Here is a 54,390-nt window from a genome sequence, read left to right as displayed (position 1 = left end):
GGGCGTCATCGTCGGCACCGACATCCCGATGTTCATCGGAGCGATGATCATGGGTCCCCTCGGCGGCTACCTGATGAAGCTCGTCGACCGGATCTGGGAGGGGAAGATCAAGGCGGGCTTCGAGATGCTCGTCAACAACTTCTCCGCCGGCATCCTCGGCTTCCTCCTGGCGATCGGCGCCTTCTTCGGCATCGCACCGCTCGTGCAGGGGCTGAGCAAGGCGCTGGAGGCGGGCGTCGACTGGCTCGTGTCGGTGCACCTGCTCCCCCTGGTGAGCATCCTCGTCGAGCCGGGCAAGGTCCTCTTCCTGAACAACGCCATCAACCACGGCGTCTTCACCCCGATCGGAACACTGGAGTCGCAGCAGGCCGGGAAGTCGATCCTGTTCCTCATCGAGACGAACCCCGGCCCCGGCGCCGGCATCCTGCTCGCCTGGGCGATCTTCGGTCTGGGAGCGGCTCGCGCGGCCGCACCGGGCGCGTTCATCATCCAGTTCTTCGGCGGCATCCACGAGATCTACTTCCCGTACGTGCTGATGAAGCCCATCCTCATCATCGGCGCCATCCTCGGTGGCATGACGGGTGTCGCGGTGAACGTCGCGTTCCAGACGGGCCTCCGGGCACCGGCGGCGCCAGGGTCGGTGTTCGCGATCTTCGCCCAGGCGCCGGTGCCCAACATGCTCGGCATCGCCCTGGCGATCGTCGCCGCCGCGGCCGTCTCGTTCGCCTTCACGGCGATCGTGCTCCGGTCCAGCCGCAAGCGCGACCTCGCCGCGGGCAACGCCGGCGACCTGTCCGCCGCCGTCGCGCAGACCGAGGCGAACAAGGGCAAGGAGTCCAGCGTCCTCGGAAGCCTGGTGAACGAGGGCGAGCACGACACCGGCGATGCGCAGGGCGACGCCACGAACCGGCTGGTGCGCAACATCGTCTTCGCGTGCGACGCTGGGATGGGTTCGAGCGCGATGGGCGCGTCCGTGCTGCGGAACAAGTTCAAGAAGGCCGGCGTCGAAGGGGTGACGGTGACCAACCAGGCGATCAGCAACCTCGACGGAACGGCGGACCTGGTGATCACGCAGCAGCAGTTGACCGACCGGGCGAAGGGCCAGTCCCCGAACTCGCTGCACGTCTCGGTCGACAACTTCATGAACAGCCCGAAGTACGACGAGGTCGTCGACCTCGTCGCCAAGCAGAACACCACGGAGGACGCCAGCAAATGACCGACCAGATTCTCGACCGGGCGAACGTCGTGGCCGCGGGCAGCGCGACCACACGGGAGGACGCGATCCGGGAGGCGGGTGAGCTGCTCGTCGCGGCGGGCGCCGTCACGCCCGGGTACGTCGACTCGATGCAGCAGCGCGAGGACACCGTCTCCACGTTCATGGGGAACGGCCTGGCGATCCCGCACGGCACCAACGAGTCCAAGGACGAGATCACGCGGTCGGCGCTCTCCTTCGTCCGCTACTCCTCGCCGCTCGACTGGGGCGGCGAGGAGGTGCGGTTCGTGGTCGGCATCGCCGGCCAGAACAACGAGCACCTGGAGATCCTGAGCAAGATCGCCATCCTGTTCTCCGAGGAGGACGACGTGGCGAAGCTCATCGAGGCGCCGGACGCCGACGCGCTGTACGCGCTGCTGTCCGACGTCAACGACTAGGCGGTGATGCAATGAAGGCCGTCCATTTCGGGGCAGGCAACATCGGGCGCGGCTTCGTGGGGCTGCTGCTCCACGAAGCCGGGTACGAGGTCGTGTTCGCCGACGTCAACGCCGAGTTGATCGATGCGCTGGCGGCGGCGGACGCGTACCGCGTGCACCTCGTCGGCGACGAGTCGGAGACGAAGACCGTCACCGGCTTCCGCGCGATCAACAGCGCGAGCGACGAGGACGCCCTGGTCGCGGAGATCGCGACGGCCGACGTCGTGACCACCGCGGTCGGGCCGCGCATCCTGCGCTTCGTCGCGCCGGTGATCGCGAAGGGCCTGGCCGCGCGCGCCGCCGACGCCCCCCGCCTCGCCGTCATGGCCTGCGAGAACGCGATCGGCGCGACCGACCTGCTGGCCGCGGAGCTGATGGACGGTCTGCCCGACGACGACACCCGCGAGGAGCTCGCCGCGAAGGCGGTTTTCGCGAACACCGCCGTGGACAGGATCGTGCCCGCCCAGGCCGCGGACGCCGGCATCGACGTGACGGTGGAGACGTTCTACGAGTGGGTCGTCGACCGCAGCCCGTTCGCGGGCGACGCGCCGGACATCCCCGGCGCCCACTTCGTCGACTCGCTCGGGCCGTACATCGAGCGCAAGCTGTTCACCGTCAACACCGGTCACGCGACCGTCGCATACACGGGGTACCTGGAGGGCGTCGCGACGATCAGCGAGGCGATCGCCCTGCCCGCCGTGCTCGCGGCGGCCGAGGCGGCCCTGGAGGAGACGTCCGCCGCCCTGTCGGCCAAGCACGGGCTGGACGTGGAGGAGCTCGCCGCCTACCGGGCGAAGATCCTGAACCGGTTCCGCAACCCGCACCTGGTGGACGAGGTGACGCGCGTCGGCCGCGAGCCGCTGCGGAAGCTCGGACGCAACGACCGGTTCATCGGTCCGGCGTCGGACTACGCCCACTACGTCGGCGGCGTACCGGAGGGCATCCTCTTCGCCGTCTCCGCCGCGCTGCGCTTCGACGCCGCGGACGACACGCAGGCGATCGAGCTGCAGCAGCTGCTGGAGGAGGCGTCGCCCGAGGACATCGTCACCGAGGTCATGGGCGTTGAGCCGGGGGACGCGCTGTTCGCCGCGCTCGTGGAGGTGGTGGCCGGGGTCCAGCCCTGACCGTCGCGGAGGCCTCAGCGAGCGACGATCGTCGCCTCCGGATCGAGGCACCACTCGAGCACCGACGGCCACGCCCCGTAGCCCGCGGTCCGTTCCAGGTGACCGCCGCCCGGGATCGTCGTGACGGGGATCCCCAGCGGGGTGCCGAACGCGACCGCGGCGCCCTCCGGGCAGTACGGGTCGGCGTCCGACGCGACGATCAGCGCTCCGTCCGGCCGGCTCACCGGCAGCAGCGCGAACGCGGCGATCTCGGGATGCTGCGACACGAACCCCGGGGACGGCGGCGCGACCAGCAGCACGCGCTCGGCCTCCTCGCCCTGCTCCGGACGGGCGCCGAGCCACAGCAGGCAGGCGAGACTGTGGCAGAGCACGGTCACGCGCGCGCCGTCCGCCGCGGCTTCGCGCAGCGCCTCGGCGGCCGCGGCGTGCCACGCGGCGACGTCCGGGGTCGCCGCATCCGGGAGCTGCGGGTAGACGGCCCGCTCACCGCGCGCCCGCAGCGATTCGGCCAGCTCGTACTGCCAGTGCCCGGGCGGGCGGTGGTTGTCCCAGCCGTGCAGGATCAGGAAGGCGCGCATGCGGACGAGCGTAGCGCCCGGCCGGGGGTCGCATCCGTCCGGGCGCCGTCCGCGATCACGGCCTCGCCGGCGACGAAGACCCACGGGATGCCGTCCGGGCGCACACGCGGCTCCGCGAAGGTGGCACGGTCGCTCACGGTCGCCGGATCGAAGAGCACCAGGTCGGCGATCATCCCCGGCGCGATGCGCCCGCGGTCGGTCAGGCCGAGCCGCGCGGCCGGTCGCGCAGACAGGTGCACGATGGCGTCCTCCAGCCCGAGCACCCCCTCCTCCCGCACATATCTGCCCAGATAGCGCGGGAAGGTCCCCCAGGCGCGGGGATGCGGCTTGCCGCCGACGAGGATTCCGTCGCTGCCGCCGGTGTGCGTCCGGTGCCGCATGATCGCACGCACGTTGCCCTCGTCGCCGACGTGCTGCAGGATGCCCGTGCCCAGCCGGTCGGTCGTCAGCAGGTCGAAGAACACGTCGGAGGGTGCCCGACCGGACGCGACCGCGAGCTCGCGCACGGTGCGGCCGACGCGGTCCGACAGCGCGGTGTTGCGGACGCCGGAGATCTCGATCGTGTCCCACTCCACCGGGACGCCGTGGCAGCCGTCGCTGCCGGTCACCTCCAGTTCGTGCGCGATCCGCGCCCGCGCTGCGGGGTCGGCCAGCCGGGCGAGCACCGTCCCGGGTCCGCCGGCTGAGGCCCAGCCCGGCAGCAGGGCCGCCAGCGTCGTCGACCCCGGCAGGTACGGGTACGAGTCGATGGTCACGTCGATGCCGTCGGCGAGCGCGTCGTCCACGAGGGCGAGCAGCTCGGCCGCCCTGCCCCTGTTCACCGCGAAGTTCATCGTGGCGTGGGTGAGGTGCAGCGCGCATCCCGAACGCTTCGCCACCTCCACCATCTCGGCGTACGCGGCGAGCGCCCCCGCGCCGTACGAGCGCTGGTGCGGCGCGTAGAAGCCGCCGTGGGCCGCGACGATCTCGCAGAGCGCGACGAGCTCGTCGGTGCTCGCGAACATCCCGGGCGCGTAGGTGAGCCCCGACGACATCCCGAAGGCGCCATCGCGCATGCCGCGGTCGACGAGGGCCCGCATCGCACTCAGCTCGGCCGGGGTGGCGGGCCGGTCGTCGGCGCCGACCACGTCGAGCCGGATCGTGCCCTGCGGGAGGAGGTACGCGACGTTCGCCGCTGTGCCGCGGCGGTCGACCTCGTCGAGGTAGCCCGCGACCGTGCCCCAGCCGGCACGGAGGTCGTCGGGAACACCGTTCCAGCCGGCGAGCTGGTCGCGCAGCATGGCGGCGGCCGCGTCGGTCGCCGGTGCGTAGGAGAGGCCGTCCTGGCCGACCACCTCGGTCGTCACACCCTGGGCGACCTTCGCCTGGTGCGCCCGGTCGGTCAGCACGGCGAGGTCAGAATGGGCGTGCATGTCGATGAAGCCGGGGGCGATCGCGAGCCCGTCGGCGTCCAGGATGCGCCGTCCGCCGGCGTCGATGCGGCCGCCCGCAGCGGCGATCCGGCCATCGGCGAGGAGCACGTCGCCGGTGCGGCCCGCACGCCCGCTCCCGTCGAGGATGCGGGCGCCGCGGACGACCAGCTCGCCGGTCACGCCGACGCGGCCGTCGTGAACGCGCGCGCCCGCTCGGCGACGTCGGTCCAGCGCGCGCCCGCGATGTCGGCGGCGCTCACCACGCTGGAGCCGGCGGTCACCGCGAGCGCGCCCGCGCGCATCCACTCGGCGGCGTTGCCGGCGTCCAGGCCACCGGAGGGCACGAACGGGATGTCGGGGAACGGCCCGCGGAGGTCCTTCAGGTAGCCGGGGCCGACCAGCGACGCGGGGAAGACCTTCACCGCCGCGGCGCCCAGCTCGACGGCCCGCATCACCTCGGTCGGGCTCAGCGCGCCGAGCAGGATGGGCACTCCCGCCTCGCGTGCGACGGCCGCCGCTCCCTCGCTGAGGCCCGGCGTCACCAGAAACCGTGCACCGGCCTCGATCGCCGCGGTCGCGGTGCGCACGTCCGTCACGGTCCCCGCGCCGACCAGCGCGTCCGGCGCAGCGGCGACGGCCTCCGCGATCACGGCCTCGACGCCCGGAGTGGTGAAGGTGAACTCGACGACCGGGATGCCGCCCGCTGCGAGCGCGCGGCAGAGCGAGGCGGGGTCGTCGATCCGCGGCGCCCGCACCACGGCGAGCGCACCGTGGGCGCGCAGTGTCTCGAGCAGCATCGCTCTCCTATCCGAAAGTCGTCTCGAGCAGGCCGATCACCCGCGGGTCGTCGGCGAGTGCGTCGTCGACGACGGCCAGCGCCCGCCACTTGTCGAAGGTCGTGCAGGGATGCGAGAGCCCGAACCGGATGACGTCGCCGACCTGCACGGCCGCGTCGTCGGGCACCCGGACGAACGTGTGCTGGTCGTTCATACGCGTCACCGCAGCACCGGTCAACGGCACGGTCGCCATCTCGCCGAACGGGCGGATCGCCTGGGGCACGGGCATCCCGTCGTCGTAGGGCAGGTCGCGCTTGCCGGCGTCCACCAGCACCAGGCCGGGCTCCGGCCGCGACAGCACCGTCGCCCAGCCGTGGATGGCGGAGCGGAACCCGGTGCCGCCGAGCCGCGAGAACGGGGTGACCCTGCTGTAGTAGCCGTCGTCGTGGGTGATGTAGGCGCCGGACCGCAGCAGGACCTCCACCACGCGCCCGGCGCGTCCCTCGGGGTCGCGGCGCGGCGCCAGCACCTCGACGACCTCGTCGAAGTAGGCGCTGCCTCCCGCGCTCAGCAGCACCGGCTCGCCCTCCGGGTAGAGGCCGGCTGCGGCGACGGCGTCGTGCAGCGCGAGCATGTCCTCCAGATAGCGGCGCACGGTGGCAAGGGACTCGTCGGTCTCGCCGTGCGCCACGGCGCCCTCGTACCCCGCGACGCCCGCGAGCCGGAGCACCGGGGACGCGGCGATCGCACGCGCCACCGCCAGGGCCGTGTCGCGGTCCCGTGCTCCTGTCCGGGCACCAGGGGCGCCGAGCTCCACCAGCACGCCGAGCGGATGCGCGGCCCCGGCCGCCGAGAGCGCGTCCGACATGATCTCCACCGCCCGCACGGAGTCCGCCCACACCGTCAGCCGGTCGGTGTGGCCGGCGAACGCGCGCAGCGCTGCCGGCTGCACGAGCTCGTTGGCGAGCAGCACCCGCGGGATGCCCCAGCCGAGCGCGACCGACGCCTGCCACGGCGTCGCCACCGTGATCCCCCATGCGCCCGCCGCGAGCTGACGCTCCCACAATGTGCGGCTCATCGTCGTCTTGCCGTGCGGCGCCAGGAGGACGCCCGCGGCTGCGCACCAGGCCGCCATCGTCTCCAGGTTGTGCCGGACGGCATCCTCGCTGAGCGTGACGAGCGGCGTCGGGAACGTGTGCAGCGCGGGGCGCGACGCGGACAGCGTCGCGAGATCGGTGGCACCGTATGCCAGCGGGACGGCCTTGAACTCTTCCATGAATCCCCATCGTTGCGCATTGTGCAATGCGCGTTGCAGTATGCGTGCAGTCCTGTCTAGCATAGGCCTCACCCGCACGCGAAAGGTGGATCGATGCCGACGTCCGACGGGCCCATCGTCACCATCGGCGAGGCCATGATCGCGCTCTACCCGGACGGCCGCCACTCCCTCGCGGAGGCGCGGTCGTTCGGGTCCGACGTCGGCGGCGCGGAGTTCAACGTCGCCACGACGCTCGCCCGGCTGGGCATCCCCTCCGCGTGGGTGTCGCGCCTCGGCGACGACGGCTTCGGCGACCGGATCCTGACCGTCGCCGCTGAGGCCGGCGTCGACACCAGCGCCGTCGAGCGGGACGCCGGGCGCGCCACGGGACTCTACGTCAAGGAGCCGACGACCGGCGCCGACGGCGTGCGCACGCGGATGCACTACTACCGCTCCGGGTCGGCCGCCTCCGCGCTCGACAGCTCCCAGCTCGGCAGTGCACCGGCCGCGGCCCTGCTGACGCGCGCCGCGATCGTGCACACCAGCGGCATCACCGCCGCTCTCTCGGCGAGCACGGCGGAGGCCGTCGCCGGGCTGCGCGCCGCGGTCGGGGCGGGCACCGTCGTCAGCGTCGACCTGAACCTGCGCCCGCAGCTCTGGCGCGACCGAGACACCGCGCCCCTCGGCGCCCTGATCGACCAGGCCGACCTGCTGCTCGTCGGCCGGGACGAGGCCGTGACCCACTTCGGTCACGCGGAGGCGGCGGATATCTTCGACGCGCATCCCGGGCTCAGCACCATCGTCGTCAAGGACGAGGCGCACCGGGCCTCCGTGTACCGGCGCGAGGGCCGCGAGACCCACGTGCCATGTCTCACGGTGGAGGTCGTCGAGCCGGTCGGGGCGGGAGACGCGTTCGCCGCAGGATTCCTCGCGGCCCTGGCCGAGGGCCGGGAGGATGCGGTCGCGCTGCGCTTCGGGCACGCTCTCGCCTCGCTGACCCTGATCGGGCACGGCGACCGGCCGCTGACCGTCCCGACCGCCGGCGAGCGTGAACGGATCGCCGCCGCGACGGAGGACGAGTGGGCGGGCTGGCGCGTGCATCCCGGCGAGATCCCGTGGCGGGAGGCGAGCGGCGCATGAGCCAGTCCCTCGGTCGCGCCCTCGACATCCTCGATCTCGTCTCGCGCGGCGTGCGCACGCTGGATGCGCTGGCCGCCGAGGTCGGCGTGCACAAGTCGACCGTGCTTCGGCTGCTGCAGACGCTGGAGGAGCGCGGCTTCGTCGGCAGGGACAGCGCGCACCGCTACCACGTCGGCCCCGCCGTCTTCGCGCTCGCGTCCACCGCCCTCGACGCCCAGGACGTGCGCGCCGCCGCGGCCCCCGCACTGCGAGCCCTCGCGGCGGAGACCGGGCAGACCGTCCACCTCGCGACGTACCAGGATGGGATCGTCAGCTACGTGGACAAGGTCGAGTCGCGCCAGCCGCTGCGGATGTACTCGCGGATCGGGCTGCCGGCGCCGCTGAACGCCACCGCGGTCGGCAAGGTGCTGCTCGGGGGTCTCGACCTTCCGGAGCGGGAGCGGGTCGTCGCCGCCATCTCGTTCGAGCGCTTCACCGACCGCACGCTGACCACCCCCGAGGCTCTGCTCGAGGAGGTGCATCGCGGCGCCGAGCGCGGCTGGGCCGAGGACCACGAGGAGCACGAGACGTTCATGAACTGCGTCGGCGCACCCGTCTACGGGCCGGACGGTCGCGTCGCCGCGGCCGTGTCGGTCTCCGTGCCGAACGTCGTGCTCCCGTACGAGGGCGTGCTCGGCCTGGTGCCCGCGCTGCTCGCCGCCACCGCGCGCATCTCCGCCGAGCTGGGCGCCCCTGCGGGCCCGGCCGCCGCGACGAGCGACACCACCGCCACGAGCGCGACCATGACCACCGCCACGACCGAGAGGACGACCGCATGACCGACCGTATCGCCGTCAGCACCGAGGACGCCCCGGCGCCCGCCCACACCTTCTCCCAGGGCGTCCGCCGAGGGCCGTTCCTGCAGGTCTCCGGCCAGGGTCCCGTCGACCCTGCCACGAACGAGTATCTGCACCCGGGCGACGTGCGCGCGCAGACCATCCGCACCCTGCAGAACGTGGAGGCGGTGCTCGCGGCGGGAGGCGCGGGCTTCGACGACGTGATGATGCTGCGCGTCTACCTAACCACCCGCGACGACTTCGCCGCCATGAACGAGGCCTACGGCGAGTTCCTCGGCGCGCGGGTCGCCTCGGGCGTGCTGCCCGCTCGCACCACCGTGTTCACGGGCCTCCCCCGTGCGGAGATGCTGGTCGAGATCGACGCGTTCGCCGTGCTCGCCTAGGCGCGCTTGCGCGCCTCGATGAGGTGCCGCGACGAGTACGCCACGAACGGGCCATCGCGCTGGATCAGGTCGTGCAGGTCGCGCAGCCGGTCCCGGTACGCGTCGACCGTGAACCCCGGCACCCACCAGATCACCTTGCGCAGCAGGTAGACGACCGCGGCGACGTCGAAGATCTCGATGCGGGTGCGGGCGATGCGCAGGTCGACGACCTCCAGGCCCGCGCGCCGCGCCGCCGCGGCCTCGTCGTCGTGGTGACGTCCGCGGCGGGCCTCCGGCTGGGGGCCGAGGAAGAACTCGATCAGCTCGAACGCGGACGCGGGGCCGACGTGCTGGGCGACGTACGAGCCGCCCGGTGCGAGCACCCGCGCGATCTCGGCCCAGTGCACGGTCGCCGGATGCCGGCTGGTCACGAGGTCGAACGCGGCGTCCGCGAAGGGCAGCGGGGGCTCATCCGCGTCGGCCACCACCACGACTCCGCGCGGATGCAGGAGCCGGGTGGCTGCGGCCACGTTCGGCGGCCACGACTCGGTGGCGACCGCGGTCGGCGGGAAGACGCGCGCCTCCGCCAGCACCTCGCCGCCCCCGGTCTGGATGTCGAGGGACGCGCTCGCGCGCTCCAGCCGCTCCGCGAGCAGGCGAGCGTATCCCCACGGCGGCCGCTCCTCGGTGGCGCGGCCGTCCAGCCAGGAGAAGTCCCAGCCGGTCACGTCGGCGCTCTCCCCCAGGGCGATCAGGTCGTCGAACGTCTCGGGCATCCGTTCATCGTGCCATCCGCACCCGCGGGATGCGAGTTCCCTGCGACCCGGCCTCGCGCCGGTCCCCCGGTGGTACGTTGCGCTTGTGAGCCGAATCGTCGCCGTGGCGCCCGTGCTTCCCGCCCGCACATACAGCCAGGGCGAGATCACCGCCGCGCTGCTCGCGATGATCACGACGGACCCGTCCCGGCAAGCCGTGATGCGCCGGATCCACGCCTCGAGCGGTGTCGAGACCCGCAGCCTGGTCATGCCCCTGGAGCGCTACAGCTCGCTCGCCTCGTTCCGGGAGTCGAACGACTTCTTCATCGCCGAGGGCACCTCCCTCGCCGAGCGCGCGATCACGCAGGCCCTCGCCTCCGCCGGCCTGGAACCCCGCGACGTCGACTACCTGCTCTTCACCTCGGTCACCGGCATCGCCGCCCCCTCGATCGACGCACAGCTGGTCCAGCGGCTCGGGATGCGCCCCGACGTGAAGCGACTGCCGAGCTTCGGTCTGGGCTGCGTCGCGGGTGCCGCAGGACTCGCCCGGGTCCACGACTACCTGGCCGGCCACCCGGATGAGGTCGCCGTGCTGCTCTCCGTCGAGCTCTGCTCGCTGACCGTTCAGGCCGCGGACGACTCGATGGCCAACATCGTCGCGAGCGGGCTCTTCGGCGACGGCGCCGCCGCCGTCGTGCTCGTCGGCGACCGCCGCGCCGAGGCGCTCGGCCTCCCCGGCCCGGAGATCGTCGACACCCGCAGCCACATCTACCCCGACACCGCCGACGTGATCGGCTGGGACATCGGGGGGACGGGCTTCCGCATCGTCCTGAGCGCCGGCGTCCCCGACGTGATCGACCGCAACTTCGCGGACGACGCCCGCGGCATCCTGGCCGCACACGACCTCGAGGTCGGCGACGTCGCCGCCTGGGCGGCGCATCCCGGCGGCCCCAAGGTGCTGGAGGCGTTCTCGCGCGCGCTCGACCTCCCGGAGGGCGCGCTGGACGCGAGCTGGCGGTCCCTCGCCCGCGTCGGCAACCTGTCGTCCGCCGCCGTGCTGCACGTGCTGGCCGAACAGCTGGATGCGCACCCGCCCGGCACGGTCGGCCTGCTCTTCGCGCTCGGGCCCGGGGTGACCAGCGAGCTCGTCCTGTTGCGCTGGGCCGGCGCGAAGGAGCTGGGCGCGGCGGCATGATCTGGTACACACTCCTCGTGCTCGCGACCGGCGGCGAGCGCATCGCCGAGCTCGTCCTGTCCGCGCGCAACGCGCGCTGGTCGTTCGCCCGGGGCGGCGTGGAGTTCGGCCGGCGCCACTTCCCGCCGATGGTCGCGCTGCACACGGGTCTGCTGCTCGCGTGCCTCGCGGAGGTGTGGTTCCTCGACCGGCCGTTCCTGCCATGGCTGGGCTGGCCGATGCTCGTCCTCGTGCTCGCGAGCCAGGCGCTGCGCTGGTGGTGCATCGCCTCGCTCGGGCCGCGCTGGAACACCCGCGTGATCATCGTCCGAGACCTTCCCCTGGTGACCCGCGGTCCGTACCGGTGGCTGAGCCACCCGAACTACGTCGCCGTCGTCGTGGAGGGCTTCGCACTCCCCCTGGTGCACACCGCCTGGATCACCGCCGCCGCCTTCACCGTGCTGAACGCGGTGCTCCTGCTCGGCTTCCGCATCCCGTGCGAGAACCGCGCGCTCGCGTCCGTCCTCCCCGCCCGCGCATGACGGCGGCGGAGCTCATCGTCGTCGGCGGCGGACCGGTCGGGCTCGCCTGCGCGATCGAGGCGCGCCTGTCCGGGATGGACGTGCTCGTCGTTGAGCCGCGGCCGGCTCCCATCGACAAGGCGTGCGGCGAGGGGCTGATGCCGGGCGCGCTGGCGGCCCTGCACAGGATCGGCGTCGACCCTCCCGGCCGGACGATCGCCGGGATCGCGTACGTGGACGCCGAGTCGCGTGTGGAGCACCGGTTCGTGGAGCGGCCCGGCCGCGGGGTGCGGCGCACCACCCTGCACAGCGCCCTCGAGCGCCGCGCCGTCGAGGTGGGCGCTCGCTTCCTCCGCACCCGGGTCACCGGCGTCGTGCAGGAACGCTCGCGGGTGGTGCTGACCGTCGCCACCGACACACCGTCGGAAGTCGACACCCCGTGGCTGATCGCCGCGGACGGCCTGCACTCCCCCGTCCGCAGGATGCTCGGCCTCGACGGCCGCGCCCAGCCGTCCGCCCGCCGGCGGTTCGGCATCCGCCGGCACTACGAGGTCGAGCCGTGGACGGACCTGGTGGAAGTGCACTGGTCGCCAACGGCGGAGGCTTACGTCACGCCGGTCGACGACCACACGGTCGGCGTGGCGATCCTCGGCGCGCGGCCGCTGGACCAGGCGGCGGTCGTGGGCGCCATCCCGGAACTCGCCGGTCGCCTCGGGAGCGCGCTTCCCGTCTCCGATGTACGCGGCGCCGGTCCCCTGCTGCAGCGGTCGCGCGCGCGAACGCACGGTCGCGTGCTGCTCGCCGGGGACGCCTCCGGCTACGTCGACGCCCTGACCGGCGAAGGGATGCGCGTCGGCTTCGCCCAGGCGCGCGCGGCGGTCGCCGCCGTCCGTGCGGGGAACACCGAGCAGTACGAGCGGGCCTGGCGCGCGACCACCAGGGATTTCCGGATGCTCACCTCCGGACTCGTCGTCGCCGCGCGCTCGCGGTGGCGGCCGCGCATCGTCCCGACCGCGGCGGGACGTCCCGAACTGTTCGGGACGATCGTCGAGCGCCTCTCGCGCTGAACCGCGGCATCCGCCTCCCGCGCTCACACTTCCGAATGAAATGCACGTGTATGATGTGTCTCACATATCAGATGCTGCACTCTGCGAGGTGTCACCATGAGTCTTGACGACGAGGCCACTCCCGGCGCGACCGCGGCCGAGTTCCGCCTGCCCTCCGCCACCGTCGCGGAGCCGTCCCACCGCATCGCACGGACCACCGTCACCTTCTATCTTCCGGACGAGCTCCGCAACCGGGCCAGGGCCGCGTACCGGTCGACGTCGAACGTGGAGGGCGACCGCAGCTGGTCCGAGATGGTGGGCAAGGCCCTCCTCGCCGAGGTGCAGCGCAGGGAGACGCTGCACAACGGCGGCAGGGCGTTCATCGGCTCGGACGCACCGTTGCCCCCGGGACGGCCGATCGGAGACTGACCACGCCGCACCGGGCATGACGGAGAGGCGGTACGCCGGAGAGCACCCGGCGCACCGCCTCTCTGTGCGCGTCAGCGCATCCCGTGCCGGCGTCGGTTGGCCGCGCCGAACACGGCGAGCACGCCCAGCAGGCCGAGCAGGGCGGCCAGGGCGCCGATCCCGCTCGCGTCCGATCCCGTGGACGCCAGCCGAGCGGATCCGTCGAGCGCGGACACCGCACCGGTCGCCGCGATCGCCGCGGTGGCGGGCATGCTGCCGGAAGCAGCGGCGGACGAACCCGGGGCGGCCGGGCCCGCCGGGGTGCCCGGGGTTCCAGGCGTACCCGGCGTTCCCGGGGTCCCAGGTGTACCCGGCGTACCCGGCGTCGTTGTGGACCCCGTGGTGCTGGTGTCCCCGACGACGCTGATCGCGTTGCCGCCGACCGTCACCGGCAGCCCCAGCTGGATGGGCAGCTGCGTTCCGCCGAGGAGGCCGCCGTCACCGGTGGTCACGGTGCCACCGTCTCCGGCAGCCGGACCGGTGACAGGGGAGGTGACCGTCGCGGACCCGGTCGAGGAGTCGCCGAGCACGCTGATCGCGTTGCCGCCCGCGGTCACGGGCGCACCCACAACCACCGGGACCTGCGTGCCGCCGAGGATCCCGTCCGAACCCGAGGTGGCCGGAGCCGACCCGGTGCCCGAGCCCGCGGCCGGAGCCGAGGTCGAGGATCCGCTGGAAGCACTGTCGCCGAGCACGCTGATCGCGTTGCCGCCCGCCGTCACCGGAACGTTCGCCGCGATCGGCGCCTGCGTGCCGCCGAGGATGCCGTCGGCACCCGAGGTGACCGGCGAGGATCCCGCCACGCCCGACGGCGCGGCGGCACTGGTGGAGGAACCGCTCGAAGCGCTGTCGCCCAGCACGCTGATCGCGTTGCCGCCGACCGTCACCGGAACGCTCGCCCCGACCGGTGCCTGCGTGCCCGAGAGCACACCGTCCGATCCCGACGTCGCCGGGGCCGATGCGGTGCCTCCCGAGCCGGAGCCGGCCGCCGCGTTCGAGCCCGTCGACGCGCTGTCGCCGAGCACGCTCACGGAGTTGCCGGAGACCGTCACCGGCACCGCCAGGTCGATCGGCGCCTGCGTTCCGGAGGCGACGCCGTCCGCGCCCGAGGTGGAGGCGCCGGGCGCGGCGGGCGACGGAGCCGCCGGGGCGACCGACGAGCCGGTCCCGCCCGAGTCCCCGACCGCGCTGACCGCGTTGCCGGCGACCGTCACCGGTACGTCGACGCTGACCAGCGCCTGCGTCCCGCTCAGGACGCCCTCGAGTCCGCTTGTCGACACGTCGACCGCGGGGGCCGGTGCGGGGGCCGACGGCGCTGCAGCCGTCGAGTCGGCGGAGTTCGCGTCGCCGACCACCGAGATTCCATTGCCGGCGACGGTCACCGGGAGCGTGACCCCGATCGCCGCCTGTGTGCCGGAGCCGACTCCGTCCGAGCCGCTCGTGGATGGTGCTTCCGCCGCGTTGGCCGCGGCCGTTCCTGCGAGCCAGAGCCCGCCGACGCAGAGGGTGAACCACAGCCCCCTGGAGACGTACTTGTTCATCGTTCAGCCTTTCGAGTGAGTGTGCCGCTCCCGGTCGGGAGCGTCTGGTCCGTGTCCGCGCGAAGGCGGACGGCGACCCACTCAGTCGGGGCTGGAGTCGTGGTCCTCGACGGGAGAAGCCGGGATGCGGTCGTCGCCGGGCAGCGCGACCGCGCCCCGGGAGAGCACGGTCGAGACGGCGGCGTCGTTCAGCCAGGCGGCGAGCGCGGGGGCGCCCGCGGAGCCCGCACCGGCACCACCGGCGGAGCCGGAGGGCGCGGGAGAGCCGGGCGACGACGGCCAGGGTGCGGCGGGGTCGACGCCGCGAGGCAGGTACGTATTGGAGCTCGTGGAGGCACCGGGGGCGGCCGCGACCGTCGAGAGAGCCGAGACGAGGGGCACCGGCCCGCCGGCCGGGACGCGGGCGTGATCGAGGGCCGCCGTGACGGCGGACGACGCCCCGACGGCCACCGAGGGCACAGCGGGATTCGGGGAGGAGGGCACATCCACCACGGGCGGGGAAACCGCACCGGGGTCTGGGGCGATCGCCGTCGGCGCCAACGGCTCGACGGTCGCGTCCACGACGCCGGACACGTCGGAGACCGCCGCGTCGATGGTCGAGGCGACCGGCGCGGTCACGCTCGAGACGGGCGAGTCGCCCGCCACCGACCCGACCACGGGCACCGAAGCGATCACCTGGTCCACGGTCGAGGCGATCGGCTGCACCACGCCCGCGACCGGGCTCGACGAAGCCGCATCGTCGACGGCCGCGGTCACCGGAGCGACGACCTGAGCCACGGTCTCGCGAACCGGCGCCGGAAGCACCGGCGAGACGGCGGAGGCGATGGATCCGGTCGTGTCCCCGACGGTGCCCGTGACGGTCGAGACGACCGCGGCGACGGGGTTCGGGGGCGGGGCGGGCTCTGCCGCCGATGCGGGCGAGCCGCCGAGCAGGAGAGCCAGTGCCGCGAGACCGCCACCGACCACGAGGGAGCCGATCAGCAGGCGCACAGGGGTGAGGGCGGAGCGGCGCACGTCGGGCGCTTCCTCCATCACGATCACCCCCTGATCGCTTCGAGCCGTTCGAGACATCGCCGAGTGTACGCCGCGGTCTAGTGCACAGGAAGGGTCTCTTCCTCGCGCACCGGGGAGCGACGACGGAGCCGCGCCGCGGCCAGCGCGACCACGACGATCGCGGCGGCGGTCATCCCCGCGCCCACCCACAGGGGCGACGCGTAGCCGAGACCCGCCGAGATGGTGAGACCGCCGAGCCAGGCGCCCAGCGCGTTCCCCACGTTGAAGGCGGCGATGTTCGCCCCGGACGCGAGCGTCGGGGCGTGCTCGGCCGAACTGAGCACCCGCAGCTGCAGCGCGGGTACGGTCGCGAAGCCGGCGGCGCCCATCAGGACGAGCGCGATCACGGCAGCGACGGGGATGGCGGCCACCAGCGCGAAGACGCCGAGCACGACAGTGAGCACCGCGAGCACGGCGATCAGCGTGCCGTCCACCGACCGGTCCGCCAGCCGCCCGCCGAGCGCGTTGCCCGCGAACAGGCCGAGGCCGAACAGGATGAGCAGCCACGGCACCGCACCGGAGGGGAACCCCGAGAGCCCGGTGAGTGTGTACGCGATGTAGGTGAACGCCCCGAACATTCCACCGAAGCCGAGCGTGGTCGCCGCCAGCGAGAGCCACACCTGACCGGACCGGAAGGCGCCGAGCTCGGTCCGCAGCCCCGGCCCCGCGGATGCGCCGCGCTCCTCGCGCGGGACGAGCAGTGCGACGCCGGCCAGGGCGATCACGCCGATCGCGGTGATCGCCCAGAACGTCGAGCGCCAGCCGAGCGCCTGGCCGAGCAGGGTGCCGAACGGGACGCCGAGCACGTTCGCCGCGGTCAGGCCGGTGAACATGATGGCGATGGCGCGCGCCTGCTTGTCGGCGGCGACCATCCCTGCGGCGACGACGGAGCCGATGCCGAAGAACGCGCCGTGGCAGAGGGCGGCGAGGATGCGGCCCCCCAGCATCACGCTGTAGCTGGGTGCCACGGCGGAGAGGGCATTGCCGAGGATGAAGAGCACCATCAGCCCGAGCAGCGCCGCCTTGCGCGGCAGCCGGGTGGCGGCCGCGGTGAGGCCGACGGCGCCGACCGCCACGGCGAGCGCGTAGCCGGAGATCAGCCAGCCGGCGGCGGCGGCATCGACATGGAAGTCGGCGGCGACCTCGGGCAGCAGCCCGGCGATGACGAACTCGGTCAGACCGATGCCGAATCCGCCCAGGGCGAGGGCGATCAGGCCAGCAGGCATGCAGAACTCCTGTGAATCTCGGGGCGGAAGCCGGTGACGCGTATCCTGTTAGTTGCAGGCGCGCCATAAATAGTTGCACGTGCAATTAGATTGCGCAACCCGAACGAGGAGGACCCGTGGGAATCGCCGACGACGCCGTCGAGGTACGCGCACAGGGCTGGCGGACGCTCGCCGCTCTGCACGACTTCATCGAGACCGCACTCGAGCGCGCGCTCACCCGCGAAGCGGGGCTCTCCGTCGTCGAGTACACGGTGCTCGACGCGCTCGATCGACAGGACGGCTGGCACATGCGGATGCAGCAGCTCGCCCGCGCGAGCGCGCTCAGCCCGAGCGCAACCACCCGGCTCGTCAACCGGCTCGAGGAGCGCGGCCTGCTCACGCGCGTCGACTGCCTGGACGACCGGCGCGGCATCTACACCGAGCTGACCGGCGGCGGCCACGCACTCCTCGATCAGGCCCGCCCCGTGCACGACGCCGCCCTCGCGGGAGCGCTCGACGAGGCCCACGGCATCCCCGAGCTCGCGCCGCTGCTCGACGCGCTGCCGCAGCTGGCGCTCGCCGCCCGCTGACGACGCCTCAGCGCAGGACCTCGACCAGCGCGATCCACGAGAACAGCACGGTCGTCACGATCGCGAGCATCGTCCCGACCGCGACGAACACCAGCCCCAGCGCGGCGAGCCCCGCACCTCCGAGGAGCAGGACGCCCGCGGCGAGATCGAACACCAGCGGGAGGCCGAAGAGCGCGATGCGCTCCGCATCCCACCGGCCGTACCCGGTCGCGGCGGAGTCACGCCGGATCGCGACGGCCGACCGCACCGCGACGATCCCGCAGAGAGCCGTACCGGCGAGCACCTGGATGCCGAAGCCCCAGGTGAGCTGCCCCGGGATGAGCGCGGCACAGCTGAGCACGACGCCGAGGATCAGTGTCGCGATCGACGCGCCGGCGCGAGCGGCGAGCCCACGGGACTCGGCGATCTGGCGGATGTTCACGGACAGCGCGACGATGAGCAGGCCGCCGAGCGCCGCTCCCGCACCCGCGACGGCGACGTTGAACTCGGACCACTCCCGGAAGATGCCGTCCATGGGCACAGCGTAACCGCGGCGGGCGCCGCAGTCTGGTGGGTCCACCCGAGGAGGGCGTATAACGGGGGCATGGCCGACGCGATCACCACCTGGATCGACCGTTATCGACGCGCGTGGGAGTCGAACGACCCCGACGACATCCGCGCTCTCTTCACCGAGGACGCGAGCTACCGCACCGAACCGTTCGCCGAGCCGTGGGACGGCCACCTGGAGATCGTCGAAGGCTGGCTCGACGCGCAGGACGAGCCGGGGGCGGCGGAGTTCGAGTGGCGGCTGGCGGGCCGGGACGGCGAGACGTACTTCGTCGAGGGCGTGACCGACTACGCGGACGGCCCGACCTACAGCAACCTGTGGGTCGTCGTGCTCGCCCCCGACGGGCGCGCGCAGGAGTTCACCGAGTGGTGGATGGACCAGGAGGCCTAGAGGCCGCCCAGCCACAGCCCCAGCCCCGCCGCGGCGAGCGCGAGGACGAGCATCCCGACGCCGTTGAAGAGCGCCGCACGGTACCGGCGCTGCTGCGCGAGGCGGACGGTCTCGTAGCTCGCCGTGCTGAACGTGGTGTAGCCGCCGAGGAAGCCGGTGCCGAGGATCGCGCGCCACTCCGCCGGGAGGCCGTGGGCCAGCGCGAGGCCGGTCACCAGCCCGAGCAGGAACGACCCCGTCACGTTGATGACGGTCGTCCCCAGCGGATACGAGACGGCCACCCTGCTGCGCAGCACGCCGTCGAGGACGAGGCGCGCCACCGCACCGACTCCGCCGGCGGCCGCGACGGCGATCACGAGGAGCGGCGTCACGCGCGCGCCGCCTTCCGCCGGCCGAGCGCCGAGGCCAGCGCGATCCCGGCGACGGACGCCAAGGCTCCGACCACGATCGTCGCAACCGCGTAGACGATGCCGCCGGCCAGGTTGTCGGCGGCGAACAAGCCATCGGTGTCGACGGCGAACGAACTGTACGTGGTGAACCCGCCGAGCACGCCCGTTCCGCAGAGCAGCCGCAGGTCCCGGCGGCGACCCTCGTCAGGTCCGCGCAGCGCCAGAGCCTGCAGCAGCCAGCCGAGCACGAACGCGCCGAGCACGTTGATCCCGAGCGTGATCACCGGGACGCCGAGCAGCGGAGGGATCGCGACCGACAGCAGGTAGCGCACCGTCGTGCCGACGGCCCCGCCGACGAAGACGAGCAGCACGGAACGCCAGTGCAGGTGCACGGGCACGGGGGGTCTCGCGGACACGGATCAGCCACCCTTCGAGAAGAAGCGCAGGAACTATCAGCGACCGTCGCGGTTCGTGCCGAGCCTCTGCGGCCGGCCCCGGCGAGATCCATCGCCGCCCTGCCACTATACCGGCGGGTCCTCCCAGGGCAGCTTCTCCCCGCCCTCGACCGGAGCGAGGGGCACCACGACCACCGGTCGGTGCTGACGGTGCGCCAGGTGCACCGCGACGGAGCCGTTGAAGAACTCCCGGACGCTGCCACGCAGCCCCGCCTCGCGCGTTCCGACGACGATGTATCGCGCATCCATCTGGTCGGCCAGCCTGGCGAGCGCCCACGCCGGATCGCCCGCGAGCTGCGTGAGCGTGAACGGGACGCCGCGCCCAGCGAGGGTCTCGCGGATGCGCGCCTCGAGTTCCGGGTCGAACGTGTCGTCCTCGGTCTCCGGCAGGTCCGGGTCGTACGGCAGCGCGACGACGGTCCCATCGACGTAGCTCGAGACCAGGTAGCGGTTCGGATCGACGTTCGCGCAGACGAGGGGGACGTCGAGATCGTCCGCCAGCCGCGCCGCCTGATCGAGGACCGTCACTGGCTGGCCCGGCACAACCGCGACGAGGATCCCACCCGCTCCGACGCTCGGATTGCCGCTCATGCCCCTAGTGTGCACCATCGCCCGCCCACGGTCGCCATACGGATCGGCCCCTTGGCGGGTCCGCTGGGCTGGGGGTACGGTCGGGCGAGAGAAGGGAGACAGCCGGACATGACCGACGAAAAGCCTCCGCTCCCCCGCGAGCGCCGCCGGACCACCCGGGGGTTGCGCCCGCTGCCCGAGCTGACCCGCGACGCGATCGCACAGATCAAGCGACTGCTCGCGGGCGAGATCGCCCTGTTCAAGGCCGAGATGGCCGCCAAGGCGAAGGCCGCCGGGATCGGCGCCGGCCTCCTCGTCGGTGCGCTCGTCTTCCTGTTCTTCGCGTTCGGCGTGCTGATCACCGCCGCCGTCTTCGCGTTCGCCCTCATCGTGCCCGGCTGGCTGGCGGCGCTGATCGTGGCCGGCATCCTGATCGTGATCGCCGTGATCGCCGCCCTGATCGGACGCGCCAGCCTGAAACGCGGGATGCCTCCCGTTCCCGACGACCTCGGATCCGAGCTGAAGGCCGACGCCCGCGCGCTGAAAGGGGAGCAGCAGTGACCGCCAAGGGGATGAACACCCTCAAGCTCGAACTCGAGGACACCCGCGCCGAGCTGGCATCGACGCTCGACGACCTCTTCGCCACCTTCAACCCGCGCGTGCAGATCCGGTCGCATCCCGTGGTGTTCGCCGGCATCTTCCTGGCGATCGCCGGCGGCGCCGCCGCGATCGTGTGGCGGGGGATCTCGCGTGGCCGCTGAGGTTCCCTGGTACCGCCTGCCCTGGGGCTACATCCTGAAGCGCACGATGCGCAGCTTCGGTCAGGACGCCTGCACCGACCTCGCGGCCGGACTCACCTATTTCGGTGTGCTCGCGCTGTTCCCCGCGATGATCGCCCTGGTCAGCATCCTGGGCCTGGTCGGCCAGAGCCAGCAGGGCATCGATGCGCTGTTCGGGATGGTCGACGAACTCGCGCCGGGGATGCTCGCGGTGGTCAAGGGCCCGATCGAGAACCTGGCCTCCTCCCCTGCGACGGGCTGGGCGCTGGTGATCGGCGCGGTCGGTGCGATCTGGTCCGCGTCCGGGTACGTCGGCGGCTTCGGCCGCGCGCTGAACCGGGTGTACGGGGTGAAGGAGGGCCGGTCCGCGTTCGCGCTGCGACCGGTGCAGCTCGGCGTCACCCTGGCCGCGCTCGTCCTCATCGCCGTGGTGGCGATCCTGCTCGTCGTCTCCGGGCCGATCGCCGAGGCGATCGGCCGGCTCATCGGCCTGGGCGAGGCGGCGCAGGTGGCGTGGTCCATCCTGCGCTGGCCGGTCGTGATCTTCGCGCTCGTGCTTCTCGTGGCTCTGCTGTACACGGCGACGCCGAACGTCAAGCAGCCGAAGTTCCGCTGGCTCACGCCGGGATCGTTCGTGGCGATCATCCTGCTCGGCATCGCCTCCGCCCTGTTCGCCTTCTACGTGGCGAACTTCGGCAGCTACAACAAGACCTACGGCGCGCTCGCCGGCATCATCGTCTTCCTGCTGTGGATCTGGATCGCCAACGTCGTCCTGCTGCTCGGCGCAGAACTGGACAGTGAGATCGAGCGCGCACGGGAGCTGGTGCACGGCGTGGTGGCCGAACGTCGGCTCGCCCTGCCGCTGAAGTCGGACGCGGCGATCGTGAAGGCGGTCGACGCCGACGCCGCCGACATCCTCGCCGCCCGTGCGATCCGCCGCCGCTACCGCTGACGTGTCGAAAACCGGCGTGGCCGTTCGACGCAGGGGTGACGGAACGAACGACCAACGAGAGGAACGACCATGCCTCAGTTCGCGATCATCATCTACGCAGACGGCCACGAAGGCACGCCGGAGGAGCTCGCCGAGCACGACCGCCACTCCGAGGACCTCATCCGCGAGGGCGCGCTCACGGGCGCGTTCGCGCTCGCGGCGAAGAGCGCGGCGAAGGCCGTCCGCCAGGACGGCGTGACCGACGGCCCCTTCACCGAGACGAAGGAGCTCATCGCCGGTATCGGCATCGTCGAGGCGGACGACCTGGATGCGGCGCTCGCCATCGCGCGGCGCAACCCGGCCACCTGGCAGGGCGCCGGCGTGGAGGTCCGTGAGGTGATCGGCTCGTACATCCGGCCGTGAGCTTCGCCGGATAGGCTCGCGCCATGAGCGACGAGCGTCCCGGCCACGACCATCCCGACGGCAGGGGGCGCACCGGCCTCCATCGGACCGGGCGCGACCTCTCCGGTAACGCGGACGTCCGCGTCACGGATGTGGAGGTCGTCTCCGACGGCTGGCACGTGCTGCGCCGAACGACCTTCGACTACCGCGGGCGCGACGGCGCGTGGACGACGCAGTCGCGGGAGACCTACGACCGCGGCAACGGCGCGACCGTGCTGCTCTACGACCCGGAGGCGCGGACGCTGCTGTTGACCCGGCAGTTCCGCTTCCCCGCCTACGTCAACGGCCACCCCGACGGGATGCTCGTCGAGACCGCCGCCGGCCTCCTGGACGGCGACGCGCCCGAGGAGGCGATCCGGCGGGAGGCCGCGGAGGAGCTCGGCGTGCGGATCGGCGAGCTCGAGCACCTGTTCGACCTCTACATGAGCCCGGGCTCCGTGACGGAGCGTGTGCATTTCTACGCGGCGCCGTACCGGCCGGCGGACATCGTCGGCGGGGGCGGCGTCGCAGACGAGGGCGAGGAGATCGAGGCGGTCACGATCGGCTACGACGAGGCGCTCGGGATGATCGCCGACGGCCGGATCGCCGACGGCAAGACGGTGATCCTTGTGCAGTGGGGGGCGCTCACGCTGTTCACGCGCTGACGGGGGCCTTCAGCCCTTCAGCCCTGGAGGAACCGCTCGACCAGCAGGGCGGTGCCGATGAGCACCATGGCCGCACCGGACACCTTCGCGACGACGGCGAGGGCGCGCGGCCGGGTGCGCAGGATGCGCCGCGCGAGCACCGCGACGAGCGAGTAGATCACCGCGCAGTCGACGAGGTGCAGGGCGCCGAGCACGAGCATCTGCGCGGCGGCGGGCATCCCCACCGGGCTCGTGAACTGCGGCAGCAACGCCAGCAGGAGCAGCAGGCCCTTCGGGTTGAAGCCGCTGACGCCCGCGCCGCGGAGGAATTGCGCCGTCGCGCTCCCGGCGATCGGCTCGCCGTGCGGGCCGACCGGCTCCGCCCGGCGCACGAGCGCGTTCATCCCGAGCCAGATGAGGTACGCGGCGCCGCCGAGCGTCAGGACGGTGAGCACCAGCGGGTAGCGCGTGACCAGCGCCCCGACGCCCACCGCGACCGCGGCGACGAGCACGGCGTAGGCGGACAGCATCCCGAGGAGCGTCGGCGCGAACGACCGGGCGCGCAGGCCCGCGGTGATCACATACGCCCAGTCGGCGCCCGGCGTCAGCGCGAGCAGCACGGCGAGCGTCCAGAACTGGGCGACGAGCGAGGGGTCCATGGTGGACGAAGGTACGCGAAGATCCGCGCAAAGTGCTTCGATAAATGTGGGCCGGCGCGCGGTTGTGTAGGAGAATCTTCCGCATGGACAGCCTCGACCGCAAGATTCTCTCCGCGCTTCAGGAGGACGGCCGGATCAGCGTCACCGAACTCGCCTCGCGCGTCGGCCTGAGCCTCTCCGCGTGCCACCGCCGCGTGCGCGAGCTGGAGCAGTCGGGTGTCATCGAGCACTACCGCGCGGTGGTCTCCCCCGCCGCCGTCGGCCTGACCTTCGAGGCGATCGTCTTCGTGACGATCAGCCGGACCGATCCCGACACCGTCGGCGCATTCGAGGAGGCGGTGGTCGCGATCCCGAACGTCGTCCAGGCGGAGCGGCTGTTCGGCGACCCCGACTACATGCTGCGCGTGCTCACGCCGGACCTCGCGGCGTACCAGGAGCTCTTCGACGGCGCGCTCGGAAGCCTTCCGGGCATCCAGCGGGTCTCCTCCACCCTCGTGATGAAGCGCCTCGGTTCGAGTCCATCGGTCCCGCTGCCCTGAATCCACCCTGGACGCCGGCCGTGCGTGCCGTGTAGAGTCTGGAATCCTGCGCCGACCGGCGCAGACGGCCCCGAGCAGTGCTCACGACGGAAGGGATCAGGATGCGAGACCTCGCGAACCTGAAGCGCTATCAGCGCGCCCTCCGCCGCGGCGAGCGCTCGCGGGGTCTGTAGCACCGCATCCACGGATGCCGCTCAGCCCCGGCCGTTCACCCGGGGCTGTCCTCTCGTCCTCCCGTCCTCTCGGGGTTCGCGGACCGTCCCGGACCATCGAGAAGAGACGAAAGGACAATGGAGAGAATCTCGAACCGCCTGCTCAACTGGGCCTCCCTGCTGGAGGACAGCACTAGGGACCAGGCGGTCGCCACCTCGCGGATGCCGTTCATCCACCCGCACGTCGCCCTGATGCCGGACGCGCATCTCGGCCTCGGCGCGACGGTCGGATCGGTCATCCCCACCCTCGGCGCGGTCATGCCGGCTGCCGTGGGGGTCGACATCGGCTGCGGCATGATCGCCGTGCGCACGCAGTTGACCCGCGCGGACATCGCGGCGGCACGCGCGCCGCTGTCGGACCTGCGCCGCTCCATCGAGCGGGCGATCCCGCTCTCTGCGGGCGGCAAGAACAATCGCGTCGTCGCGACGGCCGAGCCGCGCGTGGACGAGCTGACCGCGATGGCCGCGGCAGCCGGATTCGACCCCGCGAGCCACGTGAAGGACTGGCAGCGCCAGCTCGGCTCGCTCGGTTCCGGCAACCACTTCATCGAGGTGAGCCTGGACGAGGACGACAACCTGTGGCTGTTCCTGCACAGCGGGTCACGCGGCGTCGGCAACCGGATCGCCGGACACCACATCCAGGTCGCGCGCTCGCTGATGACGAAGTGGTGGATCGACCTGCCGGACAAGGACCTCGCCTACCTGGTGGAGGGCACGGCCGAGTTCGACGCGTACATCGCGGAGCTGCGTTGGGCACAGCACTTCGCGCTGCTGAACCGCGAGGAGATGATGGACCGCGTCGTCCGCCAGACGTCCGAGCATCTGGGGCGTCCGGTGGAGGAGCGGGAGCGGATCAACTGCCACCACAACTTCACGGAGCGCGAGCATCACTTCGGCAAGGACGTGTGGGTGTCCCGCAAGGGTGCGATCTCTGCGCGCGCCGGGCAGCTCGGTCTGATCCCGGGCTCGATGGGCACGGCATCGTACGTCGTCGCCGGGCTCGGCAACCCGCTCGCCCTGGAGTCCTCGCCGCACGGTGCCGGGCGTCAGTACTCGCGCTCGGCGGCCAGGAGGACGTTCACCATCGAGCAGCTGCGCGAGGCGATGGCCGGCATCGAGTTCCGGGACACCGAGGCGTTCCTGGACGAGATTCCGCAGGCGTACAAGCCGATCGATCGGGTGATGGCCGACGCGGCGGACCTGGTCGAGATCCGGCACACCCTGCGTCAGATCGTCAACGTCAAGGGCGACTGATGCGGATCCGGGGTCGCGTCGCTACTGCGGCGCGGCCTCGGTGCGCTCTACGCGGGCGGCTCAGCCGTAGCGGAGGGTGGCGCCATCCGACTTGAGGAAGTCGATGTGGACGTGGTTGCAGGTGTCGCTGAACGGCTTGAAGTTGTCGAGGCCGATCGAGGGGCGGCACTCGATCTGGCCGAGGCCGGTGCCGTTCGGGACCAGCGGGTCGAGGATGTGGATGAGCTGGAGCGACATCTCGTCGCCGCCGGTGAGCGCACGGCCGTTCAGCAGATAGAAGTCGACCGCGTGGCCGCCGCCGTCCGCATAGTGCGCGGACTCGGTGCCCGCGCCCTCGATCTGGCCGGTGCAACGACGGTTGATGTCGCTGACGCCGACCTGGCTGAAGTTGTCCAGCGCGACGGAGATCGCCTGCAGAACCCGGTAGTCCACTCCGCAGCCGGGGACGACCTTGCCCTCGGCGAGGTTCGCGATCTCGGGGATGTGGTTGGGCGTCGAGCCGACGAGCCGGCCGGACGCGACGGCGCCCATCAGCTGCACGGCGAGCGCCTGGACGGTGGGTGAGACGGAGTCGTTGGTGGTCGCGTCGAGCGCGGCGGGGCTCTCCTCGATACTGAGGCCTTCGCGGGCGACGACCTGCGCGACCGTGTTGCTGCCGCCGGTCAGCGTCTGCACCGCGAGCGCGGTCTTGGCGTTGCCGATGGTCGAACCCTCGCCGGTGTACGCGTACGCGGGCAGCGCGGCGGTGCCGAAGAACGCGGTGAGCGCGAGCAGGACGACGGTGTGGAAGCCCCAGCGGCGGCGGTCGCCGACGTGCAGGCGGCGGTAGATCCCGCGACGCGGGTGGCCGGGCTGCGCCGGATCGGCGACGGACGGACCATGTGCGAGCGCTGACTGCGCCTTGGCCGCCTCGGCGCGTGCCGCCTTGATGGCGCGGCGGTCGGGCCGGGCGGGCTTCACGACGACGCGCTGGCGGACCTCGCGCTGGCGGACCTCGGCCTTCCCCCGGCCACGAGAGCGCTCCGCCTCGAGGGCGGCACGACGGCTCAGAGGCGCCGCGGAGGACGCGGGAGCGGCCTCGAGGGAGGCGGCGCTGGTGAAGTCGCTGACCGGATCCGCCGACAGTCCCTGACGCTCATCCACGTCCATGACGACGGGTGCCCGATAGCTGCGCCGGGAGCGCAGAGGGGCAGTGGGCTCGGTCAAACTGTCATCCTGGGGGTCGGGGCGACGGGGGCGCCCACGAGACGGGCGCCAGAGGTACCCAACCATTTCTACCCTATTTCGCCTGGAGGTTCTATCAATGCAGACGAATAGACCCGTGGAAGGGGTGCATACCGCGCGTTCGGGTCGCGCAGAAGCACCCCATCCGCGTTCCGGATCGGATGCGGGTTGCCGATCACCGCGAATCTACGCTGGGCCGCGTGCCGGCGGTCCGATCGGTACGGCTGGTACGACAGCCCGATCAGGGGATGGCGACGGCCAGTTCCACGCGTCCCGCGCCGCTCTCGTGCAGCGTCACCGCGCCGTGCTCGGAGAGCTGACGCAACCCGATCCCCGGCTGTGCGGACGCGAGCGCACCGCCGGAGGTCACGACCACCTCGACGCCCGACGGGCGGTCCGGGCGCACCTCCAGGCTCACCGGAGTGCCGTCGCCGTGTCGCACCGCGTTCGCGAGCCCCTCGGAGATCGCGTCCACGACCGCGGAGGCGCGCGCCGGCTCGCGGAGGCGGTCCCAGACGCCGTCGCCGATCGTGGCGCGCAGGGCGATCGCCGAGCGCCAGCTCTCCACGAGCGCGGCGACGCGGTCGGCCGCGTCCGGCTCGGCGCGCGGGGCGAGCAGCTCGCCGCGGATCCGCTGCACGACGGCGCGCAGATCGGCGGACGCGTCGGCCGGGCCGTCCGGCCTGCCGCTGCCGAGCGCGAGCGCAGCGGCGATCAGCTCGGCCTGGACGCCCGAGTGGAGCAGCCGGGCGAGCGCCGTCCGCTCGTGCGCGTAGTCCGCGCGCATCTGCGCCGCCGACTGGATGTTCGCCTGCAGCGCCGCCTCCAACTCACCCTGGTCCTGCCGGATCCGGGTGGAGAGCGACGCGACGAGCGCCACGCCGACCGCGATGACGCCGTAGGTGGCGGACTCGAACCAGACGAGCCGCGGGTCGTGTCCCATCGCCCGCACGACGACCTCGCTGGTGAGCGACAGCAGCACGCCGATCGCGACGTAGCCGAGCACAAGCACCGGCGAGCGCCAGCGGCGTGGCGTCGTGTCGACCACCTCCACCAGGCCGGCGTTCGCCAGCAGGATCACGGCGAAACCGCAGAACAGCGGCAGCAGGCTGACCAGGATGCCGTACTGCTGGATCGCGAACGGCGTCACCAGCGCGGCGTAGAGCAGTGCCAGCAGCAGCGGCGGAGCGGCGCGCATCCCGCCGAGCACGGAGATCACCCAGTCGCGGTTGGACACGCGCGCGTCCCCGGCTGCCGTGTCCGGCTGGGCGTCGTCGTCCTCGTACAGCCGGTGGCTGACCGGGCGGACGACCTCCTCGGCGAGCGCCCGCAGCAGCCGGGCGGCCTCCGCCGGCTGGATGCCGTGCGCCGTCGCGGACTCGGTGGCGGCGTCGAGCTCGCCGAGCACGTCGTCCACCGCCGAGTCGCGCAGCGAGCGGATGCGCTCGGCGGACCGGTCCGCGTCGCGCGCGGAGGCGGCGCGGGCGGACCGCAGCCGGCGGAACACACCGAGGTGGTCGCGGACGAGGTCCACGGCGGCGGCGATGAGGGCGAACATCGTGACGGTCACGACCACGTTGATCATCACGCGGCCGAACAGGTCCCCCGCCCGCACCGGGATGCCGAGGGCGGCGCCAGAGGCGAGGAACAGGAACGGCCGGACCGCGCCGATGACGGCGAAGATCGCCAGCACGACGTACGGCCGGGCCCGGGCGGCGGTGATCCGCAGCAGCCCGCTTCCGCACAGCAGGAGACCACCGACCGCGGAGTGCTGCAGCGCGGCGACGGCCGCGACCGCCCAGGGGCCGCCCGCGACGTACTGCATCCCGGACATCACCGTGACCGCGAACGGCGCCGTCACGATCCACGTCCACCAGGTGATGGCCGAGGGGCCCGTCGCACGCGCGATCAGCCGGCGGGTGCGCTGCCCCGCGGTCTCGCCACGAGAGCCGGCCGTCATACGCCGGATTCCGGGTCGCCGTAGGTCGCAGTGTAGAGCGTCGCCGCCGCGACGCGCGGGGTGGTGTGCTCTCCCGAGGAGAGACCGAGGGCCTGGAACACGCGCTCGACGCTCTTCTCGACCGCGCGGACCGACACGCCCCGGCGGCGGGCGATCTCGGCGTTGGTCAGGCCGGAGGCGAGCAGCCGGGTCGTCTCCAGCTGGGCGGGGCTCAGCCGCAGCAGCGCGGCCTGAGCGCCGCTGCCCTCGGCCAGCCGTGCGACGGGACGGTCGGAGAGCACGGCCTCCGCCGCGTCCACGAGCTCGTCCACCGACGCGATCGCCCCCTTGTTGACGAACGACGCTCCGGAGACGGTGTCCTTCGCCTGGGCGGCCGCCGCCTCGCGCGAGACGTTGCTGAGGAAGAGGACGGCGATGTGCGGCGAGCGCTCGCGCAGGATGGTGGCGAGCTCCACGCCGTTCGGCCGCGAACCGAGGTCGATGTCGGTGACGAGCAGGTCGGGGTCGGCCTCGTCGACGAGTCGGAGGGCGTCGACCGCCGAGCCGCTCGCCGTGACGTCGAAACCCCTCTGCGCGAAGGCGTCTGCGACGAGGGAGCGCATGAGGGCGTGGTCCTCCACCACCAGCACCCTGCGCCTCCAGCTGTCCCCCACGGGGAAAGACTAACTCGGCGCGGAGACGGCCCAGCACGGGCCGTGCACCCCAATTCGGGAGCACGATCGACGGGTTGCCCGCCCCGGGGTTCGCGCGGCCCGGGGCGGGCGGTCGGGTGTCACCCGCGGACGAACCGCAGGGTGACGAGCTCGAACGGACGCAGCGCCGGCGTGAGCGAGCCGCCGCCGGTCTCGCGCTCCAGCAGATCGGTGCGGACGACGCGGGAGTGCTCGAACGCGGTCGTCAGCGTCGTCGTCGCACGCGCGCCGTGCGCCTCGTACAGCCGGACGACGACGTCGCCGGAGCCGTCCTCCGCCAGCTTGACCGTCTCGATCACGACCGCGGGGTCGCTGGAGACGACCAGCGGCTCCACGGCGGCGGGCGCCGGGCGCTGCGGCAGGTTCAGCCGGTAACCGGTCTCGATGGCCGCGTCGACGTCGCCGACCACGATCGCGGTGCGCAGCGTGTGCTCGCCCTGGTCGGCCTCGGGATCCGGGAACAGCGGAGCGCGCAGCAGCGTCTGGCGCACCAGCGAGTACGTCCCGCCGCCGTCCCGCGGGTGCCGCGTGATGTCGTGGCCGTAGGTGGAGTCGTTGGCGACGCCGACGCCGAAGCCCGGCTCGCCGACGTGCACCCAGCGGTGGGCGCTCGTCTCGAATCGTGCGACATCCCAACTGGTGTTGGTGGTCGTCGGCCGCTCGATGTGCCCGAACTGGATCTCCGAGCGCGCCGACGCGGTGTGCGCGTCGACCGGCACGGCGAGCTTCAACATCCGCTGCCGCTCGTGCCAGTCCACGTGCGTCTCGATGTCGAGCGCCGGCGAGTCGGCCGCGAGCGTGAGCGTCTGCGTCACGGTGGAGGCGCCGAACCGGCGCACGATGCGGAGCGCGACCGCGTCCTCGCTCTCGGTGACCACGTCGATGGTCTCGAGCGCCGTCAGGTCCTCGCCGGAGAGGCGGTACTCGACGTCGACGTCCCACGCGTCCCACTGGGCCGGGGTGTCCCTGAACAGCTGGAGCACGTTCGCGCGCGTGCCCGGCGGCACGGCGTCGCGGCCGCTCGCGGCGTCGACGATCGAGCGGATGAGGCCGTCTCCGTCGACGACGACCGTCACCCGGTCGTTCACGAGCCGGTACGCCTCCCCCTCGCGCTCCAGCCGCACTCCGCCGCTGCGCACGGGAACGCCCGCTCCCCCGGCGGGCACGCCGTCGACGGCGTACGGGGACGCGTTCGCGACGACGCCGTCCTGCCGGCCGCCGTCACCGCCGAGCGCGTCGAGCGCGCGGGCGATGACGCCCTCCAGCGACGCGGCGACCGCGGCGTAGTTCTCGACGGCCTGGTCGTGCACCCAGCCGATCGAGGACCCGGGCAGGATGTCGTGGAACTGCTGCAGCAGCACCGTGCGCCACGCCTCCCGCAGCTCCTCGGCGGGATACTCGGCGCCCGCCCGCACCGCAGCGGTCGCGGCCCACAGCTCCGCCTCGTGCAGCAGCGCCTCGCTGCGCCGGTTGCCGCGCTTCGTGCGCGCCTGGGACGTGTAGGTGCCGCGGTGGAACTCCAGGTACAGCTCGCCCGCCCACACCGGCGCCGGGTCGAACTCGGACCTGGCCGCCTCGAAGAAGGCCGCCGGCGAGGCGACGCGCACGATCGGCGAACCCTCCAGGTCAGCGGTCCTGGCCGCGGCCGCCACCATCTCGCGGGTCGGCCCGCCGCCGCCGTCGCCGAAGCCGAACGGCACCAGCGAGGTGTTCGCGCGTCCCTTGTCCCGGAAGTTCTGCTCGGCGTGCGCCAGTTCCTCGCCCGAGAGGATGGAGTTGTAGGTGTCGACCGGCGGGAAGTGCGTGAAGATGCGCGTCCCGTCGATGCCCTCCCAGTCGAAGGTGTGGTGCGGGAAGGTGTTGACCTCGTTCCAGGAGATCTTCTGCGTCAGGAAGTGGTCCATCCCGGCCTCACGCGCGATCTGCGGCAGCGCTCCGGAGTAGCCGAACGAGTCGGGCAGCCAGACCTCGCGCGGCTCGTAGCCGAACTCCTCGAGGAAGAACCGTTTGCCCTCGACGAACTGCCGCGCCATCGCCTCGGAGCCGGGCATGTTCGTGTCCGACTCCACCCACATCCCGCCGACCGGAACGAAGCGGCCCTCGGCGACCCGCGCCCGGATGCGCTCGAACAGCTCCGGGTAGAACTGCTTCATCCACGCGAACTGCTGAGCCGAGGAGCACGCGAACACGAAGTCAGGGTCCTGGTCCATCAGGTCGAGCACGTTGGAGAAGGTGCGCGCGCACTTGCGGATCGTCTCGCGTACCGGCCACAGCCACGCGGAGTCGATGTGCGCGTGCCCCACCGCGAACACCCGGTGCGCCGTTCCGGCGGCCGGCGAGGCGAGCACGCCGGCCAGAGCCTCGCGGCCTCGGGCGACCGTCGCCGCGACGTCGAACGGATCGACGGCCTCCACGGCCGCCTCGAGCGCCGTGAACAGCGCGGCCCGGCGCGGCGAGGTCTCCGGCAGCACCGCGGCGAGACCGCGGGCCGTGAAGATGTCCTGGATCAGCTCCCACACCTCGCGGTCGCGGTGCACGATGTCCATCCGGCGCAGCGTGTAGATCGGCGCCTGCGACACGGTGCTCTTCCGGCCGACGGGCGTCGGCGCGAACGACCAGTCCGAGCCGACGTCCGGGTTCGCCGCCGCCTCCACGAAGAGCTCGAACGACTCCCCCGGCTTCGCCTGGAGGCGCACGTAGGAGTTGAACGGCTCCAGCGCCTTCAGGATAGTGCCGTCGGTCGCCCAGACCAGGCCCTCCGCCTGGAAGCCGACCTGGCCGGCCGTGAACCCGAGGTCCACCACGAGCTCGACATCGTCGGGAGCGGCATCCCACTCGGCGGGCACCGTCCCTGTCACCTTGAACCACACCGTGCTCCACGGCCGGCCCCACGGACGGCCGACCTCGAACGGGGTGAAGGCGTTCGCCGTCGCCTGCGCGAACGGCACCGGCTCGTCCGGCACCTCCCACGCCTCGATCGACACGGGCACGGCCGCACGCTCGAGCGCCGGGGTGAGCCGCTCGCGCACGAAACGGTCGATCCGCAGCTCGGCGAGCTGGTTCTGCTGGTACAAACGGGTCTCCTTATATAAGAGGGGAGTGACTTATCCCTTGACGGCTCCGGCGAGCGCGGACGAACCGCCGAGCGCGCGGGAGACGATGACATAGAGGGCGATGACGGGGACGGAGTAGATCAGGGAGTACGCGGCGAGCTGCCCGTAGGCCACGGCGCCGTACTGTCCGAAGAACGTGAAGATGCTCACGGCCGCCGGCTGGTTCTCGGGGCTCAGCAGCAGCACGAACGGCACGAAGAAGTTGCCCCACGCCGCGACGAACACATAGATGAACACGACGGCGATGCCGGGGCGTACGAGCGGGACCACGACGGTCCAGAGCGTCTTCATGCTGGACGCGCCGTCAACCCACGCCGCCTCCTCCAGGGAGATGGGCACCGAGTCGACGAAGTTCTTTGTCATCCAGATCGCCATCGGCAGCGACGAGGCCGCCATGAACAGGATGGTGCCGCCCAGCGAGTCGATCAGGTTGAGCGAGACGAACAGGCTGTAGACCGGCACCATCATCGCCGTGATCGGCAGGCACGTCCCGAACAGGATCGCGTACAGGAACGGCCGGTTGAACCGGTTCCGGTAGCGCGACAGCGGGTAGGCCGCGAGGACGGCGACGATCACCGTGACGATCGCGCATCCCGCCGACAGCAGCAGGCTGTTCCACAGCGGCAGGAACGACAACTCCGGCGTGAGCACCTTCTGGAAGTTCTCCAGCGTCCACTGCTTCGGCCACGCGATGGAGAGCGTCGCACCGCCGTCGAACGAGGCGAGCACCACCCAGACCAGCGGCAGCACGAAGATCAGGCCGATGATCAGCAGCAGGATGTTCGCCGTCCACTTCAGGGCGACGCCGTTCGGCGATGACAGCTTCATCAGTCCACCTCCGTCTTGAGGGCCCGCACGTAGACGATCGCGAAGACCGCACCGACGAGCAGCAGGATGGTCGCGATCGCGGTGCCGTAGCCCAGCTCGGAGAACTTGAAGGCCTCCTGGTAGGCGAGCACCGGCAGGGTCATGCTCTTGTTGCCGGGGCCGCCGCCGGTCATCACGTAGATGAGCGTGAACACCGACAGCGTCTGCAGCGTGATGAGCATCAGGTTCGTGGAGATGCTGCGGCGGATCATCGGCAGTGTCACCAGGAAGAACCGCTTCACGCCGTTCGCCCCGTCCACCTCGGCCGCCTCGGTGATCTCCGGCGGCACCTCCTGCAGCGCCGCCGAGTAGACGAGCATCGAGAAGGCCGCTCCGCGCCAGGTGTTGGCGAGGATGATCGAGAGCATCGGGAAGGCGAACAGCCACGATGGGCCGGTGATCCCGAACAGCGCGAGCAGCGCGTTCAGGGTGCCGTGCTGGCTGAAGAAGGCGTAGGAGGCGAACGCCGCCACGATCTCCGGCAGCACCCAGGCGCCGACGACGAAGGTGGAGACGAGAGCGCCGACCCACCGGCTGCCGCTGCGCATGAGCAGGGCGAGCACCATCCCGACCACGTTCTGGCCGATGACGGCGGAGCCGATGAGGAACACGAGCGTCAGCCAGACCGAGACAGGGAAGTCCGGGCTCTTGAACAGGTCGATGTAGTTCTGCAGCCCCACCCACTGGCTCGACGCCGCTGCCGAGCCGGTCAGCGACATGTCGGTGAACGAGCCGTAGAAGGAGGAGAGGATCGGCCCGAGCAGGAACACGACGAGCAGGCCGATGGCGGGGATCAGGGGGACGGACCGGACGAGGGATCGCCGGGCGTGTGCGCGCGAACGTGCCTTGTCCCGCCGGCGCGGCGGCCGGGCCGAGGTGGCCCGGCCGCGCGCGTCTGCGGTGACGGCGTCGATGGTGGAGGTCACTACTCGGACTCCGTCTTGTCCTTACCGACGATCCCGACGACCGTGTCGTCGTAGGTCTTGGCGGCATCGGACGGCGAGGCCTGGCCGGTCATGACGGACTCCATCGCGACCTGGATGCCGTTGGAGATCTTCGGGTAGTCGGGCGTCGCCGGGCGGAACTTGGTGACGGCGACCAGCGAGGAGAAGAACTCCGAGGTGGGGTTGGAGTTCTTGTACTTCGGGTCGTCCGCGACGTCCTTGCGCACCGGGATTCCGGCGGTGTTGATGTTGTACTCGAGCGAGCGCTCCTTGTCGGTGAGGAAGGTGATGAACTTCCACGCCGTGTCCTTCGCCTTGCTCTTGGCGCCCATCGAGAAGGTCCAGCCACCGGAGAGGCTGATCGTGCCCGGGTCCTGGCCATCCTTGGTCGGCATGGCCGCGGTGCCCATCACCTTGTCCCAGTCGGCCCAGGGGGTGGCGCCGGTGGGCAGCCAGGCGTTGGACGCCCACGATCCGTCGAGGTTGATCGCCAGCTTGCCCTGCGGCACCAGCTGGTTGTTGATCGTGTTCTGGTAATTGGTGTCACTGGTGACCTCGAGGCTCGGGCCGAGTCCGCCCTGGTAGACCTCCTTGATCACGTCGAGGGAGTCGGTGAACGCCTTCGACCCGGTGATCCACTTGCCGTTGGAGTCGTCGTAGAGGCCCTTCTCGCTGGCCCCGTACATCAGCATCTCGAAGCCCTGCATGGAGCTGGCCTCACCGGCCGCCTTGCCCGAGAAGATGTTGAGCGGGATCACGCCGGGCACCGCCGCCTTGATCTTCTTCGCGGCGCTGATCACCTCGTCCCACGACTTCGGCTGCCACGGCGTCGCGATGCCGGCCTTCTCGAAGATCTGCTTGTTGTACCAGAGGCCGCGGGTGTCGGTGCCGGTCGGGATGCCGTAGACCTTCCCGTCGTCGCCCTTGCCTGCGTCCTTGGCGTTGTCGAAGAAGTTCGACCAGTCGGACCACTTGGAGACGTACGAGTCGAGCGGCGCGAGGTATCCGGCCTGCGCGTCCGCGCGGATGAGGAAGGTGTCCTCCGACATGACGTCGGGGGCCGTGGTGGCCGCCCGGTTCATGAGCGAGAGCTTGGTGTAGTAGTCGTTCTCGGCGGCCTTGATCGGCACGAGCGTGACCTTGGTGCCGGGGTTCGCCTTCTCGAAGTCCGTCTTGGCCTTCGTCATGAAGTTGGCCATGATGTCCGACCCGAAGTCCTGGAAGGCGACCTTGATGGACTTGCCGTCGCCACCGCCGGAAGAGGACGAACATCCGGCCAGCGCGACGAGTGATGCGGCGGCCGCTACGGCGACCAGGACCCTGCTTCGCTTCATCGATGCTCCTTTGCATTGATGTCCGTGGCTCTCAGTGCCCCCGGACCCTTCGTAATTTATAAATCAATTTGATTTACGGCGCAATGCTTGTCAGGACATTTTCTTCATGTCCCTCGCTCGGGGCACACCGGATCGACCGGCTGATCGCGTCCGGCACCGGCCTTCGCTCAGCGCGTCAGCGCAGGCCGACGCGCGGCGAGAACGTCCCGTCCAGCACGAGCGCGGCGGCGCCGACCGCAGCGACGTCCTCGCCGACGGCGCTCGACTCGATGCGCACGGGATGCGTCAGGATCTCCATGTCGATCTCGGCCATCCGCCGGGGCAGCAGGTCGAGGTATCGCCGTTCCACCCGGGCCCACGACGGGCCGCCGTAGACGACGCGGTCGAGGTCGAGCAGCGCGGACAGGTTCGAGATGTAGAAGGCCGAGTTGCGGATGCTGCGGTCGACGATCGCCCGCGCCCGCTCGTCCCCGGCGTCCGCGGCCGCGGTCAGCCGGGTGAACAGCGCATCCACCGTCTCCACGTCCAGGTGCACGTCCTCGCCGTCGGGGACCACCACACCCTCCGGCGCCGTCACGACACCGGACCAGAGACCCTGCATCACCAGCCGGTACGGTCGCACCGACTCGCCGTAGCAGCCGCGTCTGCCGCACGTGCACAGCGCTCCGCCCGGGTCGACGAGCACGTGGCCGACGTCGCCGGCGTTGTCGGTCGAGCCGGTGTAGACCTCGCCGCCGAGCACGAACCCGACGCCGACACCGGTGCCGTAGTAGACGAACGCGTAATCCCTGGATGCCCCTGCCGGGTCGTGCCAGCGCTCTGCCACCGCCGCGCACGTCACGTCCTTCGCCACCAGCGCGGGCAGGCCGGTCGCCGCGGCGAGCTCATCGCGGAGGTGGAAGTCGTTCCAGCCGGGGATGAGCGGCGGCCGCACGACCACCCCGGTGTCCGCGTCGATGGGACCGGGGGCCGCGACCCCGACGCCGATCACCCGTTCGGCGTCCACGCCGGGCGTCGCGAGGACCTCGTGGATGGCGTCCAGGGTCGCCGCGAGCGTCGTCACCGCGTCGCCGTCGGGCGGGGACGGCCGGTGGACGTGGGCGACGATGCCGCCCTCCAGGTCGAGCAGGACACACGCGATGACGGTCGGGTCGAGGTGCACCCCGACCGCGTACGCTCCCGCCGGGTCCAGCCGGAGGATGGTGCGCGGCTTGCCCGGGCTGCCCTCGCTCTGCTTGCCTGCCTCGCGGATGAGCCCCTGGCGGAGCAGGCGCCTGGTCACGTTCGTGACCGTCTGAGCCGAGAGGCCCGTGCCCGCCGCGAGTTCGACGCGGCTGAGACCGTCCGTCGACCGGCGCACGGCGTCGAGCACCACCGTCTCATTGAACGCCGCGATCGCGGGGAGATTCGCTCCTCTGGGCATGCGACCTCCCTTCGGCGCTCGATGTCCCTCGTACAATACATACCGCCTGGGCTGCCTCTGCCGCGTGCACAGGCGGCGACCAGTGCACTCGCGTAGGGTTCGAGCATGAGCCGCCGCCTCCTCTCCGCAGCCGCCGGCCTCGCCGCGGCCATCGCTGTGATCCTCGTCCCGGCCACCGCGGCCTCCGCGCACGACTACCTCGTGTCCAGCGACCCGGCGGCGGACTCCACCGTGCAGTCCCCGCTGGACACCGTGGCACTCACGTTCAACGACCGTGTCCTCGACCTCGGCGGCAACGGCAGCGGCACGCTGCTGACGGTGACAGGGCCGGACGGCGCGGGTACGCACTACGAGACGGGCTGCCCCTCGATCGCCGATGCGGTCGTCTCCGCCCCCGTCGCGCTCGGCGCCGCCGGGCAGTACACCGTCGCCTACCAGGTCGTCTCGGCCGACGGCCACACCGTGTCGAACTCGTACGGCTTCCGCTACGCCCCGCCCGCGGGCACGACGGCGGCGGCCGGCTCGGCCTCCTCGCCGTGCGGGGCAGCGGCGACCACTCCCGCGGCCACGCCGGAGCCGACGGTCACCGCCCAGGCCGGAGCCACACCCGGACCTGCGGCGACGGTCTCCACCCCGCAGCCGACCAAGGCGGCGGACTCGGGCAACATGGGCCTGGTCATCGGCATCGCCGTCGCGATCGTGGTCATCGCCATCGCCGGTGTGCTCATCGTCGTGCTGACGGCGCGCCGCAAGCCGCCGGCAGGCGATGCCGCGCCGGACGACGAGGACGCCTCGCCCCGCGAGTGACCCCGGCGTATGGTGCCCGCATGAGCGACGACAAGGAACAGCCGATCCCGGATTGGCAGATGGATCCGGACATCGTGCCGGAGACGCTCCCCGTACCGGAGACGCACGAGGGCGACGACGACACGGACGGCGAGGACGGCGACCGCCGCTAGCGTCCATCCGAATCCGGATACAGTGGGCGGTCATGACGCATCGCTCGCGAGCTCTCACCGCTGCAGCGTCGGCCTGCGGCATCGTGGCCGCGCTGGTGCTCTCCGCCCTGTTGGGGCTGGGTTTCGTGAACGACCGCCTGCCGAGAGGTTCGTTCATCTGGCTCGGTCCGGTCACAGACGTCGTCTGGCTCGTCGGCGTCTGGGGCGTGGTCGTGACCGGCGGGGCCGCTATCGCGCTCGCGCTCCTCGCACGGGCCTCGCGAAGCCGGCCGGCACCCTGGGTGCGCGCCAGAGTCCTCGTCTCGCTGTCCGCGATCGGAGCGTTCGGGCTGCTGGTGACGCTGGCGGGGCTGTCCGCGGCGGCCGTCCTCCCCGGCGGTGAGAAGGTCGCCGTTGCGACCCCGGAGGGCACGCCCGCCGTCGTCATCGTGACGACGGACGCGCTCGTGCTCAACACATCCACGACCGCATCGCAGGTCGACGGGATCGTCGCGACGCCGATCCCCGGTGTCGATGGTCGGCACGCCGGGGCCATCAATGCCCACTACCGCTGGCCGGAGCGCCCGGAGACCCGGTGGAACGATCCGTTCCTCAGCATCGTCGACGGCACTGCGAAGGAGCTGACGCTCGAACTCGTCGACGGCTCCTGGCGATGGCCGGCCGGCGAGCGCCCCTGACCGGCCGGAGCTCAGTCGGGCGCACCTCCCGAGACCGTGTCCTGCTCGGTTTCCGCGTTGTGGTGCTCCTGCAGTGACGGCTCCTCGCCGTCGCTGTCGTCGTCCTCCCGATCCGGGTCCTGTCCGTCCGGCTCCTGGCCGTGCTCAGGGTCGTGCGCCGTGAGGTCGGCGCTCGTCATCTCCCGCTCGCCAGGGTCGAGGTCGCCGCGCTCCGTCGGATCGGTCATGTCTCCTCCTCATGTGGTCGGGCCACGAACGGTAGCCCCCGAGGGATACGGAGGCAAGCGCCAGAGGATGCTCACCGTCACCCCAGGCTGCCCCCAGAAAGGTGGGGCATCGTTGGGCGCGTGGAGATCGTTGTCGACGTCGTGCTGCTCGTGCTCGCCGTCCTCGCGATCGCGGCGGGCTGGAGCAACGGGGCGATCCGCGCCGCCGGCTCGCTCGTCGGTCTCGGCCTGGGTCTCGCGATCGGCCTGATGCTCGCGCCGGTCGTCGTCGACTGGATGGCCGGCTCGGGTCTCACCGGCGTCACGCAGCGCTCCGTCGTCGCCGCCATCGTCATCCTCGTCTGCGCCGGTATCGTCTACGCGATCGCCGCCGCGCTGGCCTCGCTGCTCGGAAAGGTGCTCCGGCACGGCCCGATCCGCTGGCTGGACTCGCTCGTCGGCGCCGTTCTCGGGCTCGTGACCTGGGCCGTCGTCGTGTGGCTGGTCGCCGGGTTCGCGATGGCGACCAGCCTCGCGACCGTCGTGCAAGCGGCGAACTCGTCGCGCGTCGTCTCCACCCTGAACACCATCGCGCCGATGCCGTCCTCCACTGTGCTCGGCGCGGTCGACGACGCGCTCGCCGGCGCCGGCCTGCCGAAGGTCTTCGAGGGCGGGGAGCCGATCACGCCGATCGAGGCACCGGACCGCTCGGTGCCGTCGGCGGTCGCCAAGGCGCAGGACTCGGTGGTCACCGTGCTCGCCGCCAAGCCGGCCTGCGGCGTGGACTCCGAGGGCAGTGGCTGGGTGGTCCAGCGCGGACGTGTTGTCACCAATGCGCACGTCGTCGCCGGCGCATCCTCCATCGTCGTCCGGAGCGCGGACGGCACCGGCGTCGACCGAGCCACCCTCGTCGCCTTCGATCCGGAGCGCGACCTCGCCGTGCTCGACGTCACCGACCTGAGCGCGCAGCCGCTGCGGATCGGGGAGGATCTCGCCGCAGGCGACCAGGCGTACGCGGCGGGCTACCCCGGCGACGGACCGTTCACCATCACGCCGCAGCGCGTCCGTGGCGAGCTCACCGCACGCGGCACCGACATCTACCAGAGCGGGATCGTCGAGCGGCAGATCTACTCGCTGCGCGGCAGCATCCGCCCCGGCAACTCCGGTGGCCCACTGCTCGACACCGCGGGCGACGTCGCCGGCGTCGTGTTCGCCCGGTCCACCTCGGACGCGGACACCGGCTACGCGCTCACGCTCGACGAGCTCCGTCCCGTGCTGAACTCGGTCGGCTCGGCCCCGATCAGTTCCGGCGCCTGCTCCGCGGGCTGAGCGCCGCACGGTCGCTGACCGCGCGCGGACCCTACTCGCTCAGCGGAAACCGTATGGTCCGACTGTGGTCGATGGACCGATACGGGACAGAGTAGGGCACGATCACTACTCCGTCCTGATAGAGACTTTCCACCCTCGACCTGTACTCGCCCGCCTCTTCCAAGCTCGCGAAGACACCGATCACCGGCTCATCCGTGTCCATCGAATCCTGCATGACGATCCACACCATGGTCAGCCGCCTGCGACGCCGCCACCGCATACTCGTTGCCTCACCCGCCTATGCGTTTCACGTTCGCTCGATCCACCCTCGAACGCTCGGCTGCCGTCCTAGCAGCACGTTCGGGTTGCGAGACGTGCTCGCGCGCCGACCTCGTCGCTGACCCGCCGCGCCACGCATCCCGCTTTCATAGTCCATCCTCGCTTGATCGTTTCCGAGTTTGGATAGGGCCAGGTGAACGCGACGAATTGGGCCTTCCTCATGCCCGTTCGGTTAGGTCTTGTGAAGTCACTATCCGATCGTGTTGTCGTTCGCCGAGTCGCTCTGGCCGACGACAAATTCGACGCCTTCACCGCCGACGACGCCGCGGTTCCGAGCTTTGCGGCCTGATAGCCGAACGTCAAGCTCCATTCGCTACGAGGCCTGGAAAGCGAGCCCGCCCCCGATCGCAAGACATGCCCGCTTGTCGCGATCATTTCGCATGTGACATTCTGTGTTTATCATTGTTCTGAACCTAACAATTGCAGAGCCAGCCTCAGGGGGATCGATGACCCGTCACGCGTCGAAGGCCGACGGTGCCACTGCATCGGCTGCATCCGATGCAGCTGCTTCACCGCACAGACGACGCGTTAGCGCAATGGCGATCGCGGGATTCATTCTCGCCTTCTTGTTTCCGTTGGCAGGAATCGTCGTGTCGATCGTCTCGTGGGCTCACATGAAGAAGTCGACACTGAAGGGCAAGTCGCTTGCGGTCTGGGGAACAGCCATCAGTGCCCTCTCGCTAGCGTTGAGCGCTACCTCGATAACCATGGCGCTGATTGCGTTCAGTCCGTCATCCTGATCCAAATCTGCCATGCGCCGATCGGCCAATGCGTGGAGCCCTTGGCCCCGAAGCAGTCGCAGGGTCATTCCCTGCCCGTTGGGGTACGTTCGGGCGAGCACGTCGCGTGGTGAACCACGAGCGGATCCACTGAGCCGCAGGACAGCCCAAGAATCCATCCGCCGTCCCCGAGGTTGCTACATTGCGAGAAGCTGACTTGGGTCCAATCTGGCTGGTTCGAGAAGCGGGCCGTTGATGCGGACACTTGGAGTTTCGAGCCAGAGAACGACACCTCGATCCACCACTCGTTCACCCGACGCCAACGCGCATCGCCCGTGTACCCCGCATCGGTAGTCCGCACTAGGCACGGATATTGTCGCCCTGCAAATTGACCTTTCGATGTCCGCCCCTGAGGGAAGCCAGACACGTAGGCCAATCCTCCGGGCTGGAGTCTCAGCCTCATCGCCTGGCCCTCAGGCGTGACGCTACCCTCTACGGAAACATCGTATGCGCTCGCCGTCCATTCAATTGGAGACGAGAACACTTCAGGAGTGGAGTTGCTGTCCGTGCATCCGACCAGCATTAACGCGATCGCTGCGAGAAACGCACCACCTGCGGTCTTCAAAGGCTGCCAGCGCATCGTTTCCGCCGATGAGTCCGGGGTGACCGGATAACGCGTCTTAGGGGGCACATTTCGACCTCTTTCCAGTGATGATTGTCGCTCCATCTGGATAGGTGAGTATGAAGCTCAGGAATTGGGCACGAGTAGGGCCAGCCCCCGCCGACAACGCATCAGCCCACCCCTCCCCCGAGGTCACATACGCCGTCGGAGTAGTCCCGAAGGCGTAGTCCGCGATCGCCCGCGACGTCGCATACCGGTCCGCGCCCGCCATCCGCACCACGCTCGACGCCGACTTCGACGTCGTAAACGCCGACAACTCCTTCGCCACACTCACCGAGACCGCACCCGTCCCACCAGCGACCACAATCGTCGCCGGACGCAGCCGCGACAGCTGCGTCTTCACCGCCGCCGACAACGAACCCGGCGCCGTCAACAACAACGGACCACCCTGCGCCACCGCCGCCGGCGCCGCAGACAACGCATCCGGGAAGTCCGCCCCCGACGCGACCCACACCGTCGGCGTCGGATCGAACCTCGCCGCGATCGCGGCACTCGTCGCATAACGATCAGCACCAGAAATCCGATCGGCCGATGCCGCCTGCGCCACAGGCGCGACCACGACCGCGGTTGCGAGCAGAAGCAGCGCAGCGACAAGACCAGAGAGAACTCGCTGCATAACAGTGGGCATCTGCTCACCCAACCGAGTGCCGCACCCCTCTGTGGCCCGCCGACCATCACGATCGGTGTTCACTGGGACGACTCGCATGGTGGAGGAGAGAGGCGACACCGTCGTCTACGTGGAACGACCGTCCCTCTCAGCGCGTCCGAGCGGCACGCTCAGCAGTCCCGCCGCCATCGCTTCCGGAGTTCTTACCGCTTCCCACCGGTGTGTCGCGTGAAGAACTCCGGAACGGATGGCGAGAGACCGGTGGCGCGTGGTTGGCTGGAGCCATGAAGGCTGTGAGCTACGCCGCGACCGGCGATTCGGATGTCCTCGTCCTCGGCGAGCGCGAGGAGCCGCACGCCGGACCCGGCGAAGTGCGCGTGCGCATCCACGTTTCCGCGGTGAACCCGACCGACTGGAAGTCGCGCCGTGGCAGCGGCCCGGCCGAGCTGCCGCGTCCGCAGGTGCCGAACCAGGACGGCGCCGGCGTCGTCGACGAGGTCGGCGACGGCGTGACCGGGTTGCGCGTCGGCGACCGCGTCTGGGTCTGGGATGCCGCCTTCCAGCGCCCCGACGGCACCGCCCAGGAGCTCGTGGTGCTGCCGGAGCGCCAGGCGGTCGCCTTGCCGGACGCCGTAAGCTTCGACGTCGGCGCCTCCCTCGGCATCCCCGCACTCACCGCCCATCGCGCACTGACCTCGTACGAGCACGCGCCCGCCGAACTGGGCGAGGGCTCCCTCGACGGCAGGACCGTGCTGGTCGCCGGCGGCGCGGGTGCGGTGGGCCACGCGGCCATCCAGCTCGCCGTCTGGGCGGGCGCGACGGTGATCGCCACCGTCAGCAGCCACGAGAAGGCCGAGCTCGCGCGCGCGGCCGGTGCGCACCACGTCGTCAACTACACCGATCCCGACACCGCCGAGGCGATCGGCGCGCTCGCCCCTCGCGGGGTGGATGTCATCGTCGAGGTGAACGTCGGCGCGAATGCCGAGCTGGATGCGAAGGTCGCCGCGCGCGGCGCGACCATTGCGAGCTACGCCGATGCGCCCGGCGTCACCGAGGTCGTGGTGCCGATCCGCCCGAGCATGCAGAAGAACCTGCGCTGGCAGTTCGTGCTCACCTACACCGTGACTCCGGAGCAGAAGGACGCGGCGGTGCGGGCCGTGTCCGCCGCCGTCGCCGCAGGCGCCCTGCCGGTCGGCGAGGAGCACGGCCTCCCGCTCACGCGCTTTCCGCTCGCCGAGACCGCCGCCGCCCACGACGCCGTCGAGGGCGGCATCGTGGGGAAGGTGCTCATCGACGTCGCTTGACCAGCTGCACGGCGAGCGCCACCGCCGATGCGGCCGCGATCGCGACCACGTAACCGAGCGCGGTCGGCAGGAGACCGATCGTCGCGATCAGCTCGCCCGCGGCGAGCGCGGGCACGCCGTACGCCAGGTAGCTGACGAGGAAGATCGCCGCGAACAGCTCGGCGCGCTGGTCGTTCGGCGCGAGCGGCGCGAGGATGCGCAGCATCGCCGAGAACCCGGCGCCGAAGCCGCCGCCCGCGACGACCGCACCCGCGAACAGGAGTGGCAGCGACTCGGCCACGATGCCGACCCCGGCGATGCCGACGCCGACGATGATCGCCGCCATCGCCCAGATGGTGGTCGTCCGGGCGGCGGCCCTGGTCAGCACGAGGCCGGCGGCGGCGCCGACGGCCGGGGGTACCGCGACGATGGCGCCGTTCAGCAGCCCGGAGTCGAGGTGGAAGAGCCCGTGCACGATCGAGGGTGAGAGCCCGATGAACAGCCCCGCCAGCATCCACGTCGCCACGAACAGCGGGATGGCCGCCGCGAACTCCGAGCGTGCCGCCCGGGGAATCAGCAGGCGCGGGATCAGGGAGCGCACCGCTCCCGGCCGCGCTCGCACCGTCTCCGGCGACGCCAGGACGACGAGGATGCCTGCCACGAACAGCAGCGCGAGGGTGGCGAACACGAGCGTCGTCGGCTGGGCGGTGAACTGCACGGCGAGGCCGGTGAAGAATGCACCGAGCGCGATGCCGCCGACGGGCGCCGTGCTGCCGATGGTCGCGCCGAGCTTCTTCTGCCGCTCCGGGGCCAGCTCCACCAGCGCCGCCGTGAACGTGCTCATCGCCGCGCCCGTCGCCACGCCCTGCACCGAGCGGGCGCCGATGATCCAGCCGATGTCCGTCGCGAACAGGAACATCAGCATCGCGACGACCTGCAGCGCGAGCGCGCCGATCAGCACCGGGCGGCGCCCGATGTGGTCCGAGAGCGACCCGGCGACCAGCAGCGTGATGAGCAGCGTGACCGCGTAGATCGCGAAGGCGAGCGTCAGCAGCCAGGACGGGAAGCCCCACTCCTGCTGGTAGAGCACGAAGAGCGGGCTCGGCGCCCCGACGGCGAGCGCCACCGCGACGAACGCGAGGGCGGTGCCGGTGAACGCCGCGGCCGGACGCAGCCGGCGAGGCCGCGAGAGGCGGACGGCGGGCACGGACCCCGTCACGCGGGTCTGCTCGGCTGTAGACATTTCGGGCCTCCTAAAGCAAATATGATTGCTTTAACGGACTATAGGGCGACTCCCACCGAAAAGCAACAGAATTTGCTTTAAGCTATTCCCATGACCAGTACGACCACACCGTCGAAGCGGACGGGCGGACGCAGCGCCGCGGTCATCCACAGCGTCAGGACCGCCGTCGAAGAGCTCGTCAGAGAGAAGGGCAGCGAGCGCGTCACGGTGCCGATGATCGCGGAGCGCGCCGGCGTCAATCCCACCAGCATCTACCGGCGCTGGGGCGACCTGCCAACGCTCATCAACGACATCGCCACCTATCACCTCGACCCCGACCGACCCCTCGCCGACCACGGCTCGCTCCGCGACGATCTCACCGACTGGGCCCGCGGGCTCGTCACGCACTTCCGCAAGCCGGTCAACGCCGCCCTGCTCCGCGGCGGGGCCGGCGCAGCCGGCGACCGGCAGTCGGACTGCCTCCGCAATCGCCGGACCGAGTCCGGGATGCTGCTCGCCCGCCACCCGGAATCCGGGCTCACCGAGGACGAGGTGATGGACGTGGTCGTCGCCCCGATCATCTACCGCGTCATCTTCCAGCCCTGGACCCTCGACGACTCGACCGCCGAGACGGTCGTGGCCAGACTGTTCCGGTGACCAGGGCCGCCCGCACCACCCAGGAGCGGGCGGCGGCGCGCTCGGGATGGGCCGTCGGCATCGCGACCGCGGCCTACGGGATCTCGTTCGGCGCCCTCGCCACCGCCTCCGGACTCGACGTCTGGCAGGCCTGCGTACTCAGCCTCGTCATGTTCAGCGGCGGCTCGCAGTTCGCCCTGATCGGCGTGCTGGCCTCCGGCGGCGTCGGCGCGGGCGGCACCGCCATCGCGAGCGCCGCCCTGCTCGGCGTGCGCAACTCCTTCTACGCGCTGCGCCTCTCCCGCATCATCGGCGCCGGCTTCTGGCGCCGCTCCGCCGCCGTGCAGCTCACCATCGACGAGTCGACGGCGGTCGCCACCGCGCAGACCGAGCCGCGCGCGCAACGCATCGGCTTCTGGGTCACCGGCCTGGTGGTCTACATCGGCTGGAACCTGATGACCCTCGCCGGCGCCCTGCTGGGAAACCTGATCGGCGACGTGAAGGCCTACGGGCTCGACGCGGCCGCCGCCGCCGCGTTCCTCGGCCTGCTCTGGCCGCGGCTGAAGGCCAGGCAGACGCAGGCCGTCGCGGTCGCCGCCGGGTTCGTCGCGACGCTGCTCACCCCGTTCCTCATGCCCGGCCTGCCGGTGCTCGCCGCGGCCGTGGTCGCGATCGTGGTCGGCGCGCTCAACCTGTTCGGGCGCAGGGACGACCCTCCGCATCCCGACCCCGTCCCGATGGAGAGGGAGGTGGAGCCGTGACCACCTGGCACATCATCCTGCTCGGCTCCATCGCAGTGCTGGCGCTGAAGGCGGCCGGCTGGCTGGTGCCGCCGAAGGCCCTCGATCACCCGACGGTCGCGCGCGTCAGCGACCTGCTGACCGCGGCCCTGCTCGCCGCGCTGATCTGCGTGCAGACCTTCGGCGCCGGCCAGTCGCTGCAGCTGGATGCGCGGCTCCCCGCCGTCGCGATCGCCGCCGGGCTCTACGCGCTGCGCGTCCCGTTCATCATCGTGGTGCCGGCGGCCGCGGTCGTCGCTGCTGTCATCCGGCTCTTCACCTGACCGGCGGCGGTGTCGGCGGCGTTCCGTAACGTTCTGCCGTGAGCGCATCCTGGCACCCCGTGGCGAACGCCCTGCCGACCGAGTGGGTGCTGCGCCAGGGCGCGATGGGAGCGCCGTACGCCGTCGTGCGGCGTTTCGCCTTCGGCGACCCGAACCGGCCGGAGGTCTGGTTCCGGGTGGTCACCTGGGCGCCCGCCTCCCGGGGCCGCGAGCTCATCGGCTGGTGCCGCACCCTGGAGGCTGCGGCAGCCGTCGCGTGGGACCACCGCTGCGCCGCCGAATCCTGGCGCCACCACATGGCGTCGAAGCGCGTGGACGCCGCGGGGATGGCCTCCCAGCGCCCGAGCGCCTCGGAGCTGGTCCGGTTCTATCGGGCGGCATTGCGCCGCCGCACGAGTGGGGCGAGCATGGAGCGATGACGCAGCCTCCCGAACCCGACGTCGACCCGCAGGATGGGCGGCCCGAGAGCGAGACCCAGCGCGCCGACCGCAACTGGAGCGAGATCCTGCAGGAGCTCCGCGTCACCCAGACCGGCACGCAGCTGATCAGCGGCTTCCTACTGGCCATCGCGTTCCAGCAGCGCTTCTCGCAGCTGGACGGGTTCCAGGTCGGCTTCTACCTCGTGCTCGTGACGCTGGCCGCCGGATGCACGGCCCTCGGGCTCGCGCCGGTCGCCCTGCACCGTCAGCTGTTCCGGCACCACGAGAAGGTGCAGACCGTGTCCATCGCGAACCGACTGCTGCGCATCACCCTGGCCCTCGTCGCGCTGCTGACCTCCGGCGTCGTCTTCTTCGTCTTCGATGTGACGCTGGGTCGGACCCCCGCGATCGTCGTCGGCTGCGCCGTGCTGGTCGTCCTCCTCCTGCTGCTCGTCGTCTTCCCGGCGATCGTGCTCCGGCGGCTCCGCGGCAAGCGCAGCCCGATCACCGCGAGCCCGGGCCCGAGCCCGCGCCCGCCCGCATGAAACCGTCCGCTCGGTACGGGCTGCCACGGTCCGGGAATCCGTGACAGCCCCGATGCCGTCGAGCGGCTCCCTCCCTACCTTTTAACCAGGCTCGGCCACGGGGGACCGGTCCAGGGGGAAGGATCCGGGGGAAGGGGCCGGAGCGGCGATGAACCGCTCCGGCCCCTCTTTTCATGCCCACCGCCATCCCGGCACGCACGCGCCCGGAACGACGAAGGCCGGCCCCTCTCGGGACCGGCCGCCGCCGTGTGGATGCTGCACTTACTTGGTCAGCGGCTCCAGGGTCGGGTCGTTGGCGTACGCCTCGGCCGCGTTCTCCTTGGTGACGATGACCGGCTTCAGCAGGAAGGCCGGGACGACCTTCTTGCCGTTGTCGTACGACGTGGTGTCGTTCGTCTCGGGCTTCTTGCCCTGCTGCAGGTCCTTGACCATCTGGATGGCCTGCTTGACCAGGTTGCGGGTGTCCTTGTTGATGGTCGAGTACTGCTCGCCCGCCATGATGGACTTGACCGACTCGGCCTCCGAGTCCTGACCGGTGACGATCGGGACCGGCTTGCCCGCACCCTTCACCGAGGTGATGATGGCGCGCGCGAGGGTGTCGTTCGGCGACAGGACGCCGTCGAGCTCGGCCGAGCCGTAGCTCTTCGCGAGCAGCGTGTCCATGCGCGTCTGCGCGTTGGCCGGCAGCCAGCCCTGGGTCGCGGTCTGCTTGAGCGCGGTCTCACCGGAGACGACCTTCAGCGTGCCGTCCTTGATCTTCGGGTTGAGCACCTTCATGGCGCCGTCGAAGAAGACCTTCGAGTTGGCGTCGTCCGGCGAGCCGGAGAACAGCTCGATGTTGTAGTTCTTCTTGCCAGGGAACTTGGCCTTCATGCCGTCGAGCAGGGCCTGGCCCTGCAGCTCGCCGACCTTCTCGTTGTCGTACGCGACGTAGTAGTCGACGTCCTTGGTGTTGAGGATGAGGCGGTCGTACGCGATGACGGTCGCGCCGGCGTCGTGCGCGGCCTTGGCCTGCGCAGCGAGCTGGCCACCGTCGACGGCGCCGATGATGACGACCTTGGCGCCGTTGGTGATCATCGACTGAATCTGCGACTGCTGGTCGGAGACACCGGAGCCACCGGCGTACTGGACGTCGCCCTTGAAACCGGCCTCCTTCAGGCCGTCCTCGAACAGGCCACCGGCGAGAACCCAGTTCTCCGACGTCTTGGTCGGGAGGGCGACACCGATCGACGCGTCCTTGGCGAAGCCGGACGCCGTCGAGGAGCCGGACGAGCCGTCACGGCTCGAGCAGCCCGACAGGGCGAGCGCGGCGGCAGCTGCGACAGCCACTGTCGCGAGTGCGATCTTGCGCATTCTTATCTCTTTCTTCTCTGTGGATGGTGCAGGGGGATGTGGAGTTCAGGAGCTGAGCGACCGCGAGGAGTCCTCGGCCTGGTCGGAGGTGGGGACGACCGCGGGCTGTTCGGCGCCGGCCGCGTCGACCGCGGCCTCGCCGCGCTTGCGCCCGCCACCGAGCAGCCGGCCGATCAGCGACGGCCCGCCGCGGCGGTGCGAGTAGACGTCGATGCCGACCGCGATCAGCAGCACGAGGCCCTTGATGATCTGCACCCAGTCGCTCGTGACGCCGAGCAGCTGCAGGCCGTTGTTCAGCACGGCGATGACGAGACCACCGACGATGGAGCCGGCGACGGTACCGATACCGCCGGAGACCGCGGCGCCACCGATGAAGACGGCCGCGATCGCGTCGAGCTCCCAGCCGAGTCCGTCCTGCGGGCCGGAGGAGACCGACCGGGCGACCGCGATCATGCCGGCGAGGGCGGCGAGCACGGACATGTTCATCATCACGAAGAAGTTGACGCGCTTGATCTTGACGCCCGAGAGCTCCGCGGCGTGCGAGTTGCCGCCGACCGCGTAGATGTGACGACCGAAGATCGTGCTGCGGGTGATGAACGAGTAGAGGATGATCAGGACGCCGAGGATGATGCCGGAGACCGGGAACGAGGTGCCGACACGGCCGCCCGCGAACAGGAACGTGAAGTAGATCACGATCGCGTCGAGCACGACGACCTTGAACACGCTCACCCAGAGCGGCGCCTTCTCGGAGTTCATCTTCGTCTGGTTGCGGCGCGTGCGCACCTCGATCAGCGCGATGACGACGGCGATGACCAGGCCCAGCAGCAGAGTGGAGTTGTTGAAGCCGGTGTCGGGCCCCCACTCGGGCAGGAAGCCGCCGCCGATGAAGGTGAAGCCGTCCGGGACCGGGATGGTGTTCGCGTTTCCGATCAGCTGGTTCAGGCCACGGAAGATGAGCATGCCCGCCAGCGTCACGATGAAGGCCGGGACGCCGACGTAGGCGACCCACCAGCCCTGCCAGGCGCCGATGACCGCGCCGACGGCGAGACCGAGCACGATGGCCAGCGGCCAGGGCAGGTTCCAGCTGTTCATCGCCTGCGCGACGATGATGCCGACGACCGCCGCGACCGAACCGACCGACAGGTCGATGTGGCCGGCGATGATCACCATGACCATGCCGATGGCGAGCACCAGCACGTAGGCGTTCTGGTTGACCAGGTTGATCAGGTTGACCGAGTCGAGGGTCTTGCCGCCGGTGAGCAGCTCGAACAGCAGGACGATGACGACGAGCGCCCCGAGGATGCCGAACTGGCGACCGGTGGACTGGCCGCCGCCGAACATCTTGCCGAGGTCGCGGATGCCGCCCGACTTCTTCTTTTCTTCGATCTGTGTGGTCATCAGTGGGTTGCCTTCTTCTTGGCCGATGTCATGCTTTTCAGGAGGGTCTCGGGGGTGGCCTCCGCGATCGGAAGCTCGTTGGTGATCTGCCCCTCGAAGATCGTGTAGATCCGGTCGGAGATGCCGAGCAGCTCGGGCAGCTCGGACGAGATGACGATGACGCCCTTGCCCTGCGCCGCGAGCTCCTGGATGATCCCGTAGATCTCGAACTTGGCGCCGACGTCGATGCCGCGGGTGGGCTCGTCGAGGATGAGGATGTCCGGGTCGGTGAACATCCACTTGGCCAGCACGACCTTCTGCTGGTTTCCGCCGGAGAGGGTGCTGACGCCGCGGTCGACGTCCGGGGTCTTGATGCGGAGGCTGGTGCGGTACTGCTCCGCTACCGCGTGCTCCTTCAGGTCGTTGACCACGCCGCGGGAGGCGATCTTGGTGAGCTTGGCGGAGACGATCGACTCCTTGATGTCGTCGAGCAGGTTCAGCCCGAGCACCTTGCGGTCCTCGCTCACGTAGGCGAGGCCGTTGTCGATCGCCTCGGAGACGTTGCGCACCTGGATCTGGCGGCCGTCCTTGTAGATCTCACCGGAGACGAACGTGCCGTACGAGCGGCCGAAGACGCTCATCGCGAGCTCGGTGCGGCCGGCGCCCATCAGGCCCGCGAAGCCGACGATCTCGCCGCGGCGCACCGAGAAGCTGGAGTCCTTGACCACCAGGCGCTCCGGCACCTGCGGGTGCTGGACGACCCAGTTGCGCACCTCGAAGAAGACCTCGCCGATGTTCGGCGTGCGCTCGGGGAAGCGGCTCTCGAGGGTGCGGCCGACCATCCCGCGGATGATGCGGTCCTCGTCGACGCCGTCGGCCTTCACGCTGAGCGTCTCGATCGTGCGGCCGTCGCGGATGATGGTGATCTCGTCCGCCACGCGCTCGATCTCGTTGAGCTTGTGGCTGATGATGATCGAGCTGACGCCCTTGTGCTTGAGCCCGACGATGAGGTCGAGCAGGTGCGCGGACTCCGCCTCGTTGAGCGCCGCGGTGGGCTCGTCGAGGATGAGCAGCTTCACGTCCTTGTTGAGCGCCTTGGCGATCTCGACGAGCTGCTGCTTGCCGACGCCGATGTTCTTGATCTGGGTGTCGGGGTCGTCGTTGAGGCCGACGCGGGCGAGCAGTTCGACCGCGCGCCGCTTCGCCTCCCCCCAGTTGATGACGCCGCCGCGACCGGGCTCGTTGCCGAGGAAGATGTTCTCGGTGATCGAGAGCTCCGGGATGAGCGCGAGCTCCTGGTGGATGATCACGATGCCCCGCTGCTCGGAGGACTTGATGTCCCTGAAGCGCATGACCTCGCCCTGGTAGACGATGTCCCCGCTGTAGGTCCCGTACGGGTAGACGCCGGAGAGGACCTTCATGAGGGTGGACTTGCCTGCGCCGTTCTCGCCGCAGATCGCGTGGATCTCGTTCGCGTGGACGGTGAGGGAGACATCCTCGAGCGCCTTGACCCCCGGGAACTCCTTGGTGATCGTGCGCATCTGCAGGATGACTGCATTCGACGACATCGTCGCTCCTTGGTGTGCTGGAATCGGGCTGTGTTGCACTGCTACGCGTTATGCGCCTAAGTAGTAAACGCTAAATTCAGTCTTGGCGTCAAATGTTGAAGACAACGGATCGATAACAAACGAGCGCGATGGTACGCCGGGATCCGGAAGACGCTAGTCCCGGCCGGCCAGCGCGCCCTGGATGACCAGGGCCGCGGCGCCCAGGGACTCGGCCCGGTCGCCGAGCGAGGAGATCCGAACGACCGTCGTCTCGGCGATCACCGGGATGGCGTTGTGCTGGATGCCGTTCCGGATCGGCCCGAGCAGCGCTTCCCCCAGCCCCACCAGCGGACCGCCGATGAGCACCAGCTCGGGGTTGATGATGTTCGCGATGTTGCCGATCGCCTGCCCGATCGCGGTGCCGGCGTCGCCGACGACGCGGAGTACCGCAGGGTCGCGCTCCAGTCCCCTGCGCAGGATGTCCGCCGTGCTCACGGGCGCGCTCGCGCCGTGCGAAAGCGCCTCGATCATCACGGTCGTCGACGCGATCGTCTCCAGGCAGCCGCGGTTGCCGCAGCGGCAGATCACACCATGCTCCGCCACGGGGGTGTGGCCGAGCTCGCCCGTGATGCCGAGCGACCCGTAGTAGGGCAGGCCGTTCAGGATGAGCCCGGACCCGATGCCGGTGCCGATCTTCACGAAGATGAGGTTCCGCACCCCGCGGTTGGCGCCCCAGGTCACCTCGGCGAGCGCGCCGAGGTTCGCGTCGTTGTCGACCAGGACGGGGAAGCGGAAGGTGTCCTCGAGGTCGCGCAGGTTGACGCCGACCCACTCCGGCAGGATCGCCCCCTGCAGCACGGTGCCGGTCCTGCGGTCGATCGGACCGGGGATGCCGATGCCCACCGCGAGCACGGATTCCCTGTCGTGACCGCCCGCCTCGAGCATCCTGTCCAGCAGGGCCGCCGCCTCCTGCATCGCACCGCCGACGTCGTAGCCGAGCGCGAGCGGCATCTCGCCCTCGGCGATCACCTCGTAGCCGAGGGTGCACAGCGCGATGCGCACGTGCCGGCGGCCGAAGTCGACCCCGACAGCGACATCGCCCGTGTCGGTCAGCTGCACCAGCAGCGCCCGCCGGCCGCTCGAGGTCACCGGCGACGTCGCCACGACGCCCTTCGCCGCCATGTCCCGGACGATGTTCGAGACGGTGGCGGTGGACAGGCCCGTTCCGCGCGCCAGCTCGGCCTGGGTGGAGGAGCCGTTGGCGAGCAGGAACTCGACGAGACGCTCCTGGTTCAGGTGCCTGAGGGCTCCCTGCGACCCGGGATTGCGTGCGCCACGGGAGTGGGGCCCCACGGTGGCGGTCATAGCGATAAGCGTGGACGATCGGCCTTTTGGAGTCAAGCTGTGAACGTAACCGTGGCCCGGCATACTGATCGCATGAGCGAACGACCGGTGCGCAACCTGCCCGTCCAGACCGCCCTGGAGGCGTGGGCCGCCGGCAAGGACGCCCGCACGTTCTCCAACGTGCTGCGGCAGTGCGTGGCCGGCGAACTGCTGCTGGACATCAGCGCGTCCACGTTCGCCGACCCGGAGGCCGGCTTCCAGCAGGGCGACACCCTCGCGCTCGGCAAGCAGGTGGACGCCGCGGGCAAGGAGCTGCTCGTCGCGTTCACCAGCAACGAGCGGCTCTCCGCCTACCGCCGCGGCGAGCGCTTCCTCTCCCTGGCGCAGCCGGCGTGGTCCGTGCTCGCGGAGGCGATGTCCCGCGCGGACGGCCTCGCGCTCGATCCGGGGGACGACGCCCTGCTCATCGCGTACAGCGAGGAGCTGCGCGGCCAGGTCACCGAGGAGCCCGGCCGCAACGCCGCGCTCAAGAACGCGCTCGTCGACCGCGACCTCCCCTGGCCGCAGTTCCTCGCGCTGCTCACCCAGTCCTCCGTCGTCTACGTCGGCGTGGACGCCGCGCAGGGCGCGGTGCCGTCGGCCGTCGGAGCGGACGGCGCCCTGCTGCATCCCGTCTTCACGTCGCCGGCCGAGGTGTTCGCCTGGTCGCCGGAGCTGACCGCACGCGGGACCACCGTCGCGCAGGTCGCCCGCGTCGCCAGGGAGGACGGCTATGCCGGACTGCTCGTCGACCCGGCCGGCCCCTCCGCCACGATCCGGCTGGACGAAGTGGAGCGGTGAGCCCCTAGGATCGTCGCATGACGGCCCTCTCCATCCTGGCGTTCGCCGGGCTCTGCCTGGTCCTGGCCCTCACGCCGGGCCCCGACACCTTCCTGGTGCTGCGCTACAGCATGGGCAGGGCGCGCGACGGCTTCGCGGCCGCGGCCGGCTGCGCCGTCGGCTCGCTCGTGTGGGCCGCACTGGTCGCCGTCGGACTGGCCGCGCTGCTCGAGCAGTCGGCCGAGCTCTTCCGCATCGTGAAGATCATCGGCGGCCTCTACCTGCTGTACCTCGGCATCATGGCGTTCCTCTCGACCCGGCGGAGCGCGCGCCGCGAGCAGGAGGGCGCCGAGGCGATCCCCGCGCAGCGCCGGCGCTCCTCGTCCAGCCTGG

Annotated in this window: 60 protein-coding genes and 1 riboswitch (2 of these 61 only partly in view); of the genes, 32 read left to right on the top strand and 28 right to left on the bottom strand. The window is 71.0% G+C overall.

Annotation, left to right across the window (positions count from 1 at the left end; translation table 11 throughout):
• The 3 genes in view from AAME72_RS07735 to AAME72_RS07725 are tightly spaced (at most 11 nt apart) and all read left to right on the top strand, a layout consistent with a single transcriptional unit that may run on beyond the window.
• Positions 1-1,216, top strand: the 3' portion of a protein-coding gene (locus AAME72_RS07735; protein WP_348789659.1) for a PTS mannitol transporter subunit IICB. Its footprint begins 302 nt before the window's first position; only the last 1,216 of its 1,518 coding nucleotides appear in the window; the start codon falls outside the window, past its left edge; its stop codon occupies positions 1,214-1,216.
• On the top strand, positions 1,213-1,650 hold the full coding sequence (locus tag AAME72_RS07730) for a PTS sugar transporter subunit IIA (RefSeq protein ID WP_348789658.1): 438 nt from the start codon (positions 1,213-1,215) through the stop codon (positions 1,648-1,650). The genes AAME72_RS07735 and AAME72_RS07730 overlap by 4 nt, the downstream gene beginning before the upstream one ends.
• An 11-nt stretch (positions 1,651-1,661) precedes the next feature.
• Complete coding sequence (locus AAME72_RS07725; RefSeq protein WP_348789657.1) at positions 1,662-2,813, top strand: mannitol-1-phosphate 5-dehydrogenase; 1,152 nt, start codon at positions 1,662-1,664, stop codon at positions 2,811-2,813.
• Positions 2,814-2,827: 14 nt separating this feature from the next.
• On the opposite strand, the gene AAME72_RS07720 is transcribed toward AAME72_RS07725, so the two are convergent.
• Genes AAME72_RS07720 through AAME72_RS07705 form a run of 4 tightly spaced genes read right to left on the bottom strand, consistent with a single transcriptional unit; the run spans position 2,828 to position 6,855 of the window.
• Positions 2,828-3,391 carry an alpha/beta hydrolase gene (locus AAME72_RS07720; RefSeq protein ID WP_348789656.1) on the bottom strand — a complete coding sequence of 188 codons (564 nt, stop codon included), beginning with the start codon at positions 3,389-3,391 and terminating at the stop codon, positions 2,828-2,830.
• Positions 3,376-4,983: a D-aminoacylase gene (locus AAME72_RS07715; RefSeq protein ID WP_348789655.1), complete on the bottom strand. Its 1,608-nt coding sequence runs from the start codon at positions 4,981-4,983 to the stop codon at positions 3,376-3,378. The genes AAME72_RS07720 and AAME72_RS07715 overlap by 16 nt, the downstream gene beginning before the upstream one ends.
• Positions 4,980-5,600, bottom strand: a complete 621-nt coding sequence (locus tag AAME72_RS07710) for a bifunctional 4-hydroxy-2-oxoglutarate aldolase/2-dehydro-3-deoxy-phosphogluconate aldolase (protein WP_348789654.1) — start codon at positions 5,598-5,600, stop codon at positions 4,980-4,982. The genes AAME72_RS07715 and AAME72_RS07710 overlap by 4 nt, the downstream gene beginning before the upstream one ends.
• Before the next feature lie 7 nt (positions 5,601-5,607).
• Complete coding sequence (locus AAME72_RS07705; RefSeq protein WP_348789653.1) at positions 5,608-6,855, bottom strand: alanine racemase; 1,248 nt, start codon at positions 6,853-6,855, stop codon at positions 5,608-5,610.
• A 93-nt stretch (positions 6,856-6,948) separates the two neighbouring features.
• On the opposite strand from AAME72_RS07705, the gene AAME72_RS07700 reads away from it, so the two are divergent.
• The 3 genes from AAME72_RS07700 to AAME72_RS07690 are packed head-to-tail and all read left to right on the top strand — an operon-like array spanning position 6,949 to position 9,193.
• On the top strand, positions 6,949-7,974 hold the full coding sequence (locus AAME72_RS07700) for a sugar kinase (RefSeq protein WP_348789652.1): 1,026 nt from the start codon (positions 6,949-6,951) through the stop codon (positions 7,972-7,974).
• Complete coding sequence (locus AAME72_RS07695) at positions 7,971-8,792, top strand: IclR family transcriptional regulator (RefSeq protein ID WP_348789651.1); 822 nt, start codon at positions 7,971-7,973, stop codon at positions 8,790-8,792. Before AAME72_RS07700 ends, AAME72_RS07695 begins: the two co-directional genes overlap by 4 nt.
• Positions 8,789-9,193, top strand: coding sequence for a RidA family protein (locus AAME72_RS07690; RefSeq protein ID WP_348789650.1), 405 nt, complete (start codon positions 8,789-8,791; stop codon positions 9,191-9,193). Before AAME72_RS07695 ends, AAME72_RS07690 begins: the two co-directional genes overlap by 4 nt.
• Here the strand turns inward: AAME72_RS07690 and AAME72_RS07685 are convergent.
• Entirely contained in the window at positions 9,190-9,948 is a 759-nt protein-coding gene (locus AAME72_RS07685) for a class I SAM-dependent methyltransferase (RefSeq protein ID WP_348789649.1), read from the bottom strand. The genes AAME72_RS07690 and AAME72_RS07685 overlap by 4 nt on opposite strands.
• 85 nt (positions 9,949-10,033) lie before the next feature.
• Between AAME72_RS07685 and AAME72_RS07680 the strand changes: the two genes are divergently transcribed.
• The 4 genes from AAME72_RS07680 to AAME72_RS07665 all read left to right on the top strand — a co-directional run bounded on the left by AAME72_RS07680 (position 10,034) and on the right by AAME72_RS07665 (position 13,097).
• Positions 10,034-11,122 carry a type III polyketide synthase gene (locus AAME72_RS07680; RefSeq protein ID WP_348789648.1) on the top strand — a complete coding sequence of 363 codons (1,089 nt, stop codon included), beginning with the start codon at positions 10,034-10,036 and terminating at the stop codon, positions 11,120-11,122.
• Complete coding sequence (locus AAME72_RS07675; RefSeq protein ID WP_348789647.1) at positions 11,119-11,643, top strand: isoprenylcysteine carboxyl methyltransferase family protein; 525 nt, start codon at positions 11,119-11,121, stop codon at positions 11,641-11,643. The genes AAME72_RS07680 and AAME72_RS07675 overlap by 4 nt, the downstream gene beginning before the upstream one ends.
• Positions 11,640-12,689 carry an NAD(P)/FAD-dependent oxidoreductase gene (locus AAME72_RS07670; RefSeq protein WP_348789646.1) on the top strand — a complete coding sequence of 350 codons (1,050 nt, stop codon included), beginning with the start codon at positions 11,640-11,642 and terminating at the stop codon, positions 12,687-12,689. The genes AAME72_RS07675 and AAME72_RS07670 overlap by 4 nt, the downstream gene beginning before the upstream one ends.
• A 96-nt stretch (positions 12,690-12,785) precedes the next feature.
• On the top strand, positions 12,786-13,097 hold the full coding sequence (locus tag AAME72_RS07665) for a hypothetical protein (RefSeq protein ID WP_348789645.1): 312 nt from the start codon (positions 12,786-12,788) through the stop codon (positions 13,095-13,097).
• A 71-nt stretch (positions 13,098-13,168) separates the two neighbouring features.
• Here the strand turns inward: AAME72_RS07665 and AAME72_RS07660 are convergent, their stop codons facing one another.
• The 3 genes from AAME72_RS07660 to AAME72_RS07650 form a co-directional block, all read right to left on the bottom strand.
• Positions 13,169-14,677: a hypothetical protein gene (locus tag AAME72_RS07660; RefSeq protein ID WP_348789644.1), complete on the bottom strand. Its 1,509-nt coding sequence runs from the start codon at positions 14,675-14,677 to the stop codon at positions 13,169-13,171.
• A gap of 81 nt (positions 14,678-14,758) precedes the next feature.
• Positions 14,759-15,712, bottom strand: coding sequence for a hypothetical protein (locus tag AAME72_RS07655; protein ID WP_348789643.1), 954 nt, complete (start codon positions 15,710-15,712; stop codon positions 14,759-14,761).
• A 56-nt stretch (positions 15,713-15,768) separates the two neighbouring features.
• Positions 15,769-16,956 carry an MFS transporter gene (locus AAME72_RS07650; protein WP_348789642.1) on the bottom strand — a complete coding sequence of 396 codons (1,188 nt, stop codon included), beginning with the start codon at positions 16,954-16,956 and terminating at the stop codon, positions 15,769-15,771.
• Between the two features lie 116 nt (positions 16,957-17,072).
• On the opposite strand from AAME72_RS07650, the gene AAME72_RS07645 reads away from it, so the two are divergent.
• Positions 17,073-17,525 carry a MarR family transcriptional regulator gene (locus AAME72_RS07645; protein WP_348789641.1) on the top strand — a complete coding sequence of 151 codons (453 nt, stop codon included), beginning with the start codon at positions 17,073-17,075 and terminating at the stop codon, positions 17,523-17,525.
• A gap of 7 nt (positions 17,526-17,532) precedes the next feature.
• On the opposite strand, the gene AAME72_RS07640 is transcribed toward AAME72_RS07645, so the two are convergent.
• Positions 17,533-18,039 carry a hypothetical protein gene (locus tag AAME72_RS07640; protein WP_348789640.1) on the bottom strand — a complete coding sequence of 169 codons (507 nt, stop codon included), beginning with the start codon at positions 18,037-18,039 and terminating at the stop codon, positions 17,533-17,535.
• A 69-nt stretch (positions 18,040-18,108) separates the two neighbouring features.
• Between AAME72_RS07640 and AAME72_RS07635 the strand changes: the two genes are divergently transcribed.
• Positions 18,109-18,462 carry a nuclear transport factor 2 family protein gene (locus AAME72_RS07635; protein WP_348789639.1) on the top strand — a complete coding sequence of 118 codons (354 nt, stop codon included), beginning with the start codon at positions 18,109-18,111 and terminating at the stop codon, positions 18,460-18,462.
• Here the strand turns inward: AAME72_RS07635 and crcB are convergent.
• From crcB to AAME72_RS07620, 3 genes are all read right to left on the bottom strand, one after another.
• Positions 18,459-18,833: a fluoride efflux transporter CrcB gene (crcB, locus tag AAME72_RS07630; protein WP_348789638.1), complete on the bottom strand. Its 375-nt coding sequence runs from the start codon at positions 18,831-18,833 to the stop codon at positions 18,459-18,461. The genes AAME72_RS07635 and crcB overlap by 4 nt on opposite strands.
• A complete protein-coding gene (locus AAME72_RS07625; RefSeq protein WP_348789637.1) occupies positions 18,830-19,267 on the bottom strand; it encodes a CrcB family protein in 438 nt (145 codons plus the stop codon). The genes crcB and AAME72_RS07625 overlap by 4 nt, the downstream gene beginning before the upstream one ends.
• 20 nt (positions 19,268-19,287) lie before the next feature.
• Positions 19,288-19,372, bottom strand: a riboswitch (Fluoride riboswitch).
• A complete protein-coding gene (locus AAME72_RS07620) occupies positions 19,373-19,897 on the bottom strand; it encodes a universal stress protein (protein WP_348789636.1) in 525 nt (174 codons plus the stop codon).
• A 108-nt stretch (positions 19,898-20,005) separates the two neighbouring features.
• Between AAME72_RS07620 and AAME72_RS07615 the strand changes: the two genes are divergently transcribed.
• The 5 genes from AAME72_RS07615 to AAME72_RS07595 all read left to right on the top strand — a co-directional run bounded on the left by AAME72_RS07615 (position 20,006) and on the right by AAME72_RS07595 (position 22,692).
• A complete protein-coding gene (locus AAME72_RS07615; protein ID WP_348789635.1) occupies positions 20,006-20,437 on the top strand; it encodes a phage holin family protein in 432 nt (143 codons plus the stop codon).
• Positions 20,434-20,637, top strand: coding sequence for a DUF3618 domain-containing protein (locus AAME72_RS07610; protein WP_348789634.1), 204 nt, complete (start codon positions 20,434-20,436; stop codon positions 20,635-20,637). Before AAME72_RS07615 ends, AAME72_RS07610 begins: the two co-directional genes overlap by 4 nt.
• The gene (locus tag AAME72_RS07605; RefSeq protein ID WP_348789633.1) at positions 20,627-21,607 is read left to right on the top strand and encodes a YihY/virulence factor BrkB family protein; all 981 of its coding nucleotides are present in this window, start codon (positions 20,627-20,629) and stop codon (positions 21,605-21,607) included. Before AAME72_RS07610 ends, AAME72_RS07605 begins: the two co-directional genes overlap by 11 nt.
• Before the next feature lie 69 nt (positions 21,608-21,676).
• Positions 21,677-22,009, top strand: a complete 333-nt coding sequence (locus tag AAME72_RS07600) for a YciI family protein (protein ID WP_348789632.1) — start codon at positions 21,677-21,679, stop codon at positions 22,007-22,009.
• 23 nt (positions 22,010-22,032) lie between these two features.
• Complete coding sequence (locus AAME72_RS07595) at positions 22,033-22,692, top strand: NUDIX domain-containing protein (protein WP_348789631.1); 660 nt, start codon at positions 22,033-22,035, stop codon at positions 22,690-22,692.
• A 17-nt stretch (positions 22,693-22,709) separates the two neighbouring features.
• On the opposite strand, the gene AAME72_RS07590 is transcribed toward AAME72_RS07595, so the two are convergent.
• The gene (locus tag AAME72_RS07590) at positions 22,710-23,330 is read right to left on the bottom strand and encodes a LysE family translocator (protein ID WP_348789630.1); all 621 of its coding nucleotides are present in this window, start codon (positions 23,328-23,330) and stop codon (positions 22,710-22,712) included.
• A gap of 83 nt (positions 23,331-23,413) precedes the next feature.
• On the opposite strand from AAME72_RS07590, the gene AAME72_RS07585 reads away from it, so the two are divergent.
• Together AAME72_RS07585 and AAME72_RS07580 are read left to right on the top strand one after the other, a co-directional pair.
• On the top strand, positions 23,414-23,869 hold the full coding sequence (locus AAME72_RS07585) for an Lrp/AsnC family transcriptional regulator (protein WP_348789629.1): 456 nt from the start codon (positions 23,414-23,416) through the stop codon (positions 23,867-23,869).
• A gap of 290 nt (positions 23,870-24,159) precedes the next feature.
• Positions 24,160-25,335, top strand: coding sequence for an RtcB family protein (locus tag AAME72_RS07580; protein WP_348789628.1), 1,176 nt, complete (start codon positions 24,160-24,162; stop codon positions 25,333-25,335).
• 60 nt (positions 25,336-25,395) lie between these two features.
• On the opposite strand, the gene AAME72_RS07575 is transcribed toward AAME72_RS07580, so the two are convergent.
• The 8 genes from AAME72_RS07575 to AAME72_RS07540 all read right to left on the bottom strand — a co-directional run bounded on the left by AAME72_RS07575 (position 25,396) and on the right by AAME72_RS07540 (position 36,892).
• On the bottom strand, positions 25,396-26,541 hold the full coding sequence (locus AAME72_RS07575) for a hypothetical protein (protein ID WP_348789627.1): 1,146 nt from the start codon (positions 26,539-26,541) through the stop codon (positions 25,396-25,398).
• A gap of 259 nt (positions 26,542-26,800) precedes the next feature.
• Positions 26,801-28,519, bottom strand: coding sequence for a hypothetical protein (locus tag AAME72_RS07570; RefSeq protein ID WP_348789626.1), 1,719 nt, complete (start codon positions 28,517-28,519; stop codon positions 26,801-26,803).
• On the bottom strand, positions 28,516-29,172 hold the full coding sequence (locus tag AAME72_RS07565) for a response regulator transcription factor (protein WP_348789625.1): 657 nt from the start codon (positions 29,170-29,172) through the stop codon (positions 28,516-28,518). The genes AAME72_RS07570 and AAME72_RS07565 overlap by 4 nt, the downstream gene beginning before the upstream one ends.
• A 119-nt stretch (positions 29,173-29,291) precedes the next feature.
• Entirely contained in the window at positions 29,292-32,285 is a 2,994-nt protein-coding gene (locus tag AAME72_RS07560; RefSeq protein ID WP_348789624.1) for a glycoside hydrolase family 38 C-terminal domain-containing protein, read from the bottom strand.
• A 30-nt stretch (positions 32,286-32,315) separates the two neighbouring features.
• Positions 32,316-33,152: a carbohydrate ABC transporter permease gene (locus AAME72_RS07555; protein ID WP_348789623.1), complete on the bottom strand. Its 837-nt coding sequence runs from the start codon at positions 33,150-33,152 to the stop codon at positions 32,316-32,318.
• Positions 33,152-34,117 (bottom strand): sugar ABC transporter permease, encoded by a 966-nt coding sequence (locus AAME72_RS07550; RefSeq protein WP_348789622.1) that lies wholly within the window; start codon positions 34,115-34,117, stop codon positions 33,152-33,154. The genes AAME72_RS07555 and AAME72_RS07550 overlap by 1 nt, the downstream gene beginning before the upstream one ends.
• Positions 34,117-35,469 carry an extracellular solute-binding protein gene (locus AAME72_RS07545; RefSeq protein ID WP_348789621.1) on the bottom strand — a complete coding sequence of 451 codons (1,353 nt, stop codon included), beginning with the start codon at positions 35,467-35,469 and terminating at the stop codon, positions 34,117-34,119. Before AAME72_RS07545 ends, AAME72_RS07550 begins: the two co-directional genes overlap by 1 nt.
• 175 nt (positions 35,470-35,644) lie before the next feature.
• A complete protein-coding gene (locus AAME72_RS07540; RefSeq protein ID WP_348789620.1) occupies positions 35,645-36,892 on the bottom strand; it encodes an ROK family transcriptional regulator in 1,248 nt (415 codons plus the stop codon).
• A gap of 105 nt (positions 36,893-36,997) precedes the next feature.
• Between AAME72_RS07540 and AAME72_RS07535 the strand changes: the two genes are divergently transcribed.
• The 3 genes from AAME72_RS07535 to AAME72_RS07525 are packed head-to-tail and all read left to right on the top strand — an operon-like array spanning position 36,998 to position 38,528.
• Positions 36,998-37,699, top strand: coding sequence for a copper resistance CopC family protein (locus AAME72_RS07535; RefSeq protein WP_348789619.1), 702 nt, complete (start codon positions 36,998-37,000; stop codon positions 37,697-37,699).
• Between the two features lie 20 nt (positions 37,700-37,719).
• Entirely contained in the window at positions 37,720-37,851 is a 132-nt protein-coding gene (locus AAME72_RS07530) for a hypothetical protein (protein WP_348789618.1), read from the top strand.
• A 32-nt stretch (positions 37,852-37,883) separates the two neighbouring features.
• Positions 37,884-38,528 carry a hypothetical protein gene (locus tag AAME72_RS07525; RefSeq protein ID WP_348789617.1) on the top strand — a complete coding sequence of 215 codons (645 nt, stop codon included), beginning with the start codon at positions 37,884-37,886 and terminating at the stop codon, positions 38,526-38,528.
• 11 nt (positions 38,529-38,539) lie between these two features.
• Here the strand turns inward: AAME72_RS07525 and AAME72_RS07520 are convergent, their stop codons facing one another.
• Positions 38,540-38,755: a hypothetical protein gene (locus AAME72_RS07520; protein ID WP_348789616.1), complete on the bottom strand. Its 216-nt coding sequence runs from the start codon at positions 38,753-38,755 to the stop codon at positions 38,540-38,542.
• 120 nt (positions 38,756-38,875) lie between these two features.
• Between AAME72_RS07520 and AAME72_RS07515 the strand changes: the two genes are divergently transcribed.
• Both AAME72_RS07515 and AAME72_RS07510 read left to right on the top strand, forming a co-directional pair.
• Positions 38,876-40,063: a MarP family serine protease gene (locus AAME72_RS07515; protein WP_348789615.1), complete on the top strand. Its 1,188-nt coding sequence runs from the start codon at positions 38,876-38,878 to the stop codon at positions 40,061-40,063.
• A gap of 764 nt (positions 40,064-40,827) precedes the next feature.
• A complete protein-coding gene (locus tag AAME72_RS07510) occupies positions 40,828-41,121 on the top strand; it encodes a DUF4190 domain-containing protein (protein WP_348789614.1) in 294 nt (97 codons plus the stop codon).
• 659 nt (positions 41,122-41,780) lie between these two features.
• On the opposite strand, the gene AAME72_RS07505 is transcribed toward AAME72_RS07510, so the two are convergent.
• Positions 41,781-42,398, bottom strand: a complete 618-nt coding sequence (locus AAME72_RS07505) for a cell wall-binding repeat-containing protein (RefSeq protein WP_348789613.1) — start codon at positions 42,396-42,398, stop codon at positions 41,781-41,783.
• A 275-nt stretch (positions 42,399-42,673) separates the two neighbouring features.
• Here AAME72_RS07505 and AAME72_RS07500 point away from each other — a divergent pair, with 275 nt between their 5' ends.
• Positions 42,674-43,693 (top strand): NADPH:quinone reductase, encoded by a 1,020-nt coding sequence (locus AAME72_RS07500; protein ID WP_348789612.1) that lies wholly within the window; start codon positions 42,674-42,676, stop codon positions 43,691-43,693.
• Here AAME72_RS07500 and AAME72_RS07495 read toward each other — a convergent pair.
• The gene (locus tag AAME72_RS07495; RefSeq protein ID WP_348789611.1) at positions 43,677-44,915 is read right to left on the bottom strand and encodes an MFS transporter; all 1,239 of its coding nucleotides are present in this window, start codon (positions 44,913-44,915) and stop codon (positions 43,677-43,679) included. The two genes, AAME72_RS07500 and AAME72_RS07495, sit on opposite strands and share 17 nt — an antisense overlap.
• Positions 44,916-45,005: 90 nt before the next feature.
• Here AAME72_RS07495 and AAME72_RS07490 point away from each other — a divergent pair, with 90 nt between their 5' ends.
• Genes AAME72_RS07490 through AAME72_RS07470 form a run of 5 tightly spaced genes read left to right on the top strand, consistent with a single transcriptional unit; the run spans position 45,006 to position 47,557 of the window.
• Positions 45,006-45,551: a TetR/AcrR family transcriptional regulator gene (locus AAME72_RS07490; protein ID WP_348789610.1), complete on the top strand. Its 546-nt coding sequence runs from the start codon at positions 45,006-45,008 to the stop codon at positions 45,549-45,551.
• Positions 45,548-46,291, top strand: a complete 744-nt coding sequence (locus tag AAME72_RS07485; protein ID WP_348789609.1) for an AzlC family ABC transporter permease — start codon at positions 45,548-45,550, stop codon at positions 46,289-46,291. Before AAME72_RS07490 ends, AAME72_RS07485 begins: the two co-directional genes overlap by 4 nt.
• Entirely contained in the window at positions 46,288-46,593 is a 306-nt protein-coding gene (locus AAME72_RS07480; RefSeq protein WP_348789608.1) for an AzlD domain-containing protein, read from the top strand. The genes AAME72_RS07485 and AAME72_RS07480 overlap by 4 nt, the downstream gene beginning before the upstream one ends.
• Before the next feature lie 38 nt (positions 46,594-46,631).
• Positions 46,632-47,012, top strand: coding sequence for a hypothetical protein (locus AAME72_RS07475; protein WP_348789607.1), 381 nt, complete (start codon positions 46,632-46,634; stop codon positions 47,010-47,012).
• The gene (locus tag AAME72_RS07470) at positions 47,009-47,557 is read left to right on the top strand and encodes a DUF6328 family protein (protein WP_348789606.1); all 549 of its coding nucleotides are present in this window, start codon (positions 47,009-47,011) and stop codon (positions 47,555-47,557) included. The genes AAME72_RS07475 and AAME72_RS07470 overlap by 4 nt, the downstream gene beginning before the upstream one ends.
• A gap of 261 nt (positions 47,558-47,818) precedes the next feature.
• Here the strand turns inward: AAME72_RS07470 and AAME72_RS07465 are convergent, their stop codons facing one another.
• From AAME72_RS07465 to AAME72_RS07450, 4 genes are all read right to left on the bottom strand, one after another.
• Positions 47,819-48,910 carry a sugar-binding protein gene (locus AAME72_RS07465; protein WP_348789605.1) on the bottom strand — a complete coding sequence of 364 codons (1,092 nt, stop codon included), beginning with the start codon at positions 48,908-48,910 and terminating at the stop codon, positions 47,819-47,821.
• A gap of 45 nt (positions 48,911-48,955) precedes the next feature.
• Complete coding sequence (gene mmsB, locus AAME72_RS07460; protein ID WP_348789604.1) at positions 48,956-50,308, bottom strand: multiple monosaccharide ABC transporter permease; 1,353 nt, start codon at positions 50,306-50,308, stop codon at positions 48,956-48,958.
• Positions 50,308-51,855 carry a multiple monosaccharide ABC transporter ATP-binding protein gene (gene mmsA / locus AAME72_RS07455; protein WP_348789603.1) on the bottom strand — a complete coding sequence of 516 codons (1,548 nt, stop codon included), beginning with the start codon at positions 51,853-51,855 and terminating at the stop codon, positions 50,308-50,310. Before mmsA ends, mmsB begins: the two co-directional genes overlap by 1 nt.
• A 153-nt stretch (positions 51,856-52,008) precedes the next feature.
• A complete protein-coding gene (locus AAME72_RS07450; RefSeq protein ID WP_348789602.1) occupies positions 52,009-53,199 on the bottom strand; it encodes an ROK family transcriptional regulator in 1,191 nt (396 codons plus the stop codon).
• A 72-nt stretch (positions 53,200-53,271) separates the two neighbouring features.
• Between AAME72_RS07450 and AAME72_RS07445 the strand changes: the two genes are divergently transcribed.
• Positions 53,272-54,018, top strand: coding sequence for an SseB family protein (locus AAME72_RS07445; RefSeq protein ID WP_348789601.1), 747 nt, complete (start codon positions 53,272-53,274; stop codon positions 54,016-54,018).
• A 17-nt stretch (positions 54,019-54,035) separates the two neighbouring features.
• Positions 54,036-54,390, top strand: partial view of a LysE family translocator gene (locus AAME72_RS07440; protein WP_348789600.1) — the 5' portion only. Its footprint extends 284 nt past the window's final position; 355 of the gene's 639 nt are visible here — the first part of the coding sequence; the start codon lies at positions 54,036-54,038; its stop codon lies off the right edge, out of view.

This window comes from Leifsonia sp. NPDC080035, assembly GCF_040050925.1.
Taxonomy (GTDB): domain Bacteria; phylum Actinomycetota; class Actinomycetes; order Actinomycetales; family Microbacteriaceae; genus Leifsonia.
This window is presented reverse-complemented; position numbering and strand designations above follow the sequence as displayed.

Excerpts from the sequence above, each read along its gene's own strand:
- AAME72_RS07730 (WP_348789658.1), top strand. The coding sequence starts at position 1,213 with ATGACCGACCAGATTCTCGACCGGGCGAACGTCGTGGCCGCGGGCAGC.
- AAME72_RS07725 (WP_348789657.1), top strand. The coding sequence starts at position 1,662 with ATGAAGGCCGTCCATTTCGGGGCAGGCAACATCGGGCGCGGCTTCGTG.
- AAME72_RS07720 (WP_348789656.1), bottom strand. The coding sequence starts at position 3,391 with ATGCGCGCCTTCCTGATCCTGCACGGCTGGGACAACCACCGCCCGCCC.
- AAME72_RS07710 (WP_348789654.1), bottom strand. The coding sequence starts at position 5,600 with ATGCTGCTCGAGACACTGCGCGCCCACGGTGCGCTCGCCGTGGTGCGG.
- AAME72_RS07705 (WP_348789653.1), bottom strand. The coding sequence starts at position 6,855 with ATGGAAGAGTTCAAGGCCGTCCCGCTGGCATACGGTGCCACCGATCTC.
- AAME72_RS07700 (WP_348789652.1), top strand. The coding sequence starts at position 6,949 with ATGCCGACGTCCGACGGGCCCATCGTCACCATCGGCGAGGCCATGATC.
- AAME72_RS07695 (WP_348789651.1), top strand. The coding sequence starts at position 7,971 with ATGAGCCAGTCCCTCGGTCGCGCCCTCGACATCCTCGATCTCGTCTCG.
- AAME72_RS07690 (WP_348789650.1), top strand. The coding sequence starts at position 8,789 with ATGACCGACCGTATCGCCGTCAGCACCGAGGACGCCCCGGCGCCCGCC.
- AAME72_RS07685 (WP_348789649.1), bottom strand. The coding sequence starts at position 9,948 with ATGCCCGAGACGTTCGACGACCTGATCGCCCTGGGGGAGAGCGCCGAC.
- AAME72_RS07675 (WP_348789647.1), top strand. The coding sequence starts at position 11,119 with ATGATCTGGTACACACTCCTCGTGCTCGCGACCGGCGGCGAGCGCATC.
- AAME72_RS07670 (WP_348789646.1), top strand. The coding sequence starts at position 11,640 with ATGACGGCGGCGGAGCTCATCGTCGTCGGCGGCGGACCGGTCGGGCTC.
- AAME72_RS07665 (WP_348789645.1), top strand. The coding sequence starts at position 12,786 with ATGAGTCTTGACGACGAGGCCACTCCCGGCGCGACCGCGGCCGAGTTC.
- AAME72_RS07660 (WP_348789644.1), bottom strand. The coding sequence starts at position 14,677 with ATGAACAAGTACGTCTCCAGGGGGCTGTGGTTCACCCTCTGCGTCGGC.
- AAME72_RS07650 (WP_348789642.1), bottom strand. The coding sequence starts at position 16,956 with ATGCCTGCTGGCCTGATCGCCCTCGCCCTGGGCGGATTCGGCATCGGT.
- AAME72_RS07640 (WP_348789640.1), bottom strand. The coding sequence starts at position 18,039 with ATGGACGGCATCTTCCGGGAGTGGTCCGAGTTCAACGTCGCCGTCGCG.
- AAME72_RS07635 (WP_348789639.1), top strand. The coding sequence starts at position 18,109 with ATGGCCGACGCGATCACCACCTGGATCGACCGTTATCGACGCGCGTGG.
- AAME72_RS07620 (WP_348789636.1), bottom strand. The coding sequence starts at position 19,897 with ATGAGCGGCAATCCGAGCGTCGGAGCGGGTGGGATCCTCGTCGCGGTT.
- AAME72_RS07615 (WP_348789635.1), top strand. The coding sequence starts at position 20,006 with ATGACCGACGAAAAGCCTCCGCTCCCCCGCGAGCGCCGCCGGACCACC.
- AAME72_RS07600 (WP_348789632.1), top strand. The coding sequence starts at position 21,677 with ATGCCTCAGTTCGCGATCATCATCTACGCAGACGGCCACGAAGGCACG.
- AAME72_RS07595 (WP_348789631.1), top strand. The coding sequence starts at position 22,033 with ATGAGCGACGAGCGTCCCGGCCACGACCATCCCGACGGCAGGGGGCGC.
- AAME72_RS07590 (WP_348789630.1), bottom strand. The coding sequence starts at position 23,330 with ATGGACCCCTCGCTCGTCGCCCAGTTCTGGACGCTCGCCGTGCTGCTC.
- AAME72_RS07585 (WP_348789629.1), top strand. The coding sequence starts at position 23,414 with ATGGACAGCCTCGACCGCAAGATTCTCTCCGCGCTTCAGGAGGACGGC.
- AAME72_RS07580 (WP_348789628.1), top strand. The coding sequence starts at position 24,160 with ATGGAGAGAATCTCGAACCGCCTGCTCAACTGGGCCTCCCTGCTGGAG.
- AAME72_RS07570 (WP_348789626.1), bottom strand. The coding sequence starts at position 28,519 with ATGACGGCCGGCTCTCGTGGCGAGACCGCGGGGCAGCGCACCCGCCGG.
- AAME72_RS07555 (WP_348789623.1), bottom strand. The coding sequence starts at position 33,152 with ATGAAGCTGTCATCGCCGAACGGCGTCGCCCTGAAGTGGACGGCGAAC.
- AAME72_RS07545 (WP_348789621.1), bottom strand. The coding sequence starts at position 35,469 with ATGAAGCGAAGCAGGGTCCTGGTCGCCGTAGCGGCCGCCGCATCACTC.
- AAME72_RS07540 (WP_348789620.1), bottom strand. The coding sequence starts at position 36,892 with ATGCCCAGAGGAGCGAATCTCCCCGCGATCGCGGCGTTCAATGAGACG.
- AAME72_RS07535 (WP_348789619.1), top strand. The coding sequence starts at position 36,998 with ATGAGCCGCCGCCTCCTCTCCGCAGCCGCCGGCCTCGCCGCGGCCATC.
- AAME72_RS07530 (WP_348789618.1), top strand. The coding sequence starts at position 37,720 with ATGAGCGACGACAAGGAACAGCCGATCCCGGATTGGCAGATGGATCCG.
- AAME72_RS07525 (WP_348789617.1), top strand. The coding sequence starts at position 37,884 with ATGACGCATCGCTCGCGAGCTCTCACCGCTGCAGCGTCGGCCTGCGGC.
- AAME72_RS07520 (WP_348789616.1), bottom strand. The coding sequence starts at position 38,755 with ATGACCGATCCGACGGAGCGCGGCGACCTCGACCCTGGCGAGCGGGAG.
- AAME72_RS07510 (WP_348789614.1), top strand. The coding sequence starts at position 40,828 with ATGACCCGTCACGCGTCGAAGGCCGACGGTGCCACTGCATCGGCTGCA.
- AAME72_RS07505 (WP_348789613.1), bottom strand. The coding sequence starts at position 42,398 with ATGCAGCGAGTTCTCTCTGGTCTTGTCGCTGCGCTGCTTCTGCTCGCA.
- AAME72_RS07500 (WP_348789612.1), top strand. The coding sequence starts at position 42,674 with ATGAAGGCTGTGAGCTACGCCGCGACCGGCGATTCGGATGTCCTCGTC.
- AAME72_RS07495 (WP_348789611.1), bottom strand. The coding sequence starts at position 44,915 with ATGTCTACAGCCGAGCAGACCCGCGTGACGGGGTCCGTGCCCGCCGTC.
- AAME72_RS07490 (WP_348789610.1), top strand. The coding sequence starts at position 45,006 with ATGACCAGTACGACCACACCGTCGAAGCGGACGGGCGGACGCAGCGCC.
- AAME72_RS07470 (WP_348789606.1), top strand. The coding sequence starts at position 47,009 with ATGACGCAGCCTCCCGAACCCGACGTCGACCCGCAGGATGGGCGGCCC.
- AAME72_RS07465 (WP_348789605.1), bottom strand. The coding sequence starts at position 48,910 with ATGCGCAAGATCGCACTCGCGACAGTGGCTGTCGCAGCTGCCGCCGCG.
- mmsB (WP_348789604.1), bottom strand. The coding sequence starts at position 50,308 with ATGACCACACAGATCGAAGAAAAGAAGAAGTCGGGCGGCATCCGCGAC.
- mmsA (WP_348789603.1), bottom strand. The coding sequence starts at position 51,855 with ATGTCGTCGAATGCAGTCATCCTGCAGATGCGCACGATCACCAAGGAG.
- AAME72_RS07450 (WP_348789602.1), bottom strand. The coding sequence starts at position 53,199 with ATGACCGCCACCGTGGGGCCCCACTCCCGTGGCGCACGCAATCCCGGG.
- AAME72_RS07445 (WP_348789601.1), top strand. The coding sequence starts at position 53,272 with ATGAGCGAACGACCGGTGCGCAACCTGCCCGTCCAGACCGCCCTGGAG.